The sequence below is a fragment of the Intrasporangium sp. genome (genome assembly GCF_036566125.1).
GTDB lineage: Bacteria > Actinomycetota > Actinomycetes > Actinomycetales > Dermatophilaceae > Intrasporangium.
In genome coordinates, this window is the sequence record NZ_DATCWX010000197.1 from 1 (window position 1) to 50,085 (window position 50,085).

At 69.7% G+C, this 50,085-nt stretch carries 43 protein-coding genes; 25 read left to right on the top strand and 18 right to left on the bottom strand.

The features are described from left to right. A partial coding sequence (locus VIR15_RS11805) for an AAA family ATPase (protein WP_331927796.1) occupies positions 1–985 on the bottom strand: 985 nt, incomplete at its 3' end. Then, on the bottom strand, positions 985–1,560 hold the full coding sequence (locus tag VIR15_RS11810; protein WP_331927798.1) for a helix-turn-helix domain-containing protein: 576 nt from the start codon (positions 1,558–1,560) through the stop codon (positions 985–987). The genes VIR15_RS11810 and VIR15_RS11805, both read right to left, overlap by 1 nt. Positions 1,561–1,647: 87 nt before the next feature. Here VIR15_RS11810 and VIR15_RS11815 point away from each other — a divergent pair, with 87 nt between their 5' ends. The 4 genes from VIR15_RS11815 to VIR15_RS11830 all read left to right on the top strand — a co-directional run bounded on the left by VIR15_RS11815 (position 1,648) and on the right by VIR15_RS11830 (position 6,971). Further along, positions 1,648–2,997 (top strand): alpha/beta hydrolase family protein, encoded by a 1,350-nt coding sequence (locus VIR15_RS11815; protein WP_331927800.1) that lies wholly within the window; start codon positions 1,648–1,650, stop codon positions 2,995–2,997. A gap of 160 nt (positions 2,998–3,157) precedes the next feature. Further along, a complete protein-coding gene (locus VIR15_RS11820; protein ID WP_331927802.1) occupies positions 3,158–3,634 on the top strand; it encodes a methyltransferase family protein in 477 nt (158 codons plus the stop codon). Between the two features lie 89 nt (positions 3,635–3,723). Next, entirely contained in the window at positions 3,724–5,475 is a 1,752-nt protein-coding gene (locus tag VIR15_RS11825; RefSeq protein ID WP_331927804.1) for a SulP family inorganic anion transporter, read from the top strand. Beyond that, positions 5,472–6,971 (top strand): DUF2252 domain-containing protein, encoded by a 1,500-nt coding sequence (locus VIR15_RS11830; protein ID WP_331927806.1) that lies wholly within the window; start codon positions 5,472–5,474, stop codon positions 6,969–6,971. Before VIR15_RS11825 ends, VIR15_RS11830 begins: the two co-directional genes overlap by 4 nt. Before the next feature lie 170 nt (positions 6,972–7,141). On the opposite strand, the gene VIR15_RS11835 is transcribed toward VIR15_RS11830, so the two are convergent. Then, entirely contained in the window at positions 7,142–8,080 is a 939-nt protein-coding gene (locus tag VIR15_RS11835; RefSeq protein ID WP_331927808.1) for an NAD-dependent epimerase/dehydratase family protein, read from the bottom strand. Between the two features lie 225 nt (positions 8,081–8,305). Here VIR15_RS11835 and VIR15_RS11840 point away from each other — a divergent pair, with 225 nt between their 5' ends. From VIR15_RS11840 to VIR15_RS11860, 5 genes are all read left to right on the top strand, one after another. Further along, positions 8,306–9,316: a GlxA family transcriptional regulator gene (locus VIR15_RS11840; RefSeq protein ID WP_331927810.1), complete on the top strand. Its 1,011-nt coding sequence runs from the start codon at positions 8,306–8,308 to the stop codon at positions 9,314–9,316. A 139-nt stretch (positions 9,317–9,455) separates the two neighbouring features. Further along, complete coding sequence (locus tag VIR15_RS11845; protein ID WP_331927812.1) at positions 9,456–9,773, top strand: hypothetical protein; 318 nt, start codon at positions 9,456–9,458, stop codon at positions 9,771–9,773. Then, complete coding sequence (locus VIR15_RS11850) at positions 9,754–10,977, top strand: flavin-containing monooxygenase (protein ID WP_331927814.1); 1,224 nt, start codon at positions 9,754–9,756, stop codon at positions 10,975–10,977. The genes VIR15_RS11845 and VIR15_RS11850 overlap by 20 nt, the downstream gene beginning before the upstream one ends. A gap of 26 nt (positions 10,978–11,003) precedes the next feature. Further along, positions 11,004–12,524: a LuxR C-terminal-related transcriptional regulator gene (locus VIR15_RS11855; protein ID WP_331927816.1), complete on the top strand. Its 1,521-nt coding sequence runs from the start codon at positions 11,004–11,006 to the stop codon at positions 12,522–12,524. 126 nt (positions 12,525–12,650) lie between these two features. After that, a complete protein-coding gene (locus VIR15_RS11860; protein ID WP_331927818.1) occupies positions 12,651–14,225 on the top strand; it encodes an FG-GAP-like repeat-containing protein in 1,575 nt (524 codons plus the stop codon). 122 nt (positions 14,226–14,347) lie between these two features. Here VIR15_RS11860 and VIR15_RS11865 read toward each other — a convergent pair whose 3' ends face one another. Beyond that, positions 14,348–15,142 (bottom strand): DUF4118 domain-containing protein, encoded by a 795-nt coding sequence (locus tag VIR15_RS11865; protein ID WP_331927820.1) that lies wholly within the window; start codon positions 15,140–15,142, stop codon positions 14,348–14,350. 45 nt (positions 15,143–15,187) lie between these two features. After that, positions 15,188–17,182 carry a potassium transporter Kup gene (locus VIR15_RS11870; RefSeq protein WP_331927822.1) on the bottom strand — a complete coding sequence of 665 codons (1,995 nt, stop codon included), beginning with the start codon at positions 17,180–17,182 and terminating at the stop codon, positions 15,188–15,190. Positions 17,183–17,653: 471 nt separating this feature from the next. Here VIR15_RS11870 and VIR15_RS11875 point away from each other — a divergent pair, with 471 nt between their 5' ends. Next, positions 17,654–18,988, top strand: coding sequence for a vanadium-dependent haloperoxidase (locus VIR15_RS11875; protein WP_331927824.1), 1,335 nt, complete (start codon positions 17,654–17,656; stop codon positions 18,986–18,988). A 148-nt stretch (positions 18,989–19,136) separates the two neighbouring features. Here the strand turns inward: VIR15_RS11875 and VIR15_RS11880 are convergent, their stop codons facing one another. Then, positions 19,137–19,889, bottom strand: coding sequence for a methyltransferase family protein (locus VIR15_RS11880; protein ID WP_331927826.1), 753 nt, complete (start codon positions 19,887–19,889; stop codon positions 19,137–19,139). A 57-nt stretch (positions 19,890–19,946) separates the two neighbouring features. After that, complete coding sequence (locus VIR15_RS11885; RefSeq protein ID WP_331927828.1) at positions 19,947–20,963, bottom strand: alpha/beta fold hydrolase; 1,017 nt, start codon at positions 20,961–20,963, stop codon at positions 19,947–19,949. Positions 20,964–21,033: 70 nt separating this feature from the next. On the opposite strand from VIR15_RS11885, the gene VIR15_RS11890 reads away from it, so the two are divergent. The 3 genes from VIR15_RS11890 to VIR15_RS11900 all read left to right on the top strand — a co-directional run bounded on the left by VIR15_RS11890 (position 21,034) and on the right by VIR15_RS11900 (position 24,303). Next, entirely contained in the window at positions 21,034–21,465 is a 432-nt protein-coding gene (locus tag VIR15_RS11890) for a hypothetical protein (RefSeq protein WP_331927830.1), read from the top strand. A 79-nt stretch (positions 21,466–21,544) separates the two neighbouring features. Continuing rightward, on the top strand, positions 21,545–22,936 hold the full coding sequence (locus VIR15_RS11895; protein WP_331927832.1) for a pyridoxal phosphate-dependent decarboxylase family protein: 1,392 nt from the start codon (positions 21,545–21,547) through the stop codon (positions 22,934–22,936). Between the two features lie 2 nt (positions 22,937–22,938). Continuing rightward, positions 22,939–24,303: an adenylate/guanylate cyclase domain-containing protein gene (locus VIR15_RS11900; RefSeq protein ID WP_331927834.1), complete on the top strand. Its 1,365-nt coding sequence runs from the start codon at positions 22,939–22,941 to the stop codon at positions 24,301–24,303. A gap of 46 nt (positions 24,304–24,349) precedes the next feature. Here VIR15_RS11900 and VIR15_RS11905 read toward each other — a convergent pair whose 3' ends face one another. After that, complete coding sequence (locus VIR15_RS11905; RefSeq protein ID WP_331927836.1) at positions 24,350–24,760, bottom strand: transferase; 411 nt, start codon at positions 24,758–24,760, stop codon at positions 24,350–24,352. A 134-nt stretch (positions 24,761–24,894) separates the two neighbouring features. Further along, positions 24,895–26,292, bottom strand: a complete 1,398-nt coding sequence (locus VIR15_RS11910) for a wax ester/triacylglycerol synthase domain-containing protein (RefSeq protein ID WP_331927838.1) — start codon at positions 26,290–26,292, stop codon at positions 24,895–24,897. Positions 26,293–26,424: 132 nt separating this feature from the next. Here VIR15_RS11910 and VIR15_RS11915 point away from each other — a divergent pair, with 132 nt between their 5' ends. The 3 genes from VIR15_RS11915 to VIR15_RS11925 all read left to right on the top strand — a co-directional run bounded on the left by VIR15_RS11915 (position 26,425) and on the right by VIR15_RS11925 (position 29,700). After that, entirely contained in the window at positions 26,425–27,492 is a 1,068-nt protein-coding gene (locus VIR15_RS11915) for a YihY/virulence factor BrkB family protein (protein ID WP_331927840.1), read from the top strand. A gap of 48 nt (positions 27,493–27,540) precedes the next feature. After that, complete coding sequence (locus VIR15_RS11920; RefSeq protein WP_331927842.1) at positions 27,541–28,551, top strand: aldo/keto reductase family protein; 1,011 nt, start codon at positions 27,541–27,543, stop codon at positions 28,549–28,551. A gap of 207 nt (positions 28,552–28,758) precedes the next feature. Further along, on the top strand, positions 28,759–29,700 hold the full coding sequence (locus VIR15_RS11925; protein ID WP_331927844.1) for a universal stress protein: 942 nt from the start codon (positions 28,759–28,761) through the stop codon (positions 29,698–29,700). Positions 29,701–29,729: 29 nt separating this feature from the next. Here VIR15_RS11925 and VIR15_RS11930 read toward each other — a convergent pair whose 3' ends face one another. The 4 genes from VIR15_RS11930 to VIR15_RS11945 form a co-directional block, all read right to left on the bottom strand. Then, entirely contained in the window at positions 29,730–30,560 is an 831-nt protein-coding gene (locus VIR15_RS11930) for an isocitrate lyase/PEP mutase family protein (protein WP_331927846.1), read from the bottom strand. A gap of 203 nt (positions 30,561–30,763) precedes the next feature. Then, entirely contained in the window at positions 30,764–30,997 is a 234-nt protein-coding gene (locus VIR15_RS11935; protein WP_331927848.1) for a lipoyl domain-containing protein, read from the bottom strand. After that, on the bottom strand, positions 30,994–32,040 hold the full coding sequence (locus VIR15_RS11940) for an alpha-ketoacid dehydrogenase subunit beta (protein WP_331927850.1): 1,047 nt from the start codon (positions 32,038–32,040) through the stop codon (positions 30,994–30,996). The genes VIR15_RS11935 and VIR15_RS11940 overlap by 4 nt, the downstream gene beginning before the upstream one ends. A gap of 10 nt (positions 32,041–32,050) precedes the next feature. Continuing rightward, positions 32,051–33,079: a thiamine pyrophosphate-dependent dehydrogenase E1 component subunit alpha gene (locus VIR15_RS11945; RefSeq protein ID WP_331927852.1), complete on the bottom strand. Its 1,029-nt coding sequence runs from the start codon at positions 33,077–33,079 to the stop codon at positions 32,051–32,053. A 257-nt stretch (positions 33,080–33,336) separates the two neighbouring features. On the opposite strand from VIR15_RS11945, the gene VIR15_RS11950 reads away from it, so the two are divergent. The 3 genes from VIR15_RS11950 to VIR15_RS11960 all read left to right on the top strand — a co-directional run bounded on the left by VIR15_RS11950 (position 33,337) and on the right by VIR15_RS11960 (position 36,176). Beyond that, a complete protein-coding gene (locus VIR15_RS11950) occupies positions 33,337–34,392 on the top strand; it encodes an NERD domain-containing protein (RefSeq protein ID WP_331927854.1) in 1,056 nt (351 codons plus the stop codon). Further along, a complete protein-coding gene (locus VIR15_RS11955) occupies positions 34,299–34,994 on the top strand; it encodes a DEAD/DEAH box helicase (RefSeq protein ID WP_331927856.1) in 696 nt (231 codons plus the stop codon). Before VIR15_RS11950 ends, VIR15_RS11955 begins: the two co-directional genes overlap by 94 nt. A 147-nt stretch (positions 34,995–35,141) precedes the next feature. After that, complete coding sequence (locus tag VIR15_RS11960; RefSeq protein WP_331927858.1) at positions 35,142–36,176, top strand: universal stress protein; 1,035 nt, start codon at positions 35,142–35,144, stop codon at positions 36,174–36,176. Here VIR15_RS11960 and VIR15_RS11965 read toward each other — a convergent pair. The 5 genes from VIR15_RS11965 to VIR15_RS11985 all read right to left on the bottom strand — a co-directional run bounded on the left by VIR15_RS11965 (position 36,160) and on the right by VIR15_RS11985 (position 43,107). After that, on the bottom strand, positions 36,160–37,581 hold the full coding sequence (locus tag VIR15_RS11965; protein ID WP_331927860.1) for a pyridoxal phosphate-dependent decarboxylase family protein: 1,422 nt from the start codon (positions 37,579–37,581) through the stop codon (positions 36,160–36,162). The two genes, VIR15_RS11960 and VIR15_RS11965, sit on opposite strands and share 17 nt — an antisense overlap. Before the next feature lie 103 nt (positions 37,582–37,684). Beyond that, positions 37,685–38,110 (bottom strand): SRPBCC family protein, encoded by a 426-nt coding sequence (locus tag VIR15_RS11970; protein WP_331927862.1) that lies wholly within the window; start codon positions 38,108–38,110, stop codon positions 37,685–37,687. Between the two features lie 229 nt (positions 38,111–38,339). Continuing rightward, a complete protein-coding gene (locus tag VIR15_RS11975) occupies positions 38,340–40,712 on the bottom strand; it encodes a Tex family protein (protein WP_331927864.1) in 2,373 nt (790 codons plus the stop codon). A 122-nt stretch (positions 40,713–40,834) separates the two neighbouring features. Continuing rightward, positions 40,835–41,593, bottom strand: a complete 759-nt coding sequence (locus VIR15_RS11980) for a FadR/GntR family transcriptional regulator (RefSeq protein ID WP_331927866.1) — start codon at positions 41,591–41,593, stop codon at positions 40,835–40,837. Beyond that, positions 41,590–43,107, bottom strand: coding sequence for an amidase (locus tag VIR15_RS11985; RefSeq protein WP_331927868.1), 1,518 nt, complete (start codon positions 43,105–43,107; stop codon positions 41,590–41,592). The genes VIR15_RS11980 and VIR15_RS11985 overlap by 4 nt, the downstream gene beginning before the upstream one ends. A gap of 151 nt (positions 43,108–43,258) precedes the next feature. Between VIR15_RS11985 and VIR15_RS11990 the strand changes: the two genes are divergently transcribed. Genes VIR15_RS11990 through VIR15_RS12015 form a run of 6 tightly spaced genes read left to right on the top strand, consistent with a single transcriptional unit; the run spans position 43,259 to position 50,042 of the window. Continuing rightward, positions 43,259–44,785 (top strand): ABC transporter substrate-binding protein, encoded by a 1,527-nt coding sequence (locus tag VIR15_RS11990; RefSeq protein WP_331927870.1) that lies wholly within the window; start codon positions 43,259–43,261, stop codon positions 44,783–44,785. A 26-nt stretch (positions 44,786–44,811) separates the two neighbouring features. Then, complete coding sequence (locus VIR15_RS11995) at positions 44,812–45,762, top strand: ABC transporter permease (protein WP_331927872.1); 951 nt, start codon at positions 44,812–44,814, stop codon at positions 45,760–45,762. After that, positions 45,759–46,685, top strand: a complete 927-nt coding sequence (locus VIR15_RS12000; RefSeq protein WP_524538098.1) for an ABC transporter permease — start codon at positions 45,759–45,761, stop codon at positions 46,683–46,685. Before VIR15_RS11995 ends, VIR15_RS12000 begins: the two co-directional genes overlap by 4 nt. Then, on the top strand, positions 46,682–47,737 hold the full coding sequence (locus VIR15_RS12005) for an ABC transporter ATP-binding protein (RefSeq protein ID WP_331927875.1): 1,056 nt from the start codon (positions 46,682–46,684) through the stop codon (positions 47,735–47,737). The genes VIR15_RS12000 and VIR15_RS12005 overlap by 4 nt, the downstream gene beginning before the upstream one ends. Then, the gene (locus VIR15_RS12010; protein ID WP_331927877.1) at positions 47,734–48,570 is read left to right on the top strand and encodes an ATP-binding cassette domain-containing protein; all 837 of its coding nucleotides are present in this window, start codon (positions 47,734–47,736) and stop codon (positions 48,568–48,570) included. The genes VIR15_RS12005 and VIR15_RS12010 overlap by 4 nt, the downstream gene beginning before the upstream one ends. Then, entirely contained in the window at positions 48,567–50,042 is a 1,476-nt protein-coding gene (locus VIR15_RS12015; RefSeq protein ID WP_331927879.1) for an aldehyde dehydrogenase family protein, read from the top strand. Before VIR15_RS12010 ends, VIR15_RS12015 begins: the two co-directional genes overlap by 4 nt. Positions 50,043–50,085 lie beyond the last annotated feature (43 nt).

The following is a 50,085-nucleotide window of genomic DNA, read 5'->3' on the forward strand; positions in this document are numbered from 1 at the left end:
GGTCGGCCCCCCGAGCCTCCAGGGCGGCGAGCAGTCGCCGGTGCTGGTGCATCCTCCTACCCAGGGGAAGCTGTTCAGCCACGACGCGGCGGGCAAGCTCATGCCGGAACGTGATGGCTCTGTCGGCCTCGACGAGCAGACCCCGTGCGAGCGCTTCGTCGAGCGTCGCCAGCCCAGCGCTCAGTAGTTCTTCGAGGAGATCCACCTCCGCTCGGGCTCCCGCCAGTGCGACGATCTCGAGCGCCTGCTGGGTCGCGTCGGAGAGGCCGGCCACCCGGGCGAGGATCGCGTCTCGGCACCGCTCGGGAACCGTGTCGAGACCACTCGAGAGGACCTCGGTGATGTAGAAGGCGTTGCCGTGGGTGATCTCGTGCAGGCGTGCTGGGTCGACCGGACGGCCGTCCCGGTGTGCCTTCGCGTGCTGGGCGACGAGCGTCGTCACCGCCTCACACGACAGGGGCTGCACGTCAAGCCGTCGCGTTCCGGTCGCGGAGGCGCTGACACCGAGCAGCTGCCTCAAGCCTGGAGCCACGTCGACGTCCTCTCCTCGATAGGTAACGAGGACGACGGCGCGGCAGGTGTGAATGCGCCGGGCAAGGTGGAGGAGGAGATCCAAGGTGGCCTGATCGGCCCATTGCGCGTCCTCGACGACGACGAGGTGCGGCTTGTCATCGGCCGGATCGCGAAGCGCGCCCAGTACGGCCGCGAAGATGTCCGCCCGGGTGGCGTTCTCCGGCCACGCACGGGGTCGCAGCGTCGGCAAGAGCTCACGCATGGGTGCCAACGGTGATGGCGTCGCGGATCCGTCGCAGTATGCGAAAGAAACCACAGCTCGGCCGGCGTGGTCGGACGCGAACGCACTGACGAGCGAGGACTTGCCCACGCCAGCCTCGCCGCATATGTAGACCAGACGACCGTGTCCGGCAGCCGCGTCATCGAGGTACGACTCAAGGGTGCGCAGGCAGTGATCCCGCTCCACGAGCATCACAGCTCAATGGTAGGAGCCGCCCGATCCGATGACATGCGATTCGCCTGGTGGTCAGTCGGCATGAGGATCGTCGTGAAGCTGCGACGGCGCCGGCCTGGTGCAGGCTCGTGGTCAGCCCGGGACATGACGACGGCGCGCAGGTCCGCGATGAGCGCCATCGTCTCCTCATCGGTCAGATGGAACGCAGTCTGGCGGTACCCGACGAGGTCCCGGCCGAGGTCGGCGTCGCCCCCGTCGAGGTAGCGGTCGAAGTCGGCGAGCAGCCCGACGACAAAGGTGAGAAACCCCTGCCGGTGATCCTCGACGCTCATCTCCCGGGCCTCGTCCGCGTCGATCGTCGCCGCCTCGGTCCGGAGACGGTAGGTGCGCTCGACGGCGCCGCGGATCCGGCGCTCATCGACGACCTCGAGCACGTTGCCCTCGACGAGTGCGGCGACCTGCCGGTAGAGGGTCGCCGGCGCGACGTCGGAGAGCCGTTCGCGCAGCTCCGCGGTCGTCAGCGAGTCACCACCGAGAAAGGCCTGGGCAATCCGCAACCGAACGGGGTGGAGGAGCAGTTCACTCGGCTTCATGTCGATCCTCCGATGGGGATTCTGAGGGGTCTGAACCCTATTATTATCAGACTTGACATTGATATCAAACCTGAGAACACTGCAGTCATGACCACACTTGAGATCACCCGCACCCAGCTGCGCATCCACTTCACCGCGTTCGAGCACATCGCCGGCCTCGTCCGCGACGTCGAGGTCCCGCTCTCGGCGATTCGGGCCGTGCGGGTCGTCGACAACGGCCTGGCGGCGGCACGCGGCCTGCGCGCACCAGGTTTGGGCATCCCGGGCTACCGCATGCTGGGGACGTGGCGGACGTGGTCGTCCAAGGCTCTCGTCTCCGTGCGCCGGGGGGAGCCGGCCCTGAGGATCGAGCTCTCCGGCCAGCGGTGGAGCACGCTGCTCGTCGGATCGCCCGAGGCCGTCCGACTCGGGGCGCTCATCGAGCGAGCGGTCGGGCAGGCGCGCGGGGGCAGCCCTGACGATGCTGCTGCTGATGCTCCGCGTGATGCTCCGCGTGATGCCGTGCGTGAACTGCCGGTTGAGTTCCGCGTCGGTACCGACCGGCTCGAGGGATCGCTCATGGTCCCGGCGGGCGAGGCTCCGTTCCCGGCGGCCTTGCTCATTCCCGGGTCGGGTCCGGTGGACCGCGACTCCAACCATCCTCGCATGCCTCTCGAGGTGACGAAGCAGCTCGCGCAGGCGCTCGCCGAGGCGGGGATTGCCAGCCTCCGCTACGACAAGCGCGGCGTCGGCGCCAGCGCCGAGGCGGGCGACTGGCGAAGGTTCGGCTTCCACGACCGGATCGACGAGGCTCGCAACGGGCTCGCCGCCCTGCGTGGCCGGGCCGAGGTGGACGGTCACGCCGTCTTCGTCGTTGGCCACAGCGAGGGTGCCCTCGACGCTGCAGCCCTCGCCGCCTCGGACGACCAGCTCGCCGGTGTGGTGCTCCTCAGTACCTCGGCGTCACCGGGGGAGGACGTCCTCGTGTGGCAGGGCGAGCAGATCGCGCCAGGTCTGCCGGCGCCGATCCGCCTGATGCTCAAGGTCATGCGGACCGACGTGGTGAGCAAGGTCAAGCAGAATCACGCCAAGATCAAGGCCACGACGACCGACGTCGCGCGCATCGGCGGGGCGAAGATCAATGCCCGCTGGATGCGCGAGTTCATGGCCCACGACCCGCGCTCCGACCTGTCCCGCATCACCGTCCCGGTGCTCGCCATCACCGGCAGCAAGGACCTGCAGGTCAACGCCGCCGACCTCGACGTGGTCGAGCGGCACGTGCAGGGACCGGTCGAGACGTACGTCGCTCCGGATGTGACGCACCTGCTGCGTCGTCAGCCCGGCACGGCATCGCTCAAGGCCTACAAGAGCGAGATCCGGAGGCCGATCGACGCCGAGGTGACGCGTCGCGTCACGACCTGGCTCCGGGCGCGCACGGCTGACCCCGCCGCCTGCTGACGTCGCTGGCACCCCACCCGGCGTTGGGCTGGCACCAAGCTCAGCGGCATACGCCGGATTGGCTTCATCACAGCGAAAGGCGACTGTTTGTCTCGTGCTCCACCCTCATCCCTCTGCGATGGTGATGGCAGTCGTCGACGACGTGCGAAGGGGGAGGCGAGTGTTTGGTCGAGAGCGGGACGGTGATGCGCCCCACTTCCGGCTCTGGCCGCCGGTTGCCGTCGGCGTGCCGTGGCTCGTCGGTGTCGCGGTGGAGAGAGCTTGGGGGCTCTCGGTGGACCTCGGCCCGATCGCCGCCGTCGTCGGTTGGGCCTTGGTCGTGCTCTTCGTCGGATGGAACGGCTGGTCGTTGATCCTCTTCGCGCGCCGTGGAACCGGGCTCCTGCCGGGGCAGCGCACGACGACACTGCTGGACGAGGGCCCGTATCGCGTGTCGCGCAACCCGCTCTACCTGGGCATGCTGGCGCTCTATGTCGGAGCGGCGCTCATCGTGTCCTCATGGGTCGCGCTGGCCCTCACACCGCTGGCTTTCGCCGGCCTGCACTTCGGTGCGGTCCTGCCCGAGGAGCGCTATCTGAGCGAGCGCCTCGGAACGGCCTACGCCGAGTATCGCGACCGGGTGCGGCGCTGGCTGTGAGCCAGCCCCGGTGACGCGCGGACTCGTCGGGTCACATCCCACCCGGTCGGGGTGATGTGCGTTCGCCGTGAGGGTCGGACTCTGGTCCCATGTCTCGGTTCGTCCCGGAGTCACTCCGCGGCTACCAGAGGTCGTGGTTGCGGACGGACATCGTCGCCGGGCTGACCCTGGCCGCGGTGGCCGTGCCCGAGACAATGGGCTACACCTCGATCGCGCAGGTGCCGGTCGTCACCGGCCTGTACACGGTCCTCTTCCCGGCGATCGTCTTCGCCCTGCTCGGCTCGTCTCGCTTGCTCGTGGTCGGGGCCGACTCGGCGACGGCGGCCATCCTCGCGGGCGGCCTGGCCACCCTCGGCCTCGCAGGGCTGGGTCCCTATTCGCCACAATGGCTCGCGCTCACGTCGCTCACCGCCCTCCTGTGCGGCGTGTTGCTCCTGCTCGCCCGACTGCTGCGCCTCGGGTTCCTCGGCGACTTCCTGTCGGCCTCGGTGCTCATCGGCTTCCTGACCGGCGTCGGCATCCAGGTGTTCTCCGGGCAGCTGCCAGACATGCTCGGGATCCCCAAGGGCAAGGGGGGCTGGTTTGAGCAGCAGTGGCACACCCTGACCTCCCTGCGCGACACGAGCCTGCCCACGTTCGCGTTCGCCCTGGGCACGCTCGCGATCATCTTCGGATTCAAGCGGTTCCTGCCGAAGGTGCCCGGCGCGATCGTCGCTGTGGTGCTGTCGATCATCGTGGCGAGCGTGGCGGATGTCTCGTCGCACGGCGTGGCGGTCGTCGGGGCGATGCAGGGCGGCTTCCCGCCGATCGGGCTACCCCAAGGGGTCGGCTGGTCCAACATCCCGCCGCTGATGACCGTGGCCTTCTCCTGCTTCGTGCTGATCATCGCGCAGAGCGCCGCGACCTCACGCAGTTTCGCCACGCGGCGTGGCCAGCGGGTCGACATCAACCGCGACATCGTGGGCCTCAGCGGGGCCAACCTGGCCGCCGGGCTCAGCGGCACATTCGTCGTCAACGGAAGCCCCACCAAGACCCAGATCCTCGACGAACAGAAGGGCAAGACCCAGGTCGCCCACGCGACCATGGCCGTGGTCGTGCTCCTCATCCTGCTGTTCTTCACCGGGGTCCTGACGAACCTGCCCAAACCGGTGCTCGGTGCGATCGTCTTCGTCATCGGCCTCGACCTGGTCGACATCGCGGGCCTGCGGCGGGTCTGGGTGGCCCGTCGCAGCGAGTGCTACATCGCGATCCTCACCGCCGTCTTCGTGTTCGCGGTCGGGGTGCAGCAGGGCATCGTGCTGGCCGTCGTGCTCTCGCTCATCGAGATGGTCCGGCGCCAGTACCGTCCGCACCGGTTCGTGGTCGGCCTCAGCGCCGAGGGTGAGCCGACCTTCCAGCGTGCTGAGCCAGGGATGCAGAGTGCTCCTGGACTTCTCGTCTTCCGCTACGACGCTGACCTGTTCTATGCCAACGCCAACCAGTTCTCCGATGGTGTCCAGGAGCTGATCACCACCGCCCCGGACCCGGTGCGCTGGCTCGTGCTCGACTGCTCCGCGATCCCCGACGTCGACTACTCGGCGGGCGCCGCATTGCACCAGCTCGTCACGTTCGTCCACAACCGCCACGCGACGTTCGCCCTGGCCGCCCTGGATCCGGACCTGCGGGCGACCCTGGAGCGGTTCGGCGTGCTCGAGCTGCTCCACATCGACCACGTGTACCCCACCGTTGAAGAGGCGATCGCGGCGTTCCGCTCGTCCTCGCCGGCGCCGACGCCGACGCCGGCTGAGCCTGCCGCGGAGCCCGCCGCTGAACCCGCCGCCGACCCGAAGGAGACGTCATGACCACGTCGGAAACCGCGGTCCACCTGACGGTCGCCGACCGTGAGGCGCTGGGCAAGCGCGCCAGGGACCGCGCGCCCCTCGAAGCGCACGCCGGGTGGCAGCCGCCTGTGGGGCGGCGGGACCCAGTGACCCTGCTGGAGGCACAGAACGCGACCCGGGAACCCGACCTCGTGCCGGTCCGCCATGGCCGGATGATGGCCTCGGCCTTCACCTTCTTCCGTGGGTCGGCCGCGATCATGGCTGCGGACCTGGCCACGACCCCGACGGCGGGGCTCGACGCGCAGCTATGCGGTGACGCCCACCTGTCGAACTTCGGTGTCTATGCCTCACCGGAGCGGCAACTGCTGTTCGACCTCAACGATTTCGACGAGACGCTGCCCGGCCCGTTCGAGTACGACGTCAAGCGCCTGGCAGCCAGCTTCGCCATCGCCGCGCGCAACAACGGGTTCGCCCCCTCCGACGTGCGAGAGGCATGCCTCACCGTGACCCACGCCTATCGCACCGCCATGGCCGGGTTCGCACAGCAGGACACGCTCGACATCTGGTATGCCCGCCTCTCCGAGGACGATGTGCGGCAAGGGATGGAGAGCGTCCGACGGACGGTCGTCGGGTCCGCCAAGCACTCCAAGGACCCCAAGGGCCGCGCCAAGGCCCAGGTGCAGAGCCAGATCAAGAACAGGATCAAGAGGGAGGCCGCGTTGATCAGGCGGGGCGAGGCGGCCTTGGAGAAGGCACGTACTCGGACCAACTTGCAGGCCCTGGCCAAGCTCACCGAGGTGGTGGATGGCCGGGTTCGGATCATCAGCCAGCCGCCCGTGCTCATCCCCATTCGGGAGCTCGGGAGCTACTACGGCTTGGACCCGGTGGAGGCGGAGGATGCGGTGCGGGAGATCTTCGAGCGCTACCGGCAGACGGTCAGCCAGACGCGGCGTCAGCTGCTCGACCACTACCGGATCGTCGACGTCGCCCGCAAGGTGGTCGGTGTCGGGTCAGTGGGCACCCGCGCCTTCGTCGCATTGCTCGAGGGACGCGACGCGCGGGACCCGCTGTTCCTCCAGGTCAAGGAGGCCACTCGCTCAGTCCTTGAGGCGCACCTGCCCCGCAGCGCGTTCGCCAACATGGGTGAGCGAGTGGTCCAGGGCCAGAAGCTGCTCCAGTCTGCCTCGGACATCTTCCTCGGGTGGTCCGGCGGGATCGAGGCGGACCGTTCCTACTACTGGCGGCAGCTGCGCGACATGAAGGGATCCGCGGACGTCGAGTCGATGGTCCCGCCGGGGCTGAACTACTACGCGCAGATCTGCGGTTGGACGCTGGCCCGCGCCCACGCCAGGTCGGGCGACCCGATCGCCATCGCCGCATACCTGGGCAGCAAGCGCCGGTTCGACAAGTCCATCGCCGAGTTCGCCGAGCAGTATGCCGACCAGAACGAGCGCGACTACCAAGCCTTCCTCACGGCGATCAGCTCGGGCCGGATCGAAGCCCGCCAGGGCGTCTGAGCCCATCGCCTGATTCCTTGGGCGGCGAGTAGGACCTGTAACGCCTTGGCGCCTGCTGCGATGAAGGGGGTACGAGGCGCCAGCTTGACCCCGAGCGGCTGGCGCCTCTTCGCGTCTGGTGGGGACGCGGCGGCTCTGGGTGACCGACGGGTGGGCCGGCCATGCACACGCTAGCCGCCGAGACTGGTGTGGAATCCCTCCGACCAGGTCTCGTGGCGCGGCTTGAACCCGAGCTCCCGTGCTGCGAGGTCGTTCGAGGCGCCTTGCGCGGCAGTCATCAGATGGACGCCGAAGTCCCCGATGAACGGCCTCGCCAGCCATGCGGGCACGTGTCGCGGGGCCTTGGCCCCGACAGCCCCGGCAAGTTCGGGCAGCCACTGATGGACCGGGGCAGGCTCGTGGTCCACGATCTCGAACAGCCCTGTGACCTCGGAGTCGACGGCCAAGGCGACGGCCTGAGCTGCGTCCTCGACGTGGCAGAACGACCAGACGCCCTGCCCGCCTCCGACGACGGGGATCCGTCGTCGCTTCACGTCCTCCAGCGTCTGGCCATACGTTCCGAGGCTCGTCCGCTCGCCGTAGAGGACGCCGAAACGGAGGACCACACCGCCAGGAGCGGCGTTGACCATCGACTCGAGATGCCGGAGCGCACCGACGGTCTCGGTGGCCGCCGGCGGAGGGTCAGCCAGCAGCTCCGCGACCTCGCCCTGCACCGTGACCGCGCGGGGCTCGCTGAACCACCCGGCGAACGACTGGGCGATGTACCTCCGCACACCGACGTCGAGGGCGGCAGCGAGCCATGAGTCGGTGCCCGCGGTACGGAGGTGGTTGGTGCCGACCATCGTCCCGTCGAGATCACGGAAGCTGGGCGGGTTCTTGAGGTCCGTGAGCATGTTGACCACGATGTCCGGTCGCACGTCGTGAAGCGCGTCCCTGACTGCGGCCGCATCAGTCGCGTCCAGGCTCACGGCGTGCGCGCCGAGCCGGCGCAGCTTCGCCTCACCCAGCCAGGACCGACTCGTGCCGTGGACCTCGTGACCGGCCCTGACAAGTTCCGGGATGGCATGGCGCGCAATGACACCCGTTGCGCCCGCGAAGAAGATCCGCATTGGTCTCGCCTCCTGGGCCGGCTGCTGGGCGGCGGTTGCCGGCCCGTTCGAGCGTCGGCCCTCAAGGCATTGCAGAACTCCTGCCGCGTCGGATCAATGGAATCGCGTCACCATGGCGCGACTCCATCCAGACTCGGCGATCTGCTCGAGAAGGTGGCCGGAATTCATCGGTGGATGTCATTCGCGCCACTGTGGCGGGTGGCCGCGAAAACGTACCGTCGAGAGATGGCAGCACATCGAGTAGCCGTGGTCGTCCCCACCGACTTCACTCTCTTCGAGCTGGGCGTCGCGGTGGAGGTCTTCGCCGAACCGCGTCCCGAACACGGGACCGGCTGGTACGACGTCCGGGTCTGCACCGCTCACCCGGGGGAGGCGGCGGCTGTCAACGGGCTGTTCGAGGCGCGGATCCGGCACGGCGTCGAGGCCATCGATGACGCCGAGACGATCATCGTCGTCGATGCTGAGGAGAACCTGCACCGGCCCGCGGAGCCGGAGGTGATCGACGCGATCCGCCGGGCATACCGTCGCGGCGCTCGCCTGGTGTCCTTCTGCACGGGCGCCTTCGTCCTGGCTGCCGCTGGTGTTCTCGATGGGCGACCGGCGACAACACATTGGGAGTTCGCGGGGCTGCTGGCACGGTCCTACCCGCGGATCAAGGTCGATCCCGACGTGCTGTACGTCGACGATGGCCAGGTCCTGACGTCAGCCGGCACAGCGGCCGGGATCGACCTCAGCCTCCACATCATCCGCAAGGACCATGGCGCCCACGTCGCGCGCAACGTCGCCCGCAGCATGGTCGTCGCACCCCACCGAGAGGGCGGGCAGGCGCAGTTCGTCATGACCCCGGTGCCCAACTTCACGCCCGAGCAGGAAGGCGTGAGCCGGGCCATGCAGTACGCGATGGAGAACCTGCACGAGGACCTCGGGCTGACCCTCCTCGCCTCGCGGGCCTACATGTCGCCGCGCAACTTCTCACGCCGATTCCGCGACGTGACCGGGACCACGCCGGTCAAATGGCTGAACCACCAACGGCTCACGCGCGTGCGCGAGCTGCTCGAGCAGACCGACCTCTCCGTCGAGCGCATCGCCGCTGAGACGGGCTTCAACAGTGCGGTGACTCTGCGCCAACGGTTCGCGCAGCACCTGCTCACCTCACCGACCGCCTACCGCCGCGCGTTCCGCGCTGGAGGCGCCGAAGCGGCAACGCCATCCTCCGTGGGGGCTCCCGCCGCCTGAGTCCCGCAACGCCCCCAGGGCCAATCAGGCCGCATTCCGCTGAGCTCGTTGCGTGGGTCGACGTACCCATGGCCGGCCCCGGCGTAATGGGTGAGTCGTCCGACGCGGCGGCCACGCCCACCTTCCTAGCGTCGAGGGCATGAGCAGTTCCATCCCGATCGCAGCCGGCGCCGTCGCCTCGGTGATCTTCGCCGGGAGCGTCCTGCCGATGCTGGGCAAGGCAGCCCGGACCAAGGACCTGAGCTCTTACAGCCGCGGCCACCTCGTCCTGGCCAATGTCGGCAACCTCTTCTACTCGGTCTACGTCTTCCATTTGCCGCCGGGCCCGATCTGGGCGCTGCACACCTTCTACCTCGCGTCGTCCGCGCTGATGCTCCTGTGGAGCCTGCGGTATGCACCGCGCCGACGCGCCACCTCAGTCGAGCAAGGAGCCAGCCATGTCCACACCCCAGCCTGAGCACATCGAGACGGTGATCATCGGCGCCGGCCAGGCCGGTCTCGTCACCGGGTACCGGCTCCAGCGGAGGGGTCGCCCCTTCGTCATCCTCGACAGCGAGAGCCGCGTCGGTGACGGCTGGCGTCATCAGTGGGACAGCCTGCGCCTCTTCACCCCCGCGTGGGCGGATGCCCTTCCGGGCAAGCCGTTCCCCGCATCGGCGTGGACCTATCCGTCCAAGGAGGAGTTCGCCGACTACCTCGAGTCGTATGCCGCTGAGCTCGCTCTGCCGGTCCGGCTCAGTACACGCGTCGTGCGTCTGCAGGCGAAGGGTGCCCCCGACGTCAGCCACGACGGAGCGACCCGTGGCTACGTCGTCACGACCGACCGCGGTCGGATCCACGCCGACAACGTCGTCGTCGCGACGGGAACGTTCGGCCGGACGGCGGCCGTGCCCGGCTTCGCCGACCAGCTGGACCCGGCGATCGTCCAGCTCCATTCGAGTGAGTACCGCCGCCCGGGCCAGCTTCCTCCCGGCCCGGTCCTCGTGGTTGGTGCCTCTCACTCGGGGTGTGACATCGCCTACGAGCTCGCGGCGACCCACCCGACGATCCTCGCGGGTCGCGACCTGGGCCAGATCCCCGTCCCGTTCGACTCCCGCCGCTTCCGGCTCGTCTTCCCGCTGGTGCTGTTCGCCTTCGCCCATGTGCTCACTCGGCGAACGCCGGTCGGCCGCAAGGAGATGGACGAGATCCGTTTCCACGGCGGCTTCCGGCTCAGGGTGCAGACGAAGGACCTCGAGCAGCGCGGCGTGGACTGGGTCAAGGACCGCGTCACCGGCGTCGAGGACGGCAAGCCAGTGGTCGAGGGTCGCGGGGCCGTCGACGTCGCGACCGTGATCTGGTGCACCGGGTTCCGGCAGACGTTCGGCTGGATCGACCTCGACGTCTTCGACGACCGGGGCTGGCCACGGGAGCTCGGCGGAGTCGTCGACGCGGCACCCGGTCTCTACTTCATGGGACTGGGCTTCCAGTCGGCGGCGAGCTCGATGATGGTCCACGGGGCAGGGCGCGACGCCGCCCACGTCGTCCGCCACCTTCTGACCCGACGACAGGACCCGACGGAGTACCGTCGAGAGGCGGAGCAGACATGGGCGTCGACGAGCTGGAAGCCGGACGGAAGTGCTATGCGCGCCGGGACTGGGAAGCGGCACGCGAGCATTTGACACGCGCAGACCCAGCCACGCTGGGAGTGGACGACCTGCGTGCACTCGGCTCAGCGGCATACCTCAGCGGTGATCGTGAATCAGCGATCCGCGCCCTCCAGGCGGCGCACTCGCTCAACGTCGCCTCCGGGAACCGGGTCGAGGCGGCGCGTGACGCCGACGAGCTTGCGATGCTGTTCACGGTGACGGGCGAGCCGGCCGTCGGCGCCGGCTGGGTCGCGCGGGCGCAGCGGCTGGCGGAGGGCGAGCCAGAGGACGCCGCGGTGCGCGGCCACCTGCTCATCCACGACATGTTCCGGCTGCTCTTCTCGGGGGATTTCGCCGGCATGCACGCCATCTGCGAGCGGATCGAGGCGATCGGGCGGGGCACTGGGGATGCGGACCTCGTCGCCTTCGCGCTGTCGAGCTCCGGGCGCGCCCTGCTCTACCTCGGGCGCGTCCCGGAGGGGCTCAGCAGGCTCGACGAGGCGATGGTGGCACTCGCGACGGGGGAGATCTCGCCCATCATGGCCGGGCACGTCTACTGCGCGATGATCGAGGGTTGCCAGGAGATCGCGGACTACCACCGGATGGCGGAGTGGACCGGAGTGCTGACGCGCTGGTGCGAGGACCAAACAGGGCTGGTGCCCTTCACCGGGCAGTGTGCGGTCCACCGCGGCCAGATCCTGCGTGCCCATGGCTCCTTCCACGACGCGCTCGAGGAGCTCGCGTTGGCAGCCGAGCGCTACGCCGCGAACGGGATGGATCCCGCGGCTGGGCTGGCACTGTACGAACGAGGCGAGGTGCTGCGCACCCTCGGCGACCTTGACGCTGCCGAGGCCGCCTATGACGCGGCCGCAGGGTGGGGTCACGAGCCCCAACCCGGTCTGTCCCTGCTCTGGCTGGCTCGCGGCCGCACCAACGCGGCGGTCGCGTCCGTTCGTCGTCTCCTCGACGAGGCGCACGACCCCGTGATGAGGTCGCGGCGTCTCGGCTCCGCCGTCGATGTCTTCGTGGCCGCAGGTGAGCTCGACGAGGCGGAGCGAGCGTCCGTGGAGCTCGGCACGATCGCCGAGTCCTTCGGGTGCCAAGCCGTCACCGCCAATGCGGCGTATGCCGCTGGGCTCGTCGCGCTGGCCCGCGGCGAGCCGGCGGCGTCCCTCACGCATTTCCGGCTGGCGTGGAAACAGTGGATCGACCTGGGTGCCCGCTATGACGCTGCGCGGGCACGAGTGCGAATCGGCTTGGCGCTCAGGGCTCTCGGCGACCCGATGTCAGCCACGTCCGAGCTCTCGGTGGCGCAGCGGACCTTCGCCGAGCTGGGAGCCGACCCGGCCAGGCGAGAGGTCGAGCGGCTGCTCGCGACCGGCCTCCCGGATGGACTGACCGCCCGGGAGGTGGAGGTGCTGCGGCTCGTCGCGACAGGACGGAGCAACCCGCAGATCGCGACCGAGCTGTTCCTCAGTGAGAAGACGGTGGCCCGGCACCTGAGCAACATCTTCACGAAGACCGGCGTCACGTCGCGGACCGCTGCGGCAACCTACGCGCACCAGCACGACCTCGCGTGACAGGCACCGTCTGTTCAGTCGAGTGAGCAGCAGAACTGCCTCTTTGCCAGCGCTTCCGCCCGGCGCACACTGGCGAGTGAGGGGGTCGGCGGTGGTTGCCCGGCCCGGGTGGGAAAGGTCGCGAAGATGGCGACGAGGCGATCGGACAGGCGTCGCAGTCCGCGGCGCGCGGCCATGGTTCTGGCGGCGGGGGCCGCCCTGTCAGCGGTGGGGATCGGTGCCCAGACCGGGGCGGCCAGCGCGGCGACGTGCTCGAACACCCTTGCGGGAAGGACGACCCAGGTGGCGCCCGGCAGCGGCAAGACGGTCGCGCTGACCTTCGACGACGACCGCAAGGAGTGGGTGCCCGCAATCCTCAACATCCTGCGGCGCAACAACATCCGGGCGACCTTCTTCGTCACCGGGCAGTACGCGTCGGAGATGCCGACGATCATGCAGCGAGCGGCTGCGGACGGGCATGTCCTGGCCAACCACACCTGGCACCACGACTACCCGAGCTCGGCGAACGGCTACTGGTCGGTGTCCTACCTGACGAGCGAGATCTCGTCGACGGCCAACCTGCAGCAGAAGACCGTCGGCTACCGGGGCTGCTACTTCCGGCCACCGGGCGGTTACCTGAACAACGTCGCGACGGTGACCAAGTCGGAGAACATGGAGACGGTCCTGTGGAGCACCGACTCCAAGGACTGGACGCAGCCGGGCTACTACAGCACCTCCGCGCAGAACTCGATCGTCAGCCGCGCGACGACCCTGACCTCGGCCGACGCGAGCCACCCGGTCGTGCTGATGCATGGCGGGAAGGCCTCGCACGAGGCGGAGTCCGTCGTCTCCTCGTTCCGGGGCAACACGGTCCAGGCCCTGCAGCGCGTCATCAACTGGTACCGGTCGCACGGTTACCGGTTCGTCGCGATGAACGGGACCTCCGGGCTCAACCCGGTCCGCGGATTCTCCGGAGACTCGCTGCCCGACCTGCTCGCGACAACGACCGGGGGAGCCCTGCGGCTCTACACCGGCACCGGCGCCGGCTACGTCCACAGCGGGACGACGATCGGCAGCGGCTGGCAGAACTTCAACCTCGTCCTCTCGCCTGGCGACTTCAACGGCGACGGCTACGCCGACGTCCTGGCCCGGACACCGGGCGGGCTCCTCTACCTCTACACCGGGACAGGAGCCGGGCGGCTGAACGCCGGCCGCCAGATCGGTTCCGGCTGGAACATCTACGACCAGGTCTTCGGGGGCGGCGACTTCTCCGGAGACGGCAACACCGACGTGCTGGCGCGCACCCCGTCGGGCGACCTCTACCTGTACAGGGGCAACGGAGTCGGGAGCTGGGCTGGGAGCCGGATCAAGATCGGCTCCGGCTGGAGCATCTACGACAAGCTGCTCTCGGCCGGCGACTTCACCGGCGACGGCGCGATGGACGTCATCGCGCGCACGCCGGACGGCAGCCTCTACCTCTACAAGGGCACCGGCATCGGCGGCTGGGCCGGGAGCCGGATCAAGATCGGCTCCGGCTGGGGCGCCTACTCGAAGATCATCGGCATCCGCGACTTCAACAACGACGGCAGGGCGGACCTCATCGGCATCACGTCGTCGGGCCGCTTCGTGTTCTACCCGGGCAACGGGTCGGGCGGCTTCGCGGGCCCGGGGCAGTACAAGGCCTCCGGATGGTCGCTCAAGGACGTCCTCGCGGCGAACTGACGCGCCGCACGCCACGCGTCGTTGGCCTGGGGCTGCGGGACCCAGCCACGTCGTGATGGGTCGCGAGCGCGTTGAGCGAGCCCAGCGGCATACGGCCAGATCGTGAAAGATGTTGGCGCTGTTCAGGGCGCGTCCTGCGCCTCGTACCCTGGTCCGCCACCGGCCACCAGCGTGCCGACCTGGTCCGCGAGCAGGACCGCCACCCGGCGCTGCTCCAGCGAGGGTCGTGCGACTCTGGTAGCGGCCGTGAGGAGGTAGTGCCCGCACGTGACACCGCCGCTCCGGACGACGAGGCCGATCTCCTGGTCCGTGGGCAGCCCGACGCGGTCGACGTCGACGACCTGCCCACCGATTCGGACGACACCGTCGTGGTCGATCCGGATCGCCTGCAGCGGGACGTCGCCCCGTGGGACGAAGCGGCACCGCTCGAGGTCGAGGACCTCGCGGATCTGCTCGCCGACACGCCGGATCACGTCCTGCTGCGCGGCCGTCGTGCCAGCCGCCAGTTCGGCTGCCTGCAGGATCCCGTCGAGGTATCCCGTGCGGCGGCTGGCCCGGTGCTGTTGGCGCCGGCCCCACAACGCCAGTTCGGTGACGCCCGCCCCGACCAGCACGAGCAGGACGGCGACTTCGATGTCGTTGGGGTCATCGATGGTGAACCGCTGGTAGGGCTGGGTGAGGAAGAAGTCGAACCAGACGCCGCTCGACAGCGCCGCGAGGACGCCGGCGACCCGGTCACCGCTGGCCGCCACCGCCACGACGAAGAGCACCAGGAGCAGGGCTGCGGTGGCGGTGGTGAGGCTCTCCCGGAAGGCCGCCAGCACCGCGCAGAGGAGCAGCGGCACGGCCGCGGCGGCGAGCAGGAAGACCCCGCGGTACCTGGTCCTGAGGTAGTCCAGGGTGTGGTCAAGGCTCACAGGTCAATGCAAGCACGGCGCCGTCAGAAGAGCAGCAGGTGACCCCTAGAGCTCGACTTGGGCTCCCATGACAACGGTCCGCTCTGGCGGCAGGTGGAAGACCTCGGTGCGGTTGGCCGCGTTGTGGTACATCCACGCGTAGAGCCGCTTGCGCCACGTCCGCAGTCCGCGGTGCCCGGTCGCCTGCACGGTGATCACGGACAGGAAGTAGTACGCGTCCTCGAGGTCGACGTCCAGCTCCGGGGTCGTGCCGATCGCGAGGGCCAGCCCCTTGGGAATGTCCTGGCTGTCCGTGAAACCGACGTGCACCGAGACGTGCACGAATCCGTCGCCGGGATCGCCGAGGTCGTTGACCCGCACCCGGTCGACGTGCCGGATGTGCGGGACGTTCTCATTGACGATCTGCACGAGGATCACGTGTTCGTGCAGGACGCGGTTGAAGTTCACGTTCGACCGCAGCGCGAGGGGAGTCGTCGTGGAGTTCGGGTGCGGGAACACGGCGACGCCCGGAACCCGACGGATCTCCTCGTGGTCGCGAATCTTCCGGATGAAGGACGGTAGCGGCCCCTCGAGTCGGCGCTCCCTCACGTGCAGGGCGCCAGCCCCGAGACGCCACGTCGTCATGAGCGTGACGACGATGGCCGCGATGACGAGCGGCAGCCAGCCGCCACTGACCACCTTCGTGAGGTTCGCGCCGAGGAAGGTCAGCTCCACCGAGACGACGAGTACGAGGTAGACGACGAGCTTCCACGCCTGCACGCGCCAGACCTCGCGGGCCAGGACGAGGAACAGCGCACTGGTGAGCAGCAGCGTGCCGGTCACCGCGAGGCCGTATGCCGCCGCGAGCTGGCTCGAGCTGCGGAAGGCCACGACGAGCACGATGACCCCGAGGAACAGGATCCAGTTCATCACCGGGACGTAGATCTGGCCGCCCTCCTCGCGCGAGGTGTGCCGCACGGACAGCCGCGGCAGCAGGCCGAGCCGGATGGCCTGGCGCGACACGGAGTAGGCCCCGGAGATGACGGCCTGCGAGGCGATGACGGTCGCGAGCGTGGCGAGCACGACGAGCGGCATGGCGGCCCACGACGGCGCCATCCGGAAGAACGGGTTGGCCACCGTGCCAGGGTCGTCGAGGATCATCGCGCCCTGGCCAAGGTAGTTGACCGCCAGGGCCGGGAAGACCACGAGATACCACGACAGCCGGATGGACCGCGCCCCGAAGTGGCCCATGTCCGCGTACAGCGCCTCGGCGCCAGTGATGGTCAGGACGACCCCGCCCATCGCGACGAAGGCTATGAAGGGGTGCAGCGCGACGAACTCGAGCGCGTAGGTCGGTGAGACGGCCAGCAGGATCTGCGGGGTGTGCACGATGTGCGGGACGCCAAGGGCGACGAGCACGGAGAACCACAGCACCATCACCGGGCCGAACGCCTTCCCGACTGAGCCGGTGCCCCAACGCTGGATCACGAACAGGACGATCAGGATGGTCAGCGCCAGCGGGAGGATGAGCTCGGCCAGCGCCGGAGCGGCCACTTCCAGTCCCTCGATCGCCGATAGGACGGAGATGGCCGGCGTGATCACGGCGTCCCCGTAGAACAGCGCCGCCCCGAGGATCCCCATGCTGAGCACGACGACGACCCGCCGACGCCCGCGCAGGTGGCTGCGGAGCAACGCCACGAGCGCGAGGATCCCCCCCTCGCCCTCGTTGTCGGCGCGCATCGCGAGCATGACGTACTTCATGGACACCACGATCGTGATCGACCACAGGACCATCGAGATGACACCGAAGACGTCCTCTCGCGTGGCCTGCACCCGGTTGTGCTCGAGACTGAACACCGTCTGCATGGCGTAGAGCGGGCTGGTGCCGATGTCTCCGAAGACGATGCCCAGGGCGCCGAGGGCGAGCGCCGCGACCTTGCCGCCGTGGGTCCGACCCGATCCGTCAGCGAGGTCAGGGAGGTCGACGAGGTCAGCGGGCGCCGCGGGCGATTCCGACCGCGTCTCCCGGGCAAGCCCATCACCATCAGCGGCAGTGATCACTCCGCACATCCTCTCACCCCGCTTCGCGGTACAGGTGCGTGTTGCGGGGGTCAGGTGAGCTCGAACAGGTCACCGACCCAACGGGCCATCGTCATCGAGATCGGAGATCCTGTCGCGTGTCGCCCCCGAGATCGCCAAGTGGCTCCCGGCCGGCAACGCCCTCGCGTTGACGAGTGTCGGCAGCGCGGCCTAGCAACTGCTGTCGCTGAGCCGTGAGGCGCACTGACCGGGCCGTCGGAATCGGCCATGGTGGCCGGTGGGGAAGTTCGCACCCCTGATGAGGGGTGCGAACTTTCACACGTGGGCGGCACCGACCCGTCCGGGTCGGGAGCGAGCCAAGTGGGAGACGCCGCGTCGGGCATACGCGCAATGTCGTATGGCGGTCGCTTCGACCACGCCACCACACTCGACGTGATGGGCTGGCCGACCTCGGTCACCGGGGCTGGGGCGCCGCCCGATGGAGGAATCGCCATGTCACGCAAGCCCATTGGCCTCCCACGGCTGCGTTGGCCCGCTCACTCAGGTGCAACCGCCGGGGCCCTCGCTGGTGTCATTGCCGTGGTCGGAGTCCTGGCCGCTGCAGACCCGGCCGGAGGCGGCACCACCGCGCTCGACCATGGCGCGGTGGTCAAACCGGCCGCGTCGGGATCGGCGGAGGTCGTCGAAGACTGGAACCGCATCACGTTCCGCACCTTCTCCGAGCGCGCTGTGCCGGTGCCCGTACAAGGACTCCAGGCTGCCTTCGTCGGGGCCGCCGTGGCGGACGCTGTCGCCGCGATCGAGCGGGATTACCAGCCGTACGTCAAGCAGGCTCGCGCCCCACGCGGTGCGTCCATCGAGGCGGCCACGGCCACTGCGGCCCATCACGTCCTTCTGGCCCTCGGGCCGGACCCGACCGGCGCGCTCCGGGCGGACTATGAGGCGTGGCTCGGGCGGGTGCAGAACCCGGTCGCACGCGTCGCGGGCATCCGGGTGGGAGAGGCCGCCGCAGCGGCTCTTCTCGCCGCCCGCGAGGGTGACGGCCGCAACGCGCCCATCACGCTGGTGACGACTCCGGGTCCGGGCGTGTGGGATCCGCCGCCGACGGGCATGCTCGCACCCTGGCTGGGCTTCGTGAAGCCGTTCGCCGTGCCGAACCAGACGTGGGTCAGGCTCTCGGGTCCCTACTCACTGGCGAGCATGGCCTACGCGAAGGACTTCGTCGAGGTGAAGCAGATGGGCGCCAGGACGGGCTCGAGACGGAGCCCCGACGAGACGGAGACGGCGCTGTTCTGGAGCGCCAACCCCGTGCTCCAGTACAACGCTGCGCTACGCGAACGCCTGGCGCAGCGGGATGCGACGGCGAGCGAGGCAGCCCGCGCCTTCGGGCTGCTGGGCATCTCCACCGCTGACTCGCTCGTCACGTGCTGGCGTGCCAAGTACGACCTGCACAACTGGCGGCCGGACGCCGCGATCAGGCGCGCCGACACCGATGGCAACCCTTGGACGAGGAAACAGGCCGACTGGGAACCTCTCGTCCCGACCCCGCCCTACCCCGACTACACGAGCGGCCACGCCTGCGTCACGGGCGCGTTCACCCAGACCCTGTCCCACCTCTACGGATCCAGGTGGCTCGACGTCACGGTGGCCTCGAGCGTCACGGGGACCAGCCGCCACTACGAGACGGCCGCCGAGCTGAACCGCGAGACGAAGAACGCCCGGATCTGGCTCGGCCTCCACTTCCGCAAGGCGATGGACGACGGGAACCGGATCGGTCGGACGATCGCAGACTACGCAGCCACGCACGTCCTCCTGCCGCGCGGCTGAGGAGCGCATGCCCGTGAATCCCATGCCGTATGCCGCTGAGCTGGCGAGCGCGGCGGGTTCAGCGGCATCCGGCATCCCGATTGTTCCAATCTCGAGGTGTCGAATCCCATCCCAGCGGGTCGACGTGAGGGCCTCCCAACCACGCGGCCTACCTGGTCACCTCCGTGGCCCTGCTGCGCATTGCTCGCCGCGGTCCCGGGATGAGGGCTGGCACCCGAGTGGCGTAGTCCGCGTAGCTCGAGGCGTAGCGGCGTCGGAGAGCGCGTTCCTCCAGCCGGATGCCGATGACGATGTACGCGGTCGACGCTGCTGCGAAGAGCAGGTGTCCCATACTCATCCGCGGGGTGAGCCAGAAGGCCATCAGCAGCCCGAGCATGAGCGGGTGCCGCACCCACGCATACAGCCACTGCTCCCGGAAGACCGGTGGCCGGTAGTGTCCGGGCCGGCTGGCCGCCTGCCGGAGCCCGACGAAGTCGGCATGGTCGATCATGAACGTCGCCGCCACCGCGACCAGCCATCCGAGTCCGTAGCCGAGCCAGAGCAGCAGCTGCCACGGCTGGGCGGAGACGTCCCAGACCGTTCCGCCGATCGGCCGCCACAGCCAGAGGACGAGCGCGAGAAGTGCAGCCGCTACGAGCACATACGTGCTGCGCTCGGCAGCAGCCGGGATCATTCGGGTGATGCGCCGTTTGGCGCCCTCGCGCGCCATGACCGAGTGGTGCACTGCGAAGACTCCGAGCAGGGACAGGTTGATGAGGACGGCCCAGAACGTCGGTGTGCTGGCGCCGTGGGTGGTCCCGAGGCTGCCGACGTCAGCGAGGAAGGCGATGGACCAGACGATGTCGGTCAGGAACCAGGCGTAGGCGACGACCGCGAAGGTGACGAGCAGGGGGCGCTTCATGACACTCATCGTGCGCGCCTGTGGCGGGGGGCACAGCAGTGGAACTACCGCACTTTGTCAGGCCGTGTTCGTCGCATGCCATGCGGCGATCTGCGCGCGGGAACGGAATCCGAGTCGCGCGCGGATCCGCTCGACGTGCGATTCGGCGGAGCGTTCGGTGATGACCAACCGCTCGGCGATCTGTCGGTTGGACAACCCCTGCGAGACCAGGGCTGCAACCTCTCGCTGGCGCGGTGTGAGTGTCTGGCTGAATCTGCGGGACAACGGCGTCAGGCCCAGACCGTGCCGGACGGCGTCCACCAAGGCATCGACGTCGCCGACGAACGGGAGGTGGGCTCGGCCCGGCAGGATGGTCAGCTCGGCGCCGTGGATCCCGGCCGCCAGCCGTTGCCCCTCGGCCAACGGAACGGCCCGGTCGTCCTGGCGGTGGATGACCAGAGTGCGAGCTGTCACGCGAGGCAGTTCCTCGGTCACGTCCAGTTGGTAGCCGGCAGCCAGCGTGCGGTGCGCGGTCTCGGCTGACGCGGAGGAACGCTGGTGCACGGCCAACGACTGACGGACCCCGGCATCGGCGCCGGGCGCGAAGATGTCGATGAGAACCTCCGACCCGAGTCCCCAGTGGTGCTCGATGAGGCCGAGCACGTGCTCGCGAAGCGCCGCGCTGGCGATCCGGTCACCCTGGACCCAACCGCCGTAGAGCACCAGCCGGTCGACGGTCTCAGGACGGCGCGCCGCCCAGTGGACTGCCAGGGGAGCCGACAGCGAGGTGCCGAGCAGGTCGGCCCGCTGCAGGCCCAGCACGTGGAAGAGCGTGTCGAGCACCTCCATCTCCAGCTCGACCAGGTTTTCCTTCGGAGCGGGGTCGGACAGGCCGCAGCCCGGTCGGTCGTACCGGATCAGGGTCCGTCCAGTGGCCAAGGCCTCGTAGAAGCGCCGCTCGACGGGCAACGCCCACCCGAACTCCACATGGGAAACCCAACCGGGCAGGTACACCAGCGGCGGGCCGCTCCCGGCGACGGCATAGCTGACCGAGGTTCCGTCGCTCAGACGCAGCCGGTCGATCCTCTGCTGCATGACGATCATTGTGCCGCGAGCTGTGGATAACCGGCCGGGGGAAGGTGGGTTCGCCGACACGATGACTGTCATGGCATTCACCGACCTCCCCCAGAACGCGCGGCACCTGCCCCTCACCGACCCCCGCCTCGCGGGCGACGTCATCGACCTCATCCTCAGTCTCGAAGACCGAGCCAACGGTGCCCTCGGACTGATGCTGTGCGACGAGCACCACCGCGGTCTCCAGCCCATCGTCCTGAACGACGTGCCAGACACGGGCGAGATCGTCGACGGGCTCACGAAACTGTTGGAGGTGGTTCTCCCCCTCGTGCTCGAAGGGGAGGGATCGGTGCTCATCGGGCTTGGCCGACCGCACGGGTCCCGTCCCGACGACGTCGATCGCGCCTGTCATCAGCGGGCGATGGAGTTGTGCGCCGCCCATGGGGTGCGCCTGCTCGGCTTTCACGTGGCCACCCTCGAAGGCGTGTTTGCCATGCCAGACCCTCTCGCGGCAGCATCCTGAGCGATCGGCCACCATCGGTGCCCATCCATGATCTGGCAAACGCCGTGCGCGGCGCCCGCCACTGGAGGACCGTGGATCTGTGCAAGCCGATGTGCCGTCCCTCTTCGCCCGTGCCGCGCAGGTCGCGGCCGACTACCGCCTCAGGGCCGGTGACGTCCCGGTTCAACCCTCGACGGGTCGGGTCGAGCTCGACAAGGCGTTCGGCGGATCCCTGCCCAGGCATCCGACATCCGCGGCCAAGGTCCTCGAGCGGCTCGTAGCCGCCGCCGAGCCGGGTCTGGTCGCCACGGTCGGACCCCGATTCTTCGGGTTCGTCATCGGGGGCGCGTCTCCGGCCGCCTCGGCCGCCGACCTGCTCGCCGTCGGTTGGGACCAGTGCGCCTTCAACGAGGTGCTCTCACCGGCAGCGGCCGCGGCGGAACGCGCGGCAGGGGCCTGGCTGAAGGAACTGCTCCACCTGCCGGCGTCTGCCTCGACGGGGTTCGTCACCGGAGCACAGGGGGCCAACACCGTGGGGCTCGCCATCGGCCGCAACAAGGTGCTGGCAGATGCCGGTTGGGACGTCGCCCGCGATGGGCTGGCCGGCGCGCCACGGGTTCGCGTCGTCGCGAGCGAGGAGCGACACGCGACCATCGACCGGGCGGTTCAGCTGCTCGGGCTGGGGGCCGTGAGCATCGAGTCCGTCGCGACGGACGCCAACGGCGCCATCGACGTCGACGCGCTCCGGCAGGTGCTTGATCAGGGCGCCGGTGGACCGACGATCGTCTGTCTCCAGCTCGGCAACGTCAACACCGGCGCCTGCGATGACCTGCGCGCCGCCGTCCCGTTCGCCCACGAACGCGGGGCGTGGGTCCACGTCGACGGCGCCTTCGGCCTCTGGGCCGCAGCGAGCGCAACCTACGCCCACCTCGTCGAAGGTGTCGAGCTCGCGGACTCGTGGGGGACCGATGCTCACAAGTGGCTCAACGTGCCGTACGACTGCGGCCTCGCGTTCTGCGCCGACCCCGCTCTTCATGCGGCCACGCTGTCCTACCGGGCTCCGTACCTCACCGGGTCCGGAGCAACCTCCGACTTCGTCCTTGGTGACCTCACGCCCGAGTCCAGCCGTAGGGCAAGAGGATTCGCGGTCTGGGCCGCCCTGCAGGAGCTCGGTGGGTCGGGCGTGGCCGACCTCGTAGAGCGCTCATGTGCCCTCGCCCGGCGGATGGCCGACCGTTTGGCCGCCGGGGGAGCGGAGATCGTCAACGACGTCGTGCTCAACCAGATCCTCGTTGGTGTCGGGGATGACGAGGAGACGGACTCGGCCATCAGCAGGATCCAACGTGAGGGGACGTGCTGGGTCGGCGGCACGACGTGGCGGGGCCGGCGGCTCATCCGCGTGTCGGTGTCCAACGCAACGACCACCGAGCACGACATCGACGTCTCCGCTGCCGCGATCCTGCGGGCAGCGCGCGGCACGTCCGTGGACTGACCATGGTGGCCACCCCGGTCCCGGCTCCGCCTGCGGCCGATCGCGCTGGCAGCGCGCAGATGCTGCGGATGCTGCGGGTGCTGCAGGTGCTCGACGCATTGGGGGACATCGGTGCGAGACCGAGTGACACCAAGGACGAACGGCTCCGCCACGGGAGTCTGATCCTCGCATCCCTGCTCATCGTGCTGCTGTCGTTCGTCTGGGTCGTGACCTATCTGTTCTATGGCCATCCCGTCGCCGCCGCCATCCCGGGGACCTACCAGGTACTCACCGTGGCGGGACTGCTGGTCCTCGCCAGGACTCGACGTTTCGCCGTCTTCCGCACGACCCAGTTCCTGGCCTTCCTCGTCCTCCCGGGCCTGCTGCAGATCTCGCTCGGCGGCTTTGTCGCATCGAGCGGCATGGTGCTCTGGGTGGCCTTCACCCCGTTGGCGGCGCTCGCCATGCTCGGGGTCAGGCGGGCCCTCGCCTGGCTCACTGCGTGCTTCGTCTGGCTGGTGCTCCTGGCGATCCTGGACTCGGGTTTGGCGGCGCATCCCGCCCAGCTCCCCGACGCCTTCGTCGTCACGTTCTTCGTGCTCAACGTCATGGGCGTGACCGTGAGCGCGTTTGTCATGCTCGGGTACTTCGTCGAGCAGCGCGAGCGCGCTCGAGCCGCGCTCGAGCTGGAGCGGGAGCGCTCCGAGCGGCTGCTCCTCAACGTGCTGCCGTCCGCGATCGCCCGGCGGCTCAAGGAGAAGGACGACGTCATCGCTGAGCACTATGACGACGTCAGTGTGCTCTTCGCCGACCTGGCCGATTTCACCGAACACGCCATGGTGCTACCAGCTGTAGAGCTCGTCGCGCTGCTCGACCGGATCTTCACCGCCTTCGACGAGGTCGCTGATGCGTACGACGTCGAGAAGATCAAGACCATCGGTGACGCGTACATGGTCGCCGGCGGGCTGCCGGAGCCACGACCGGACCACCTCCAGGCGATCGCACTGACCGCACTCGCGATGCGGGAGGAGCTCGAGCGCGTTGCGCACGAGACCGGCCACTCCTGGCTCGCCGTTCGGATCGGGATCGACAGTGGGCCGGCCGTCGCGGGCGTCATCGGTCGCCGCAAGTTCATCTACGACCTCTGGGGCGACACGGTCAACACCGCCAGCCGGATGGAGTCACATGGGCTGACCGGTGAGATCCAGGTGACGGAACGCGTCGCCGCCGCGCTCCGGGAGCAGTTCGTCATCCGGCCGCGGGGAACGGTGGCCGTCAAGGGGAAGGGGCTGATGCAGACCTTCCTCCTCACCGGCCAACTCCCGGAGGCAGCGACAGCCGAGATGCCCGCAGTTCGCCCCGAGTCGACCAACACCGAGGTGACTTGAGACTTCGGCGCAGCGGAGCTGGACGTCCGGCGATCGCGGCCGATAGTCAGGCTGCGGCGCGAGTGCTCGGGTGCGAGGGAAGCCGCCTGCGCTCGGGCACGACGGCGTCCGGACCCAGACGGACCCCGGCCCCGACCCGCGCATCCGCACCGACCTTCACCCGCGGACCCAGCCGAGCGGCTCGGCCGATGACGGCGCGCGGTCCGACGTGGGCGGCGCTGCCGACGACGGCGTCCTCGCGGACCTCTGCGTCACAATCGACCCATGCGCCCGTCAGGATCCGAGCGCCCGGGCGAACCGTGGCCCCGGACTCGACGTAGGCCGTCGCCTCGACGAACGCAGTGCGATCAACCGTGGCCGACGCGTCAACCAGGCCCCCGCCGTTCTCGTGGCGGACGTACCGCACGACTGTCCCGTTGTCTGCCTCGATCTCCACGTACTTCTTCCGCTTCTGCACGATATTCCACCTTCTCCCTCTGCCGTGGCTGATGACCCGTGCGCTCCTTACCCTGTTGCGCCCGCTTCATCGGCCGCGATCGATCCGCGGACCGAACGCATGTTCTACAACGTGCGAGGAGGCCGTGGTGTTCCTTACCCGGCGACAAGATCGTGCAGTTCCTCGCTGAGCAGCTCAGCCAAGACCCAGTACTCCGGAACAAGGTCGGGATCGGAGACGATGGTGATGCCCACCCGGCCGGCGTACGAGAGGATGTCGAAGGTCACCGCGACGTTGCCCGGAGTGACGGCGACCGGGATGATCTCGACGATCCGGCGGCCCCCGAGCCTCAGGATCTGGTCCGGACCGCGCACGTTCGTGATGAACGTGTTGACGAGACGCTGGTGGTCGATGAACGGCTGGAACAGGCCGACCCGCCCCAGCGCGCGGAAGGCCAGGCCCATCGGGCCGGCCGAGCTGGCCCGACGGCCGCTGCGACGGACCCTGGAGATGGCAGCGGTCCTCGCGAGCCGCTCGCGCGGGTCGGGCGTGGTCGGCAGCGTCAGCGGAACCACCCCGGTGACGTTGCCCAGACGATCCGGCGTCGTGGTCCGCCGCCCGGAGATGGGGACCGAGATGACCAGCGCGTCGGGGGCCTCGTCGCGTCGTCGGAGCAGGGCGGACAACGCGCCGACGATCGCGGTGACGAGCACGTCGTTGACGGTGCTCTGGGTGGCATGCGCCAGGTCCCTCACCGGCTCCAGTGGAATGGTCACGATCGACAGCTCCCGGCGCGAGCCGGTTGGCCGGTTCAACGAGGTCACGGGTGCCCGACGGGGCGGGCCGCCGGTCAGGCCGAGCTCGCGCAGGCCCTGCAGGCCCGTCGCCAGCGCGGCACCTGCTCGCCTGAGCCCACGACCTCGCTCGCTCCAGGCGTCGTGCAGCAGGTCCCGACGGGATGGTGGCGGCTGGGGGAACGGCGATGTAGTTGCCAGTCCGGCGCCCCCGTCGCCCAGTGCCGCGAGGACGGCGAGGCCGCCGAGTCCGTCCGCCAGAGCGTGGTGGATGACGAGCACCAAGGCAGCGCTGCCGTCCGACAGGCCCGTCACCCACCGAGCCGCCCAGAGCGGCCGGTCCGCTGGAAGTCGGTGGCAGGCCGTGTCCGACACCACGTGAAGCAGCTGCTCACGCTCTGCCGAATCAGCGGAACCCGCGGAACCCGCGGAATCGGCGGAATCGGCGGAATCATGGTCTCGGTCTCGGTCTCGGTCGCGGGCTGGAGGGCCGAGCCGGACCTGGGCCAGGTGCTGGTCGAGGTCGAAGTCCGCATCGTCGACCCAGACCGGACGGCCGTGCCCGAACGGCGTTGTCAGGATCCGTTGACGCAGGCGGGGCACCCGCGGCAGGCGCTGCTCCAGCAGGCTGCGAACCGTGGGCAGTCCCAGGTCGGAGCCGCCGTCGATGACCAGTGCCGCAGCGATGTTCATCGGCACCGGGCCGTGGTCGGTCGCCAGAGTGGTCAGGTCGTTGGGACTCGTGCGCTCGATGTGCATGCTCCTCAACTTTCGCACAGCCGGGTCCGTGGGGCGCAGTTCTGCCCTGTGTGACCTGGTCGGATCGTGTGCAACCCAACCCCGGTGGGTAAGGAGCGCTCGACTGGGAGATGAGGTCGAAGGAGTCGGGACATGAACGAGGGCAAGAGCGAGGAGCGCGCTGACACCGCCGTTCCGCCCGACGACGCGCGCAAGCCTGAGTCGCCTCCAGACCTGCGCCGCCGTATCTGGATGGTCAGCCTCAAGCGGGCGACCCATGAGTTCAGCCACGACGAGTGCATGGACCTGGCCGCGGGCCTGACGTACTACGGCGTCCTCTCGATCTTCCCCGGCCTCCTCGCGCTCGTCTCCCTGCTCGGCGTCTTCGGGCAGGGCGAGTCGACGGTCGATGCCCTCCTCGACATCCTCAAAGCGGTGGGGCAGGGCGACTCCGCGGACACGCTGCGTGGCCCGATCACCGACATGGTCAACTCCAGCGGTGCGGGCCTGACCCTCGCCATTGGCCTCATCGTCGCGATCTGGTCGGCGTCCGGCTACATCGGCGCGTTCGGCCGTGCGATGAACCGCATCTACGACATCGACGAGGGACGGCCCTTCTTCGTCCTGCGGCCGCTCAACCTCGCCCTCACGATCGTCTTCGTCATCATGGCGGCGCTGATCCTGCTCGGACTCGTCCTTTCAGGGAATCTCGCCCGGGCTGTGGGGGATGCCATCGGTCTGGGGGAGGCCTCCGTCACGGTGTGGAGCATCGTGAAGTGGCCCGTCATCCTGGTGCTCGTCATCGTCATGGTGGCACTGCTCTACTGGGCGAGCCCGAACGTTCAGCAGCCACGGTTCCGCTGGCTGTCGGTGGGCGCGGCCATCGCCATCATCGTGGCAATCGTCGCCTCCATCGGGTTCGGTTTCTACGTCTCTGGTTTCAGCAACTACGACAAGACGTACGGGTCGTTGGCCGGCGTCATCATCTTCCTGCTGTGGATGTGGCTGATGAACCTCGCGCTGCTGTTCGGCGCCGAGGTTGACGCCGAGCTGGAGCGGGGCCGTGAGCTGCAGGCCGGCATGGCCGCCGAGGAGGCAATTCAGCTCCCGCCCCGGGGCACCAAGGCCTCGGAGAAGAAGGCCCGGAGCCGGGAGAAGCTCATCGACGAGCAGGAGGCCATTCGTGAGGAGGCCGATCAGGTCCAGGCGGAGAGGCAGTAGGCCAGGGTCCTCGCGGTGGTCCAGCCGGGCAGCCCCTACGGTGGCTCCATGGAATACAGGTACCTCGGAAACAGCGGACTGAAGGTTTCGACGATCACCTACGGCAACTGGCTGACCCACGCCTCCCAGGTCGAGAACGACGTCGCCATCCGATGCGTCCGTGCCGCGCTCGACGCGGGGATCTCGACCTTCGACACCGCGGACACGTACGCCAACACGGCGGCGGAGGTGGTGCTCGGCGAGGCCCTCAAGGGTGAGCGGCGCGAGAGCCTCGAGATCCTCACCAAGGTCTACTGGCCCACGGGGCCCAAGGGCAAGAACGACACCGGCCTGTCGCGCAAGCACATCATGGAGTCGATCAACGGGTCGCTCCGCCGCCTGCAGACGGACTACGTCGACGTCTACCAGGCGCACCGGTACGACACGGAGACACCGCTGGCCGAGACGATGCAGGCCTTCGCCGACATCGTCCGTCAGGGCAAGGCCCTCTACATCGGGGTGAGCGAGTGGAGCGCGGAGCAGATCCGTGACGGCGTCAAGCTGAGCCGCGAGCTCGGTTTCCAGCTCGTCTCGAACCAGCCGCAGTACTCGATGCTGTGGCGGGTCATCGAGGACGAGGTCATCCCGACGAGCGAGGAGCTCGGGGTCAGTCAGATCGTCTTCAGCCCGGTCGCCCAGGGTGTGCTGACGGGCAAGTACGTAACGGGTCGGCCGGTGCCCGAGGGCTCACGGGCCACCGATGACAAGGGTGGAGCGGACTTCGTCAAGCGGTTCCTCCGTGACGATGTCCTCGAGCGGGTCCAGGCACTGCGGCCTGTCGCGGACCAGGCCGGGCTCACGATGGCGCAGCTGGCCGTCGCCTGGGTGCTGCACAACCCCAACGTCGCCTCCGCCATCATCGGCGCCTCCCGACCGGAGCAGGTGACGGAGAACGTCAAAGCGGTCGGCGTTCCCTTGGCTCCCGAACTGATGGCCCTCGTCGACGAGGTCCTCGGCGACGTCGTCGAGCGGGACGCCAACCTGACCCTGGACAACGCCCCCGCGACGCGCCCGGTCTGAGCGTGGGGCCGACCAGGCTTGGCCGTATGCCGCTGGGCTCGCTCTCGGACGCCCGCGCCCTCCCGATCGTCCTCCCCACGGGTAGTTGATCTCTCAGGTCGAGAGCCACGTCGCAGCCGATCGGTGTGGCGGTGGGTGTGTGGACGAGGGAAGGCGATAATGGGTTCGTGGCCGGTCACGTCCGCCGGCTCGACGTGGAGGCTGACCATGAGCGAGCACACCGGTTCCACCGAGGATACGCCGGACCGCCGGCGGATCGTCGTCGGCTACAGCGGCGCGGAAGGGTCCGAGCCGGCCCTCACCTGGGCCATCGAGACGGCTCGCCGTGAGTCGCGTCCGCTGACGATCCTGCACTGTTACGGCGTCGCCCACGTCCCTGCGCTGGGGACGACGGCGCCGGATGGGCAGAGCGAGCTCTTGGCGAGTGTGGCCGACCAGGTCGTCGAGGAGGCTGTGTCGCGCGCCGCCGCAGTGCTCGGACGTGAGGCGGTCACCGGCAAGAGCGTGCTCGACAGTGCCGCCGGAGGCCTGGTGGAGGAGAGCGAGTCCGCCCATCTCGTCGTGACCGGTTCGCATGGCAGAGGCCGGATCATGGGCGGCCTGCTCGCGTCGACGTCGTACAACGTCACTGCGCACGCCACCTGCCCCGCGGTCGTCGTGCGGGATGACGCATCGCTCCATCCAGATGCGGAGCATCGGGTGGTCGTCGGCGTGGACGACTCCGAGCCGGCGCTCCGTGCGCTCGACCGAGCCGCGGAGGTCGCCGCCGACGCGGGCGCGGCCCTGCACATCGCCCGGGTCATCCAGCCGATTGTCCTCGACCCCCAGGCCCAGCCGGAGTTGGCACCCATGGGATACGGCGACACGTACACCATGCACGACGCGCGCTTCGTGGAGGAGTTCCGCGCCTTCGCGGAGGATGCGACTCGGGAGCTCGTCGAACGGATCCAGGAGCGTTTCCCGGACCTCGAGGTCACGTCCGAAGTGGTCGAGGACAGCCCCGGCCTCGCCATCGCACGAGCCGGTGAGGGCGCTGGACTCGTCGTCGTCGGCTCACGTGGTCGCGGTGGCTTCGCAGGGATGCTGCTCGGGTCGGTGAGCCACACCGTCATCCACCACGCGACCTCGCCAGTGATGGTCGTCCGCTGACGCTCGCTGAGAACGCCGCCGGACCGGTTTCAGGCGAACGCTGCGCGGGTCGCCTCCTGGCCCCTGAGGGCCGAGTCCCAGAACTGGTAGGTGCCCTCGTCGAGCAGCTCCCGGCCGGCCGCCGCAAGCGCGCCCATGGCCGCCAGGAAGAACCCGGATCCCACGGAGACCCTGGCGACGCCGACCTCGGCGAGCTCGGCCACGGTGGGCGCATCGGGCAGGGCGAGGACGTTGATGGGCAGGGACACCGCCTCGAGAATCCGGCGGAGCTCGGGGAGCGCCGACACACCCGGTGCATAGAGCACGTCGGCACCGGCCTCCTCGAACGCACGCAGCCGTGCGATCGTCTCGTCCGGGCCCTCGAGGCCATGCAGGGCGCCGTCCGCGCGAGCAGTAAGGACGAACGGATCGGGCCCGGCGTGGGCGGCCTCGGCGGCGGCGGCGACGCGCTCGGCTGCTTCCGCGATCGGGAACAGTCCGCCGGTGTCCGAGTCATAGTCCTCGATGGAGCAGCCGGCCAGACCGGCCGCCGCGGCGAGCCGCACGGTCTCCGCGACCCCTGACGCGTCCGATGCGAAGCAGCTCTCCAGGTCTGCGCTGACCGGCACGGTCACGGCGGCGACGACCTGCTCGGCATGGCGGAGCGCCTCGTCCCGTGTGACGCGTCCGTCCAGCCTTCCCACGGTGCCGGCAAATCCAGCGCTCGTCGTGGCCAGGGCGCGGAAGCCCAGGCTCTCCAGCACCTTGGCCGAGCCGGCATCCCAAGGATTGGGCATGAGCAGAGGACGGCCGGGGACGTGGAGGTCGAGGAAGCGCTGTCGGATGGTCGATGTGGACATGGTGGACTCGTGGAGGGTCATGCACCCACCGTAGAAGAGTCCGCCGACAGTGCCTCGTGCGCGGGGTCAGGGATCAGGGTCGACGCCCACGTCTCACCCGATCGAGTGAACGGAAAATGGGCGGCCACTTCCCAAATGTTGTTCACTCGATCGGGGCGGGGGCGGCGCGGCGGCGGCGGGCTGGGTCGTCGTGGTGTACGCCAACCCAGCCCAGCGGCATACGGCTAATCGATGTGGGCGATGGGCTCGCCCTGCTTGACCACCGCCTCCTCCTCGACGAGGAGGCGTACGACGCCCGCCACAGGAGCGAGCACCTCTGCGGCCACCTTGTCGACCTGAACCTCGGCGAGCAACTGGTCCGCGGCGACGGACTCGCCCTCCCCGACGAACCAGGTCGACACGACTCCCTCGCTGTCGGGGTTCTCCGTGGACAGCCCGGGGAACGGGACCTCGGTCATCCGCCGACCACCCGGCGCACCGCTTCCTCGATGCGCTCCGGCCTCGGCAGCACTGCGTACTCGAGCACGTGGGCGTACGGGATGGGCACGTCGGGGACGGCGACCCGCTGGACCGGCGCCTTGAGCAGCGTCGGGTCACGGTCGGCGACCGTGGCCACGACCTCGCCGGACAGGCCGAAGGACTGGTAGTCCTCGTCGACGACGACGAGCCTGCCGGTCTTGGCGACCGAGGTGAGGATCGCCTCGCGGTCGAGGGGGACGAGGCTGCGCAGGTCGAGCACCTCGACGTCAATGCCGTCGCCAGCCAGTTTCTCGGCGACGTCGAGGGCGTGGTGCACGGAGAGAGACAGCGTCACGACGGTGACGTCCTTGCCCTCGCGGGCCAGCGCCGCCTTGCCGATCGGCACGACATACTCACCCTCCGGGACGACGTCGATGGAGCGGGGGTTCTTGGCCATCCAGGGCAGGCCCATGACGCCCTTGTGGAACAGGTACACCACCGGGTTGTCGTCCCGGATCGCCGCGGTCATCAGGCCCTTGGCATCGGCCGGGTTGCTCGGCACGACGACCTTCATGCCGGGCAGGTGGGCGAAGGTGCCCCAGAGGCATTGCGAGTGCTGGGCCCCATCGGAGTACCCGCCGCCGACGGCCGTGGTCAGGACCATGGGGACCTTGACGTTGCCGCCGGACTCGAAGTGGATCTTGGCCATGTGGTTGTAGATCTGGTCGAAGCAGACGCCGAGGAAGTCGGCGAACATGAGCTCGACGATGGGGCGCAGGCCCTCGGTCGCCGCGCCGATGCCGAGGCCGATGAAGGCCGTCTCCGAGATCGGCGTGTCGAGGATGCGATCCGGCCCGAAGCGGTCGAGCAGCCCTGTCGTCGAGCTGAAGATCCCGCCGTAGGCGCCGACATCCTCGCCGAGATAGATGACGGATGGGTCCCGCTCCATCTCCTGGGCGATGGCCTCGACCATGGCCTTGGAGGTGCTGAGACGTCGGCTCGCCGCAGGCGCAGGAGTCGTCGGGGTGTCAGTGATGGTCATCGTCGTCTCCTCAGGCGAACACGTGGTCGGTGGCCTGCGCCGGGTCCGGCAGGGGGCTGTCCTTGGCATGGGCGACGGCGTCCTCGACGCGCTCGCTCGCCGCCGCCTTGATGCGGGACACCGCGTCGTCGTCGAGCAGCCCGGCCGCACGGAGGGCCTGCTCGTAGCGTGGGATCGGGTCCTGGGCCGGGACCTCCGCGAGCTCCGGGCGGTAGCCCTGCGCGTCGCCCTCGAAGTGTCCCCACATGCGCAGGGTGTGGACCTCGATGAGGGAGGGCCCTTGACCGGCGCGGGCGCGGGCGACGGCCCGTCCCGCAGCCGCGTGGACCGCCTCGACGTCGTTGTCCTCCACTCGCTCGCCCGGGATGCCGTAGCCGGCGGCCCGGTCGGCGTTGGACGGGATCGCCGTGCAGGCCGACTTCGGCACGGAGATGCCCCAGTCGTTGTCCTCCACGACGAAGACGACCGGCAGGTTCCAGGTCGCCGCGAGGTTGAGCGACTCGTGGAAGCCGCCCTGGTTGGCTGCCCCCTCGCCGGTCACCGCGACCACGACGCGGTCAGTGCTCTTGCGCTTGAAGGCGAAGGCCTGTCCCAGAGCGGGCGGGTACCCCTCGGCGATGATGCCCGAGCACGAGAAATGGGTGTCGGGGTCGAACAGGTGCATGTGACCGCCGCGGCCGCGGCCGAGCCCGGTCTCACGGCCGAAGATCTCGGCCGTCATCTTCCGCAGGTCCATGCCGTGGGCGATGGCGAAGTGGTGTGGCCGATGGGTCGCGGTGACTCCGTCGTCGGTGCTGAGGTGGGCGCAGACGCCCGCGGCCACCGGCTCCTGGCCGGCGGACAGGTGCATCTCCCCTGGGATCAGGCCCTTGCCGATGTCGAACCCCGGCCCCTTGTCGGCGTGGTACTCCCTGAGGATGGCCTCCTCATAGGTGCGGCAGAGGACCATCGTCTCGTACAGCCGCACGCGGGCCTCGCCATCGAGGGCCCGGGCGGATGCGGCACCACTTGGCGTCGATAATTGTGTGTCCGTCGTCATGACGACCTCCAGTCCGGGGCTGCCGGTGGCAGGCGCCCGGAGGCGCATCGCGCCTGACCACAGCCAGTGCGGGCATCCCGGAGGCCGAACTGGCCACTCCCCACAGTAGGCACCTGCCGAGGGGCGGTCCATGCCTGTGAGCGGACTCACGTCCAACGGGCAGGCGCGTGGCGGAATCGCCCGTGCGGGAATCGGTTTCCCTGCGGAACGGTCCGGCCGTGGCTATGGTGCCGCGTGTGAGGAGCTGGCAGAGCCGAGTGGACAGGGAGACACATGAGGGGCACCAGTTCGCGAACGACGCGGAGCGGCTCGTCTGGGACAGGCTCTCGCGACAGGTTCACCCGGACACCGTTCTTGTCCCCAACCTGCGGCTGACGAGCACGCAGAAGGACCACGAGCTCGACATCCTCGTCCTCATGCCCGAAGTGGGCGTTGTCGTCGTCGAGGTGAAGGGCGGCAGCGTGTCGGTCGACGGGCAGGGTCGATGGTGGTCGGGCGGCCGGAACCGGACCAGCCGGATCCGGCCCGTCGAGCAGGCGCGCGACGGCAAGTATGCCCTCCGTGCCTTCATCGAGGCCGACCCGCGCTGGAAGAACTGCCGCAGCCGCGTTCGCTTCGGCCACGCGATCGTCCTGCCCTACACGGACCTTGCGTCCGACTTCGCGACCCCGGACTGCCCACGGTGGATGGTCAGCGGACGGGAAGACCTCGACGACCTCGCCGGCCGCGTCCACGACGTCGCCGCCCTCCAGCAGAACGAGCAACGCGTGCCGACGCACGACGACATCCTCCTGATCCGGGAGATCCTGACGGGCCGCAGCCTCCCGGTCCCCGACATCACCGCCGAGGCAGATGAGCGCGAGGCCGTCGCGGACCGGCTCACGCAGGAGCAGGCAGCACTGCTCAAGGTCACTCGTCTCATTCCCCGGTTGGAGGTCCGCGGCGGGGCCGGCTCCGGCAAGACGATCCTGGCCCTCACGCAGGCCAAGGACCTCACCCGGGGACAGGGGGAGCGCAAGCCGCAGCGGGTCGGGCTGCTCTGTTACTCGATCGGGCTGTCGCAGTACTTCAAGCGGCAGCTCGAGGGGGTGCCGCGACGACACCGTCCCGCGTTCGCGGGCTCCTTCGAGGACCTCGCGAACGAATGGGGCATCTCGACGACCACGACCGCAACGACGCCGACTTCTGGGAGCGGGACCTCGCCGCTCAGATGGCCGAGGTGGCGACCGGTCTCCCAGAGGGGCAGCGGTTCGACGCGATCATCGTCGATGAGGCGCAGGACTTCGCCGACCACTGGTGGCACCCGCTCATGAAGGCGCTCAAGGACGAGGAGGCGGGCGGGCTCTACGTCTACAGCGATGAGAACCAGCGGATCTTCGCCAGGTACGGCCAGCCGCCGGTGCCGCTGGTGCCCCTCGTGCTCGACCACAACCTGCGCAACACGCGGCAGATCGCCAGCGCCTTCGGTCCCCTCACCCCGATGCGGATGACCCTCAAGGGAGGCGATGGCCCAGAGGTCGCCGTCACGCCGTGCACCAGCGCCGCCGCGATCGGCGTCGCTGACGACCAGGTCGAGGCGCTCCTGGATGAGGGTTGGCGTCCGGAGCACATCGCGCTCCTGACGATGGGGTCACGTCATCCAGCGCAGAAGGAGCGCCAGGATGCGGACGGCCAGCTCGGGTACTGGCGCTCCTTCTGGGAGAACGACGACGTGTTCTACGGGCACGTGCTTGGCTGCAAGGGCCTGGAGCGCAAGGCCGTGGTGCTCTGCATCAACACGGACCGCGCCGATCGTGGCCGAGAGAAGCTCTACGTCGGCATGTCCCGGGCCACGGACCGGCTCGTCGTCGTCGGGGACCCTGAGTTCATCCGATCGATCGGCGGAGACGCGGTGGCCAAACAGCTCGGCATCTGACGGGCGAGCCGTGGCCGACGGGCTTGGCGTCCGGAATGTCACAGGTCGAACTGCTCATCCGGTGCTGCGCGTGACCCAGCCCTGCGAGAGGATGGGAGCGGCCGGAGCGGCCGCTCCGGCCCAGAGAACCGGAGAGGGTGCGGATTCATGGACTCGAACGTCTCGACCGATATGACCGACCAGGCCGGCTCGGCACCCGACGCGGCGAGCTCGGCTGAGGATCACGAGAACGCACGGGACCGCGGCATCGTCATCGGCTATGACGGCTCGTTCCCGTCGCAGCTGGCGCTCGACTGGGCCATCGAGACGGCTCGAGAGCGCGGCCGCCCGTTGACGATCGTGCATGGCATGAACCTGGCTGGAACACCCGGGTTCTCCGCGATGGACCTCTCACACGTCGAGCCGGTGTACGAGCGCACGGCGCAGGAGATCGTCGCAGAGGGAGCGGAGCGGGCGAAGAAGTCGCTCGAGGTGAACCAGATCGAGACGCAGTACTGGCTTGGCAGCCCGGCCGGCCAGCTCATCGAGGCATCCAGGTCCGCCGACCTCGTCGTCGTCGGCAGCCGTGGGCGGGGCCGAATCCTCAGCGGCCTGCTCGGCTCGACGTCCTACGCCGTGGCGGCCCATGCGGCCTGCCCCGTCGTCATCGTCCGGGCACCGGCGGGCGGCGACACGGGCGACACTGGCCACACCGACGACCTGGAGAACCTGCCCAGGCCCAACCGTCCGGACGCCGCCCACCCGGTCCTCGTCGGCAGTGACGACTCGGCGCCGTCGGACCGTGCGGTGGACGCCGCCGCCGAGACGGCCGCTGCAGCGGGGGCGCGGCTGCACATCGTGCGCATCGCGGAGCGGCTGCACACGAACACGTGGACGGTCGTCGAGGCAGGGGCCGGCGACCAGGCAGACGAGGGCGGCCCAGATCCCCACACGACCCAGGCCGGGGTCGAGGAGAGCCTGGACAAGATTGCCCAGCGCGTCCGCGGCGCCCACCCGTCCCTCGAGGTCACGACCGAGGCCGCCCTCGGCGAGCCCGGCGAGACGCTCAGCGAGATGGGAAAGGACGCCGGACTCGTCGTCGTCGGATCTCGTGGCCGAGGCGGCTTCACGGGCATGCTGCTCGGCTCGGTCAGCCATCGGGTCATCCACGACGCGGTCTGCCCGGTCATGGTCGTGCGCTGAGCGACCCTCCCAGCCCGTCGACGGCTCGCCGGACAGCCGCCAGGCTGCGGGCGACGTCGCGATCCGTGGTGGCCCAATTGCTCACGGAGATCCGCAAGACCGCGCGACCGCGCCACGTGGAGCCGCTCATCCACGTCTCGCCCTCGTCGAGCACCCGGCGCACGACCTCTCGGGTCGTGTCGTCGTCGCCGAAGGACGCGCACACCTGGGTAAAGACGACGTCGTTCTCGACTGCCACACCCGGAATGCCCTCCAACCCAGCGGCGAGGGCCGAGGCCTGATGACACAACCCGTCGACGAGGCCCGACACCCCGGAGCGGCCGAGCGAGCGCACGGCAGCCCACACCGTGACGGCCCGCGCTCGCCGGGACAGCTCCGGCGTCTTGTCGCTCGGCTCGCCGTGGCTGTCATGGATGAGGTAGGCGGCGTGCAGGGCCATGGCTGCACGCAAGGCGGACGGCTCCCGGACGATGGCGAGACCGGTGTCGTACGGCGTGTTGAGGGTCTTGTGCGCGTCCGTGGCCCACGAGTCCGCGGCCTCGTGCCCGAGGAGCAGGTGCTCCTGACTCGACGAGGCGGCGGCCCACAGGCCGAACGCGCCGTCGACGTGCACCCACGCGCCGTGTGACCGGGCCACGCCGACCACCTCGCGCAGGTCGTCGAACGCGCCTGAGTGGATGTTGCCCGCCTGGGCGACGACGATGGTCGGACGTGCGCGGTCCAGGCGGTCGTCCTCGTCCAGTGCAGCGGTGAGATCGGGCACACGCATCCGGCCCTGGTCGTCGACGGACACGACCTCGGGCCGACCCAGCCCGAGCAGGCGCAGGGCGAGGTCGACGGTGTCGTGCCGTTCGGCGCCGACGAGGACCCGGATCCTGGGGCCACCGGCCAGCCCGTCGGTGTCGGCGTCCCACCCGGCGCGACGGAGCACGTCCTGGCGGGCCGCCGCAAGACATGTGAAGTTGGCCATGGTCGCGCCGGTGACGAAGCCGACGGCAGCGCCGGGCGGCAGACCGAGCAGGTCGAGCAGCCAGGCGGTCGCGATGTCCTCGATGGCCGAGTGGGCCGGGGTGACGAGGCGCAGGCCGGCGTTCTGGTCCCAGGCACTGACGAGCCAGTCGGCCGCCAGCGCGGCTGGCTGGGTGCCTCCGATGACGAAGCCGAAGAACCTGCCGCTCTGCATCGCCGTGAGCCCCGGCCCAGCCGCGGCGGCGAGGAGGTCGATGACGTCCTCTGGGGAAGTGGGGCCGTCTGGCAGCTCGGTGCCGAGGTCCCCGGCGACCTCGTCGATGCTCGCCCGCGGCGTCACCGTGCGGGTGTCGAGCGAGTCGAGCCAGTCCAGGGCGTGCTCGTGGGCACGGGCCAGCGCTGCCCGATAGGTCTCGGCCGAGAGTCGTCCGTCCACTCGTCAAGTGTGATTGCACGACCCGACTTCGGTAGGCGATTCACGACACGTCAGAGGGCGCCCGGGCCCAGCGGCATACGACTCGGGTCAGGCCAGCGGCGGGTCAGCCGTTCAACGTTGTGGTCAGACGACCGAGGGCTTCGTCCCAGCGCTCCTTGTCGCCCATGCCGTCCTCGGCGATGCCCCGCCCCTCGTGGAAGATGTCGAGCCGGGTCCCGTCACCGTCACGCTTGAGCTGGAGGTCGACGATGCTGAGCGGCCCGTCCTCGTGGGGATGCCAGGAGACGCGAATCTGTTCCAGAGGATGGTAGCTGCGCAGGACGCCGCACGGGCCGTCCTCGCTGTGCCAGGGCTCACCCTTCGTGGCGAGGCGGGCGCCGGGGCCGAGCAGGGCCTCCGTGCCGCGCGGGCTGATCAGGTGCGTCCACACGCGCTCGAGCGGGGCCGCGACGGTCGTGCTCACGTGAACACCGGCCGGCGACCCCTCGAGCTCTGCGTCCTCAGGGATCGACTGCGTCTGACTGGTCATTGGGTACCTCCGGTCCACAACAGGTCCGGCCCCGGATGGGCTGGACCCACCAGTGACAGTCGACCAAGGATCCGTCCCGAGGACAAGAGGCAAACGCGTGACGTATGCCGCTGAGCCGGCTTCTCCTCGCGAGGGCACCTCCCAGCCCGATCGAGTGAGAACTCCCAGCCCGATCGAGTGAACAACTTCCGGGCCGAAAGCTGTTCACCCGATCGAGGGAGCGCGGGTCTCAGCCCTGGTAGCCGGCGCGCCGGAGGGCATCCGCCATCGCGCTGTTGGCAGGTCGGTCCTCCCGCGGGGCACTCTTTCCTGGCGACCGTCGACCACCCCGATCACCCCGATCACCCCGATCACCGCGATCACCGCGACCACGCCTGCCGCTCTGGTCGGTGCCGCCGGACTGGGTCACCTCGTCGTCGAGGCGCAGCGTCAGGGAGATCCGCTTGCGTGGGAGGTCGACGTCGAGGACCTTGCACCTGACGACGTCGCCAGGCTTGACGATCTCTCGTGGGTCGGAGACGAACCGGTGGGACAGCGCGGAGACGTGGGCGAGGCCGTCCTGGTGGACCCCGATGTCGATGAAGGCCCCGAACGCGGCGACGTTGGTCACAACCCCCTCGAGCGTCATGCCCGGCTCGAGGTCCTTCAGCTCCTCGACACCCTCCTTGAAGGTAGCCGTGCGGAACGCCGGCCGCGGGTCTCGTCCCGGCTTGTCCAGCTCGGTGAGGATGTCGGTCACCGTTGGCAGACCGAACGTCTCGTCGACGAACTTCTCCGGCCGTACTCGCTGGAGTGCAACGGTGTTGCCGATGAGCTCGCGCAGCTCGAATCCGGTCTCGGTGAGGATCCGGCGGACGACCGGATAGGCCTCGGGGTGGACCGCGGAGGAGTCGAGCGGGTCGTCCCCGTCGGGGATCCGGAGGAAGCCTGCCGCCTGCTCGAAGGCCTTGGCCCCGAGTCGCGGGACCTGCTTGAGGGCGGCGCGCTTCCGGAAGGGTCCGTTGGCGTCGCGGTGGGTCACGATGCTGTCCGCGAGCCCGGCCGTGATGCCGGAGACGCGGCGGAGCAGGGGAGCGGAGGCGGTGTTGACGTCGACGCCGACGGCGTTGACGCAGTCCTCCACCACCGCATCGAGGGAGCGCGCGAGGGACGTCTGCGAGAGGTCGTGCTGGTACTGGCCCACGCCGATCGACTTGGGGTCGATCTTGACGAGCTCGGCAAGCGGGTCCTGGAGGCGTCGGGCGATGGAGACGGCTCCGCGGAGGGAGACGTCCAGGCCCGGGAGCTCCTCGGAGGCGTAGGCCGAGGCGGAGTAGACGGAGGCCCCGGCTTCGGAGACGACCGCGGTCGTCACGTTGAGCTCGGGGTGCCGCTTGACGAGGTCGTTCGCCAGGCGGTCGGTCTCGCGCGAGGCGGTGCCGTTGCCGATGGCGATGAGCTCGACGCGGTGCTCGGCGCAGAGGCGGGCGAGCGTGCTGATGGACCGGTCCCACTGGCGCTGCGGGACGTGCGGGTGGATGACGTCCGTCGCCACGACCTTGCCGGTCGCGTCGACGACGGCGACCTTGACGCCGGTGCGGAAGCCGGGGTCGAGTCCCATCGTTGCCCGGGTGCCGGCGGGCGCGGCGAGAAGCAGGTCGCGCAGGTTGGCGGCGAAGACGCGCACGGCTTCGTCCTCGGCTGACGTGCGCAGTCGCATCCGCACGTCGATGCCGAGGTGGATGAGGATCTTGGTCCGCCAGGCCCAGCGGACGGTGTCGGCGAGCCAGCCGTCGGCGGGGCGGCCCCGGTCGGAGATCCCGAACCGGTGGGCGATGGCCCGCTCGTACTCTGTCGGCCCCGTCGCTGTCGCCCCTTGGTCGGTCGGCGGCACCGGGTCGACCGTCAGCGTGAGGATCTCCTCCTTCTCACCGCGCAGCATCGCGAGGACCCGGTGGGAGGGCATCTTCGGGAAGGGCTCGGAGAAGTCGAAGTAGTCCGAGAACTTGGCCCCCTCGGCCTCCTTGCCCTCCCGGACCTTGGCGGTGAGGTGCCCGCGCGACCAGAGGCGCTCGCGCAGGTCGCCAATGAGATCGGCGTCCTCGGCGAAGCGCTCGACGAGGATGGCCCGGGCGCCGTCGAGCGCGGCGGCAGCATCGCGGACGCCCCTGGACTCCTCGACGAAGGCCGCCGCAGCAGCCTGGGGGGACACGGCAGGGTCGGCGAGGAGTCCCTCGGCGAGCGGTTCGAGGCCGGCCTCCCTGGCGATCTGGGCCTTGGTCCGGCGCTTCGGCTTGAAGGGCAGGTAGATGTCCTCGAGGCGCGCCTTGGTCTCGGCCGCCAGGACCTGCGCGCGGACCTCGTCCGTGAGGTTGCCCTGCTCGTCGATCGAGGCGAGCACGGTCCGGCGACGCTCCTCGAGCTCACGGAGATAGCCGAGCCGGTCCTCGAGGGTGCGCAGCTGGGCGTCGTCGAGGCCACCGGTCACCTCCTTGCGGTAGCGCGCGACGAACGGCACCGTCGCCCCGCCGTCGAGCAGGCCGACCGCAGCCCGCACCTGGCCATCACGAACCCCGAGCTCCTCGGCGATCCGCTGTTCGATCGCCTGCAATCCCGCTCCCACTGCTCACTCCCACCCTCGTGTCACCTCGCGCCACCGCGCGTGGAGCCAGCATTCTGCCGGTTCCGGTCTGCCGGGGCGAAGCCACCCCGTCCCCAACCTGGGCCTGCGCGTGAGCCGGCCGGTCAGGCGTCGAGGAGGGCGCGTAGGGCGTGTCGCTCCGACGCCGGCACGTAGCCGGCGTAGTAGTCGTAGAGGCTCTGCACCGAGGCTCGGGCCGCCGCAGGCCCGTTGCCGGAACGGATCGCATCGAGGACCTGCTCATGGTGCTCCAGGGAGCGGCGCATCAGCGCCTTGCTGTTGCGCGCGTGCGCGATCTTGTCGGCGATGACCGAGAGGACCGTGTCGCGGACGACCTCGTTGCTCACCTGGATCATGGTGTTGCCTGACGCGACGGCGACGGCCTCGTGGAAGGCCAGGTCTGCCTCGCTGAACGCGTCGTAGCCGAGCTCGAGCGCACGCCGCATCCGGTCGATGCCTGCCTCCATGTCGGCGAGCTGGTCGTCAGTGCGCAGGACGGCGGCGAGCCGGTTCGCGGTGGCGTCGAGCATCATCCGCGAGACGAGCAGCTGGGCCAGGGTGAGCTCCTCCGCGCGGGCCAGCCGGCGCAGCTGCTTGCTCAGGCCGCGGGCGCTGAATGGCAGGATCTCGGGGCCGTTCGGGTCCCCGGGGCGCGAGCGGACGACACCGTTGCTCTCGAGGACGCGCAGGGCCTCGCGCACGGTGGCGCGGCTCGTGCCGAACTGCGTGACGAGCTCCCGCTCACTCGGCAGTCGTTGCCCGGGCGCGAGCTCGCCGCTCGCGACGGCCGCCTCGACCTGCTCGACGATCCGCTCGTAGAGACGGACCGGCCGGACCTGCTCGAAGGCGTGCTGCTCGGTCATTCGGGGTGACCAAGCGCGGGGGAGCCCGAATCCTGTTCACTCGATCGGGGGTGGGGGCCCGGATTGTGTTCACTCGATCGGGTGGGCGGGATGGGCCAGCTGGGGGTCGCCTCCGGGCTGCGCCGCCGCTCGAACCAGTGCACCGCCCGGAGCACCCCGACGTCATCGAACCGCCGGCCCGAGACCTGCAGGCCGATGGCACGGCCGTCGGGGAGGAAGCCGCAGTTCACCGTGGCGGCAGGCTGGCCCGACATGTTGTACGGGGCGGTGAAGCCGATGTGCGCCATCCCCTCGTCGACGTCCCCCCACGGCATCGGCCACTCGGCGGGGAAGGCCGCAACGGGCGCCACAGGCGACAGCACGAGGTCGAACGGGTCCGTGGCCAACACCGTCACCTGCTGGATCCGCATGATGCTCGTGTAGTCCCGCATCAGCTCCTGCGCCGACACGCCGCGCGCCGCCTCGACCCAGCGCCGGATGAAGGGCAGCACCCGCTCCCGCGCCGCCGGCTCCAGGGCGTCGAAGTCGACGAGCGAGCGCACCCTCCAGAACTCATCGAGCTGACGCAGCAGCTGTGGCGTGAGGAACGGCTCCAGCCGCTCGACCCGGGCACCGGCCGCCTCAAAGGCCCGGGCGGCCTCCTCGACCGCCTCGCGGATCGCGGGGTCGAGGGGGAGCCCGCACCCGGCGTCGACGTGCAGCCCGACCCGCAGGCCCGCGACGTCGTAGGTGCCGCCCACGGTGAGGTCGTCGAGGTCCAGCTGCTCCGCCGGGAGCGCGGTCCAGTCCCGGGCGTCGGGTCCGCTGATGACGTCGAGCAGCATGGCCGCATCGACCGCAGACCGCGCCATCGGCCCGGCCGCCCGCCCGAGGTAGGGCGCGTCGAGGGGGACGCGGCCCGCACTCGGCTTGAGCGTCGTCAGTCCCAGCCACGCCCCGGGGAGGCGGATCGAGCCCCCGATGTCGGTGCCGACGTGGAGGGGACCGTAGCCACCCGCGGCGGCGGCGCCGGCCCCCGAGCTGGACCCTCCGGTCGTGAGGCGCGGATCCCACGGGCTGCGCGTGATGCCGTGCAGGCTCGACACGCCGGAGGAGAGCATCCCCCAGTCCGGCATGACGGTCGAGCCGAGGATGATCCCCCCGGCCTCCTCGATGCGTTCGACGACGGGGCTGCTGCGCTGGGGGACGGCAGGGGTCACCCCGGCGTTTCCGGCCGGCATCGGCACGCCGGCTCGGGCGAGGTTCTCCTTGACCGTGACCGGCACGCCGTCGATAGGACTTCGCGGGGCACCTGCGCGCCATCGTGCGGTACTGCGCTCAGCGGCATACAGCGCACTTTCGATGTCATACGTCCAGAAGGCGTTGAGCTCGGGCTCCCGCAGCGCGACGACGTCGGCCACGTCCTCCACGACGTCCACGGGAGACAACGACAGGGAGCCGTATGCCGCTGAGAGGGCTTGCGCCGTCAGGCTCGCCGGGCGCCGGGTTGAGTCCGTCGACACGTCGCCGCTCACCAGCCTCTCGGTTCCGTTTCGGTCGCATTCGGTGCGCGGGCGGTGTCAACCCTTGACATCCGAGCCACCGAGGGAAACGGTAGCGCCCAACGGAGAAAAGTCCACTGGTCAGACCGGTGCCTCTCGATTCGCCGCACGGGATGGAGTCACGATGAAGCTCAGCCGATTCGCCACCGCAGCCGGGAGCGTCGTGCTCCTGGCCCTGACCGCCGCCTGCTCGGCGGGATCTGGCCCGTCGAACGGGACGCCGACCAGTGGGGCAGCCGGTTCCGGCGACACCTCCCTCACCGTCGGCCTCGTCGCGGAGCCGGTGAGCCTCGACTTCACCACGAAGGACGGCGCAGCCATTCCCCAGGCGCTGCTCGACAACGTCTACGAGACCCTCGTCAAGGTCGACCAGTCCGGTGAGCTGAAGCCGGCCCTCGCCACGGCGTGGAAGGTCTCCGCGGACAACAAGACCTACACCTTCGACCTCGTCGGCAACGCGAAGTTCACGAACGGCACGCCCTTCACGGCGAAGGACGCCGTGTTCTCCATCAACCGGGTCAAGAGCGACTGGACGGTCTCGCTCAAGGCCGCCATGGACGTCGTCGCCGACGCGAAGGCCGTGAGTGACACGCAGCTGCAGGTGACGCTGAGCAAGCCGAGCAACGACTGGCTCTACAAGATGTCCACCCGCATCGGCGCGATGATGTCCCAGACGGGCGTCACCGACCTCGCGAACAAACCGGTGGGCACCGGCCCGTACGTGTTCGGTGAGTGGAAGCGGGGCGACTCGATCAGCCTCAAGGCGAACCCGAACTACTGGGGGACCAAGCCGTTCTTCCAGGACGTCACCCTGAAGTACTTCAAGGACCCCTCGGCGCTCAACAACGCGCTGCTCACGGGGACGATCGACGTCATCGGCACCGTCCAGGCGCCGGAGTCGCTCCAGCAGTTCCAGAACAACGACAAGTACGAGATCGTCGAGGGCACGACCAACGGAGAAGTCGTGCTCTCGTTCAACAACGGCAAGGCGCCGATGAACGACCTCAAGGTCCGCCAGGCGGTCCGGTACGCCATCAACCACAAGGCGCTGCTGGACACCTGCTGGGCGGGTCGCGGGACCCTCATCGGCAGCATGGTGCCGCCGACCGACCCGTGGTACGAGGACCTGACCGGGCTGTACCCCTTCGACCTCGAGAAGGCAAAGGCACTCGTCACCGAGACGGGTGTGGCCGCGACGCCGCTCCGGCTGCGCGTGCCGTCGCTGCCCTACGCCACCTCGTGCGGGCAGGTCGTCAAGAGCCAGCTCGAGCAGGCCGGCTTCAAGGTCACCCTCGACGAGCTCGAGTTCCCGGCGGTCTGGCTCACCACGGTGTTCACCGACGCGGACTACGACATGTCGATCGTCGCGCACGTCGAGCCACGGGACCTGCCAGCGGTCTTCGGCAACCCGAAGTACTACACGCGCTACGACAACAAGCAGCTGCAGGCGGACCTGGCCGCTGCTGACGCCGGCACCCCGGAGGAGCAGGTGACCCTGATGAAGAAGGCGGCTCGCGAGCTCTCGCAGGACGCTGCAGCCGACTTCCTCTTCCTCCTGCCCAACCTCATGGTGGCCGAGAAGGGCATCAACGGCCTGCCGAAGAACGCGATCACCGAGTCGTTCCGCCTGTCCGACCTGAGCCGCGGCTGAGCGCCCCGCGCTGAGCCTGGAGGACCATGCTGCTGCACGTCATCCGCAGGACCGCGATCCTGGTCGCGAGCCTCGCGGTGAGCTCCGTGGTCGTCTTCGGCTTCATGGTGCTCCTGCCCGGCGACCCGGCTCGCGTCGCGCTCGGAGTCAACGCATCGGAGGAAGCGGTGGCGCAGCTGCGGGCGGAGTTCGGGCTCGACCAGCCGCTCGTGGTGCAGTACTTCTCGTGGGTGTCGGGGCTGGTGCGCTTCGACCTCGGCCGCAGCTACGTCTCCCAGGTCGAGATCGCGCCCCAGATCCTCGACCGTCTCCAGGTCACCCTCTGGCTCGTCGTCTGCGCGATGATCCTCGCGGTCGTCATCGCCGTCCCTCTCGGCACGCTGATGGCGATCCGGCACCGCCGTCCGAGCGGGTTCGTCCTCACCGGCCTGTCGCAGCTCGGCGTCGCCGTCCCGGCGTTCCTCGCCGGGATCCTGCTCATCACCGTCTTCGCCGTCCGGCTCGGCTGGTTGCCGGCCAACGGCTGGACCCCGCCCAACGAGGATCCCGTCCAGTTCCTGCGACAGCTCGTGCTGCCCGTGCTCTCGCTCGGTCTCGTCCAGGGCGCGGTGCTGAGCCGCTACGTCCGCAGCTCGATCCTCGACGTCCAACGCGAGGACTACATCCGCACCGCCCGGGCCAAGGGACTGGGCCCGTTCCGTGCGCTGTGGCGGCACGGCTCCCGCAACGCCGCCATACCGGTCGTCACCGTGCTCGCCCTCCAGCTGGCGACGCTGCTCATCGGTGCGGTCGTCGTCGAGCGCGTCTTCGTCATCCCGGGTCTCGGGAGTCTCCTGCTCGACCAGGTCTCGAACCGGGACCTCATCTTCGTGCAGGACATCGTCATGCTGCTCGTCTTCGCCGTCCTGCTGGTCAACTTCCTCGTGGACCTGCTCTACCTGGTGATCGACCCGCGGCTCCGGGCGGGGCACTCATGACAGCCGAGCCGACTCAGCCCACCGAGGCCATTGAAGGCACGGAGCGCGTCCGCGGGCCCGGCGAGGTCGACGCCGTCCCCTTGGTGGGACAGCCGCACGTCCGGCGACGCGCGGGCGCGAGCCTCGTCGTCGGCGGCGTCCTCGTCGCCGTGGTCGTGCTGATGGCGCTCGTGTCCTTCGTCTGGACCCCGCACGACCCGACCCTCGTCAACGCGGAGGCACGCCTGCGCGACGTGGGCGATCCGGACTACTGGCTCGGCACCGACAAGTTCGGCCGGGACGTGTTCAGCCAGATCCTCGTCGGCGCGCGCACGACGCTCTTCGTGGGGGTCGTGGCGGTCGGCGTGGCGGGCCTGATCGGCGTGCCGCTCGGGATCGTGTCGGCCATGGCCACAGGCTGGCTCGGCGAAACCGTCATGCGAGCGATGGACCTGCTCCTCGCGTTCCCGGCCCTACTGCTCGCCATCATGTTCAGTGCCATCTATGGCGGCAGCACGCTCGTCGCCATGATCGCCATCGGCATCGCGACCATCCCCATCTTCGCCCGCATCGTGCGCAGCGGCGCCCTTCAGGTGCTGAGCAGCGAGTACATCCTGGCGGCCCGTGCCGCGGGCCGCAGCCCGTGGGCAATCGGCCTGCGGCACGTGCTGCCCAACGTGAGCAGCCTCGTCATCGTCCAGGCGTCGGTCGCCTTCGCGATCGCCGTCCTCGCCGAGGCCGCCCTGTCCTTCCTCGGCTACGGAACGCCGCCGCCCATACCGAGCTGGGGCCGAATGCTCCAGGAGAGCCAGGAGCTGCTCTACTCGGCGCCGCGGCTCGCCTTCATCCCCGGTGCCGCCATCGCCCTGGCCGTCCTCGGTTTCAACCTGCTGGGGGATGGCCTCCGCGACCGCTACGACCCCAGGCTGGAGGACCGGCGATGAGCGTGAACCCAGCGGATCGTGCGGCAGCCGGCTCAGCGGCATACGGCCCAATGTCTGCCGTCGGTGACGAGCGGCCCGTGCTCGACGTGCGCGGGCTCTCCGTCAGCATCGGGGGGCACGACCTGCTGCACGACCTGACGTTCTCGATCCGCCGCGGCGAGCGCGTCGGCCTCATCGGCGAGTCCGGCTCGGGCAAGTCCCTCACCAGCCTGGCGCTCCTTGGCCTGCTGCCCGAGGGAGCGCGCGTGACGGGCTCGGCCCGCCTCGCCGGTGTCGAGCACGACGTCGTCGGCGCGCGCGACCGCGAGCTGGCGCAGGTGCGGGGGAACGAGGTCTCGATGGTCTTCCAGGAGCCGATGACCGCCCTCAACCCGACGATGCGAGTGGGCGCCCAGGTCGCCGAGACGATCGTCATGCACGCAGGCCGCGGCGATCGGCCCGAGGCAGGGCGCGGCGCGGTCCGCGAGCGGGTCGCCACGCTGCTCGACCAGGTCGGGTTGCCCAGCACCGCAGAGATCGCCCGGGCCTACCCGCATCAGCTCTCGGGCGGACAGCGGCAACGCGTGGTCCTCGCGATCGCCCTCGCGAACGACCCGGGGCTGCTCGTGTGCGACGAGCCGACGACAGCGCTCGACGTCACGGTCCAGGCGCGCGTCCTCGACCTCATCGTCCGGGGCGTCGAGGCCCGCAACTCGGCGCTGCTCTTCATCACCCATGACCTGTCCGTCGTCGCCACGGTCTGCGAGCGGGTGCTCGTCATGTACGGAGGGCGCATCGTCGAGGCCGGCCCGGTGTCGGAGGTCTTCACCCGGCCGCGGCACCGCTACACCGAGGGGCTGCTCGCGGCGTCCGACCTGGAGGGCGCCGACCCCCTCGAACCGCTCGAGACGATCCCCGGCTCCGTGCCTCCGGCGGGGATGTTTCCGGAGGGGTGCGTCTTCCGCACCCGCTGCGCGCACGCCACCACGGAGTGCGAGGTGCTCCCACCGTGGAGCGGTGCGACTCCCGAGCACGGGTACGCCTGCGTCCACCCCGCCGGAGTGGACCGATGAGCGCGGCCATCGTCGCGCGTGACGTCACGCGGCACTACCGCAGGCCGCGAACGTCGCTGCGGCACAAGGGAACCGCGGTCGAGGCAGTCAGGGGCGTCAGTTTCGAGGTCGGGGGAGGGGAGCGTTTCGGCATCGTCGGTGAATCCGGATGCGGCAAGTCCACCCTGATGCGGCTCATCGCAGCGCTCGACCGGCCGACGAGCGGTGAGATCTTCATCGAGGGCATGGAGATCACCGGCCGACGCGAGCGCGATCTCGGCTTCGTGCGGTCGCAGCTGCAGGTCGTCTTCCAGGACCCGATGGGCTCGCTCGACCCGCGAATGCGGGTGCGTGACATCGTCGCGGAGCCGCTTGTCGCCCAAGGCAACCACGATCGAGACGCCCGGGAGGAACGGGTCCACGAGCTCCTCGAGTCGGTCGGCCTCTCGCGGCAGGCGGCAGGCCGCTTCCCGCACCAGTTCTCCGGCGGCCAGCGCCAGCGGATCTCGATCGCCCGGGCCCTGGCGCCGCGGCCCTCGATCCTGATCGCCGACGAGCCCGTGAGCGCGCTCGACGTGTCCGTTCGTGCGCAGGTGCTCAACCTCATCACCGACCTGGTCAAGGAGCTCGGTCTGACCCTCGTCTTCGTCTCCCACGACCTCTCCGTCGTCCGCCACATCTGCGACCGGGTCGCGGTCATGTGTGCCGGCGAGATCGTCGAGCTGGGCCCGACGGAGCAGGTCTACGAGTCGCCACAGGACCCCTACACGCAGCAGCTGCTGCGGGCCGCGCCGAGCATGCGCCGCGCCCTGCGCGGCGGCGGCACGGCCGAGCTCGTCGGAGGTGGCTCATGACCGGTCTTCATCGCATCGCCCACCCTGCTGGGTTGCCGATCGGCGAGGAGTGGGTGCCCGCGGCATCGACGACAGAGGTCCGGTTCCCGTTCAGCGGCGAGCTCGTCGCAGAGGCGCCCGTTGGGTCGACCGAGCTTGCCACACAAGCCGTTTCGTATGCCGCTGGGCTGCGTGAGCTGGCGGCTTCCCTCCCGTCACACGTCCGTCGTGCTGCGCTGACAGAGGCGGGCCGCGCGGTTGCCGAGCGGCGGGGTGAGTTCGAGCAGCTCCTCGTGCTCGAGACGGGCAAGCCGCTCGTCGACTGCCGCGTCGAGGTCGACCGGACGCTGTTGACCCTGACGACCGCCGCCGAGGAGGTCGCGCGCCTCCACGGTGAGACGGTGCCCCTCGACCTGCTGCCGAGCGGTGAGGGCCTGCTCGGGTTCTGGGTGCGCCGGCCCATCGGCGTCGTCGTCGGGATCGCCGGGTACAACTACCCGCTGCTGCTGGCCTCCCACAAGCTGGCCCCGGCCCTCGCGGCTGGATGTCCCGTGGTGGTCAAGCCCGCTCCGCAGACGCCTCTTGCCACGCTGTGGCTCGTCCACCTCGTCCGCGAGGCGCTCGCGGCGGCCGGTGCACCACGGGGGCTCGTGCAGCTGCTCACCGGTGGGGTCGACGTCGGCGTGGCGCTGACGACGGACCGACGCGTCGGCGCGGTGTCGTTCACCGGATCTGCCGCGGTGGGGCACCAGATCGCGAGGGACGCGGCGCCGACGAAGGTCCTGCTCGAGCTCGGCTCGAACTCGGCGCTCGTCGTTGCCGAGGACGCGGATCTGGAGGCCGCCGCCGATGCGGTCATCCGGGGTGGCTACTACGCCTCCGGGCAGGCCTGCATCTCGGTTCAGCGCGTCGTCGTCGTGGAGGCCGTCCGCGACGCCTTCCTCGGCGCGCTGTCCGCCCGGATCGGCGATGTCGTCGTCGGGGACCCGCGCTCGCCGGAGACGCGCGTCTCGGCCCTCATCGACGAACGTTCCACTGAGCGCGTCCGCGCGTGGGTGCAGTCGGCCGTCTCAGCCGGGGCAACGCTCGTGCGAGGCGGTGACGTGCGTGAGGGCGTGGTGGCGCCGACCGTGCTCCTCGACGTCCCCGACGGGCAGCTCGCGTGGGACGAGGAGGTCTTCGGGCCCGTGGTGGCCGTGCGGTCGGTCGCGTCTGTGGGTGAGGCCTTCGAGGTCGTGAACCGCTCGCGCTACGGCCTGCACGCCAGCGTCTTCACGGCCTCGCTCGACACCGCGTTCCGCGCGATCGATCGCATCGAGACGGGCGGCGTCGTCGTCAACGAGGTGCCCGGCTTCCGTTCGGACGTCATGCCGTACGGCGGGGTGAAGGACTCGGGCGTTGGACGCGAGGGGCCTCGCTTCGCCATCGAGGAGCTCACCGTGACGCGGATGGCCATCATCCGTCCGTCGACCGGTGCGAGGAGCCAGCCGTGACCGAACGACCCGACTACGCGCGGCTCTTCCGGCTCGACGGCCG

Excerpts from the sequence above, each read along its gene's own strand:
- VIR15_RS11815 (WP_331927800.1), top strand. The coding sequence starts at position 1,648 with ATGACCACACTTGAGATCACCCGCACCCAGCTGCGCATCCACTTCACC.
- VIR15_RS11860 (WP_331927818.1), top strand. The coding sequence starts at position 12,651 with ATGGCGACGAGGCGATCGGACAGGCGTCGCAGTCCGCGGCGCGCGGCC.
- VIR15_RS11910 (WP_331927838.1), bottom strand. The coding sequence starts at position 26,292 with ATGCACATCGAGCGCACGAGTCCCAACGACCTGACCACTCTGGCGACC.
- VIR15_RS11920 (WP_331927842.1), top strand. The coding sequence starts at position 27,541 with ATGGAATACAGGTACCTCGGAAACAGCGGACTGAAGGTTTCGACGATC.
- VIR15_RS12005 (WP_331927875.1), top strand. The coding sequence starts at position 46,682 with ATGAGCGTGAACCCAGCGGATCGTGCGGCAGCCGGCTCAGCGGCATAC.
- VIR15_RS11960 (WP_331927858.1), top strand. The coding sequence starts at position 35,142 with ATGGACTCGAACGTCTCGACCGATATGACCGACCAGGCCGGCTCGGCA.
- VIR15_RS11875 (WP_331927824.1), top strand. The coding sequence starts at position 17,654 with ATGTCACGCAAGCCCATTGGCCTCCCACGGCTGCGTTGGCCCGCTCAC.
- VIR15_RS11990 (WP_331927870.1), top strand. The coding sequence starts at position 43,259 with ATGAAGCTCAGCCGATTCGCCACCGCAGCCGGGAGCGTCGTGCTCCTG.
- VIR15_RS11850 (WP_331927814.1), top strand. The coding sequence starts at position 9,754 with ATGTCCACACCCCAGCCTGAGCACATCGAGACGGTGATCATCGGCGCC.
- VIR15_RS12015 (WP_331927879.1), top strand. The coding sequence starts at position 48,567 with ATGACCGGTCTTCATCGCATCGCCCACCCTGCTGGGTTGCCGATCGGC.
- VIR15_RS11885 (WP_331927828.1), bottom strand. The coding sequence starts at position 20,963 with ATGCAGCAGAGGATCGACCGGCTGCGTCTGAGCGACGGAACCTCGGTC.
- VIR15_RS12010 (WP_331927877.1), top strand. The coding sequence starts at position 47,734 with ATGAGCGCGGCCATCGTCGCGCGTGACGTCACGCGGCACTACCGCAGG.
- VIR15_RS11900 (WP_331927834.1), top strand. The coding sequence starts at position 22,939 with ATGGTGGCCACCCCGGTCCCGGCTCCGCCTGCGGCCGATCGCGCTGGC.
- VIR15_RS11890 (WP_331927830.1), top strand. The coding sequence starts at position 21,034 with ATGGCATTCACCGACCTCCCCCAGAACGCGCGGCACCTGCCCCTCACC.
- VIR15_RS11995 (WP_331927872.1), top strand. The coding sequence starts at position 44,812 with ATGCTGCTGCACGTCATCCGCAGGACCGCGATCCTGGTCGCGAGCCTC.
- VIR15_RS11930 (WP_331927846.1), bottom strand. The coding sequence starts at position 30,560 with ATGACCCTCCACGAGTCCACCATGTCCACATCGACCATCCGACAGCGC.
- VIR15_RS11935 (WP_331927848.1), bottom strand. The coding sequence starts at position 30,997 with ATGACCGAGGTCCCGTTCCCCGGGCTGTCCACGGAGAACCCCGACAGC.
- VIR15_RS11940 (WP_331927850.1), bottom strand. The coding sequence starts at position 32,040 with ATGACCATCACTGACACCCCGACGACTCCTGCGCCTGCGGCGAGCCGA.
- VIR15_RS12000 (WP_524538098.1), top strand. The coding sequence starts at position 45,759 with ATGACAGCCGAGCCGACTCAGCCCACCGAGGCCATTGAAGGCACGGAG.
- VIR15_RS11915 (WP_331927840.1), top strand. The coding sequence starts at position 26,425 with ATGAACGAGGGCAAGAGCGAGGAGCGCGCTGACACCGCCGTTCCGCCC.
- VIR15_RS11945 (WP_331927852.1), bottom strand. The coding sequence starts at position 33,079 with ATGACGACGGACACACAATTATCGACGCCAAGTGGTGCCGCATCCGCC.
- VIR15_RS11980 (WP_331927866.1), bottom strand. The coding sequence starts at position 41,593 with ATGACCGAGCAGCACGCCTTCGAGCAGGTCCGGCCGGTCCGTCTCTAC.
- VIR15_RS11835 (WP_331927808.1), bottom strand. The coding sequence starts at position 8,080 with ATGCGGATCTTCTTCGCGGGCGCAACGGGTGTCATTGCGCGCCATGCC.
- VIR15_RS11840 (WP_331927810.1), top strand. The coding sequence starts at position 8,306 with ATGGCAGCACATCGAGTAGCCGTGGTCGTCCCCACCGACTTCACTCTC.
- VIR15_RS11810 (WP_331927798.1), bottom strand. The coding sequence starts at position 1,560 with ATGAAGCCGAGTGAACTGCTCCTCCACCCCGTTCGGTTGCGGATTGCC.
- VIR15_RS11825 (WP_331927804.1), top strand. The coding sequence starts at position 3,724 with ATGTCTCGGTTCGTCCCGGAGTCACTCCGCGGCTACCAGAGGTCGTGG.
- VIR15_RS11830 (WP_331927806.1), top strand. The coding sequence starts at position 5,472 with ATGACCACGTCGGAAACCGCGGTCCACCTGACGGTCGCCGACCGTGAG.
- VIR15_RS11970 (WP_331927862.1), bottom strand. The coding sequence starts at position 38,110 with ATGACCAGTCAGACGCAGTCGATCCCTGAGGACGCAGAGCTCGAGGGG.
- VIR15_RS11845 (WP_331927812.1), top strand. The coding sequence starts at position 9,456 with ATGAGCAGTTCCATCCCGATCGCAGCCGGCGCCGTCGCCTCGGTGATC.
- VIR15_RS11880 (WP_331927826.1), bottom strand. The coding sequence starts at position 19,889 with ATGAAGCGCCCCCTGCTCGTCACCTTCGCGGTCGTCGCCTACGCCTGG.
- VIR15_RS11925 (WP_331927844.1), top strand. The coding sequence starts at position 28,759 with ATGAGCGAGCACACCGGTTCCACCGAGGATACGCCGGACCGCCGGCGG.